Below are 56,241 nucleotides of genomic sequence, written 5' to 3' on the forward strand. Positions count from 1 at the left end.
GCCGCGCATGGTCGCCGACCTCGACGGCAACGACCTGTACGCGTGGCCGTTCCTGGCGTTCCTGGCCGCGAGCGTGGTCGCCACCGTGCTGTCCGGCCGGCTCAGCGACCTGCGTGGCCCGCGGCCGTCGCTGCTGATCGGGCCCGCGCTGTTCCTGGTCGGGCTGGTCGTGGCCGGGTTGGCGCAGGACATGGCGCTGCTGCTGCTCGGCCGGGTGCTCCAGGGCATCGGCGGCGGCGCGCAGGTCGTCGCGGTCTACGTGCTGATCGGCCTGGTCTACCCCGAGCGGGACCGGCCCGCGGTGTTCGGGATGCTCGCCTCGGCGTGGGTGGTGCCGTCGCTGGTCGGGCCGGCGCTGTCCGGGTGGCTGACCGAGGCGCTCAGCTGGCGCTGGGTGTTCCTCGGGCTCGCGCCGTTCGTGCTGCTGGGCGTGCTGCTGCTGGTGCCCGTGCTGCGCAACCTGCCGCCGCACACCCCGGACCGGAACACCCGGCGCGGGTTGCCGTTGGCCGCGCTCGGGGCCGGGTTCGGCGTCGCGGCGCTGAGCTGGGCCGCGCAGCACCCGCACGGCGTCAACCTGGTGATCGGGGTGGCCGGGCTGGCCGCGCTGGCGCCCGCGCTGCGCGTGCTGCTGCCCAAGGGCACGCTCACCGCGCGCCCCGGCCTGCCGACGACGATCCTGGCCCGCGCGCTGCTGGCGGGCTCGTTCTTCGCCGCCGAGGCGTTCATCCCGCTGACGCTGACCTCCGTGCACGGCTACTCGGCCATCGCCGCGGGCATCCCGCTCACGCTGAGCGCGCTGGGCTGGTCCGCCGCCGCGTGGTGGCAGTCCCGCAAGCCGGACATCCCGCGCGCGAAGCTCGTGCGGTGGGGGTTCGTGCTCAACGCCGCGGGTATTTCCGGAGTGACGCTCATCGCACCGTCGTGGGGCCCGGCGTGGGCCACACCGGTCCTCTGGGCGGTCGCCGGAGCGGGGATGGGGATGGCCATGTCGAGCCTGAGCGTGCTCACCCTGGGCGCGTCGTCCGAGGTCGACCGGGGGTTCAACTCCTCCGCGCTGCAGATCGCGGACATGCTCGGCTCGGCCCTGCTGGTCGGCCTGGGCGGTGTGCTGGTCACCACGTTCGCCTCCGCCGCGGCCCCGACGGCCGCCGTCGTGCCGTTCGACCTGCTGATGGCGGGGGTCGCGGTGCTCGGTGCGGTGCTCGCCGGACGGCTGGGCCGGGCTACCCTGGAAAGCTGATGGCCTACTTCGACCACGCCGCCACGACCCCCATGCTCCCCGAGGCGATCGAGGCGATGACTCGGGCGTTGTCCACCACGGGCAACGCCTCGTCGTTGCACACCTCCGGGCGGCGGGCCCGGCGGCTGGTCGAGGAGGCGCGGGAGGACATCGCGGACGCCCTGGGCGCGCGACCCTCCGAGGTGATCTTCACCAGCGGCGGCACGGAGAGCGACAACCTCGCGGTCAAGGGCGTGTACTGGTCCCGCCGCACGTCGCGGCGCAGGCGCGTGGTGGCCACGTCGGTCGAGCACCACGCCGTGCTGGACGCCGTGCAGTGGCTGGTCGAGCACGAGGGCGCCGAGGTCACCTGGCTTCCGCCCGACGGTCTCGGCCGCATCCGGCCCGAGGTGCTGCGCGACGCGCTGGACGACGACGTCGCCCTGGTCACCGCGATGTGGGCGAACAACGAGGTCGGCACGATCAACCCGGTGCGCGAGCTGGCCGCGCTGGCCGCCGAGCGGGCGGTGCCGTTCCACACCGACGCGGTGCAGGCCGTCGGCGCGGTGCCGGTCGACTTCGCCGAGTCGGGTGCGTCGGCGCTCACCCTCACCGGGCACAAGATCGGCGGGCCGTACGGCGTCGGCGTGCTGCTGCTGGGCCGTGACGTGGCCACCACCCCCGTGCTGCACGGCGGCGGTCAGGAGCGGGAAGTGCGGTCCGGCACGCTGGACGTGCCGTCGATCGTGGCGCTGGCGGCGGCGGTGCGGCACGCGGTGGACCACCGGGCCGAGACGGCCGCCGCGGTCGCCGCGCTGCGCGACGAGCTGGTCGAGTCGGTGCGGCGGGTCGTGCCCGACGTGGCGGTGAACGGCGACCCGGTGCACCGCCTGCCCGGCAACGCGCACCTGACGTTCCCCGGCTGCGAGGGCGACAGCCTGCTGATGCTGTTGGACGCCAAGGGCATCGAGTGCTCCACCGGCTCGGCCTGCACGGCGGGCGTGGCGCAGCCCAGCCACGTGCTGCTGGCCATGGGCGTGGACCCGGTGTCGGCCCGCGGCTCGCTGCGGTTCTCCCTGGGCCACACGTCCACGGCGGCCGACGTGCGCGAACTGGCCGAGGTGATCGGCCCGGTGGTCGAACGCGCCCGCACGGCGGGCATCGCGGGGTTGAAGCGGCTTGCGGGCCGGGCGACGGCGGAGGTGTGACGGGCATGCGGGTGCTGGCGGCGATGAGCGGCGGGGTGGATTCCGCCGTGGCTGCGGCGCGGGCGGTGGCGGCGGGCCACGAGGTGACCGGGGTGCACCTGGCCCTGTCGGCCAAGCCCGGCACGTTGCGCACCGGCGCGCGCGGCTGCTGCACGATCGAGGACGCCCGGGACGCGCGGCGCGCGGCGGACGTGCTCGGCATCCCGTTCTACGTCTGGGACTTCGCGGAGCGGTTCACCGAGGAGGTCGTGGACGAGTTCGTGGCCGAGTACGCGGCCGGCCGCACCCCCAACCCGTGCCTGCGGTGCAACGAGAAGATCAAGTTCGAGGCGCTGCTGGACAAGGCGATCGGGCTCGGCTTCGACGCCGTGTGCACCGGGCACTACGCCCGACTGGCCACTGTGGACGGTGTGCCGGAGCTGCGCCGCTCGGCCGACGACGGCAAGGACCAGTCCTACGTGCTGGCGTCGTTGACGCACGAGCAGCTGGCGCACGCGATGTTCCCGCTGGGCGACTCGACCAAGGCGCAGGTCCGGGCCGAAGCCGCCGAGCGCGGGCTCCAGGTCGCCGAGAAGCCCGACAGCCACGACATCTGCTTCATCCCCGACGGCGACACCCGCGGCTTCCTGACCCGCAAGCTGGGCGAGCAGCCCGGCGTGCTGGTGGACGACGAGACCGGCGCGGTGCTCGGGCGGCACGTGGGCGTGCACGAGTTCACCGTGGGCCAGCGCAAGGGCCTGGGCATCGACGCGCCCGCCCCCGACGGCCGGCCCCGGTACGTGCTGTCGCTGGAGCCGGTGAGCGGCACGGTGCGGGTCGGCGCGGCGGAGAAGCTGAAGGTCACCGAGATCGTCGCGCGGCGGCCCGTGACGCGGGTGGCGTTCGACGGTCCGGTGGAGTGCGTGGCGCAGGTGCGGGCGCACGGCGGGCTGGCCCCCGCGGTGGCCGAAGTCGTCGACGGAGAGCTGCTGGTGCGCCTGCGCGAGCCGTTGAGCGGCGTCGCCCCTGGTCAGGCGGTCGCGGTCTACCGGGAGGACGCGGCGGCGGGCGACCTGGTGCTCGCCAGCGCGACGATCAGCACGACTCGTTGAGGTCCGGCTTGGTGTTTTGTCGGTGTCGCCTGCGACACTGCGTGCGTGCCGTATGACAACGCACGACGCCGGAGGTCGCTGGTGGACATCGGGACCCGGGTGAGGGTGCTTTCGAGCAAGCTCGACCACCCGTCCGCGCAACGTCTGGACGCGGAGCAGTTCGAGCGACTGCGCGCGGAGGTCCGCACGCTGCGCTGGGTGGTCCGGGAGCGGCTGCACCGGCCCGAGTGGGCCGAGCTGATCGCCCAGGTGGAGACCATGGTGGAACGGGTGGAGCGGCTCGACCCGGCGCTCGCCCTGGAGGTCGAGGTGCCGTCGCAGGCGGGCGCGTCGCAAGGCCGCGTGTCGCCGGAGCGGGGCAGCGCGGACCGGGGCAGCGCGGACCGGGGCTCGGCCGAGCGGGTGATCGAGTGCCGCTGACCGGTCAGACCAGCGCGTTGTAGGCCGCGGCGGCGGCGATGAGGACGCCGTGGAAGATCGAGGCGAGGGCGACGGTCCGGGTGCGCTTGTGCTCGGACCAGGTCGTGGAGGACAAGGCCCAGGCCAGCGCGGGCAGCAGCAGGACGCCGTGCATGGCCACGCCGTGGGAGAGCTTCCACGAGCCGCCCCGCTCGGCGATCATCAGGCCGCCGAACGCCAGGGCCACCGCCAGCGTCGTCGTGCCGACCCGGACCGCGAGCCGCATGCTCGGCGCGAGGTGGCGGGCCCGGAACGCGGCTGCGACCAGGGCGAGGACGGACACCACGATCGCCACGCCGCCGACGGTCAGGGCGCGGGTGACGACCGCGTCGACCTCCGTGGCCTCGTTGAAGTGCGACGGCACCCGCCGCCAGGCTTGGAGCGTGATCAGGCCGACCTCCAGCACCGACGCGGCGGTGAACAGCCACACCCAGCGGTGCCGCAGCCGCAGCCGGGTGCCGACCAGGGCGTAGGTGGCGAGCGTGAGGCCGAACGACAGGCCGAACGTCACCGGCTTGCGCCACGACACCGGCCCCTCCCACGGCCCGCCGTCCACGGCGAACACCACGAGGTGCAGCAGGCCCGACGCGAACAGCAGCGCGGCCACCCGGTAGGCGGAGCGGGTCGAGGTCATGGCACCCGATGGTGCTCACTCCGCCGGGTCGCGGCGTCGGGCGCGGGGCGGCCTTCGCCCGTACGCCCGGGGACGTACCCCTACGGCGTCCAGTCGGTGTTCGCGCCGCACAGCACCACGCACGGCAGCTCGCCCGGCACGGCTCCCGCCAGCCAGGCGGCGAACGGCACGGCCGCCGCCGGTTCCACGGCCAGCCGGAACTCCTCCCACAGCCGGTCCCGGGCGGCCAGGATCTCCGCGTCGGACACGAGCACGGACGTCACCGGGTGCGTGCTGAGGATGCCGAACGGGACGTCGCCGACCCGCGTGGCGCCGAGCGCGGACGCGGCGATCGAGTCCACCTCGGCGTCCACCGGCTCGCCCGCCGCCAGCGCGTGGTGCAGGGCGCAGCACCGCTCCGGCTCCACCGCGACCGTGAGCCGACCGGAGGCCAGCGCCGTGCCTGCGGCCAGCCCGCCGCCGCCGACCGCGACGGCGATCGCGTCCACGTCCGGCGCGTCCTCGACGATCTCGCCGGCGACCGTGCCCTGACCTGCGACGACGGTCAGGTCGTTGTAAGCCTCGACGTAGAAGCCGGGCGTCTCGCGGGCCGCCAGCACCGCCTCGGCGTACGTGTCGCCGTGCCGGATCAGCTTCGCGCCCGCCGCCTCGATCCGCCGCACCTTGCCCTCGGGGGCGCTCACCGGCACGAACACGGTGGCGTGCAGGCCGAGCAGGTGCGCGGCCTTCGCCACGCCGAGGCCGTGGTTGCCGCCCGACGCCGTGACCACCCGGTCCGGTGAACCGGCGGCGATCAGGGTGTTCAGCGCGCCGCGCAGCTTGAACGAGCCGGTGAGCTGGAGGTGCTCCAGCTTGAACGCGATCGGCCTGCCGTCGACCTCCGCGCGCCACAACGGGGTGCGGCGGGCGTGCGGGCGGATGCGGTCAGCGGCGGCGGCGACGTCGGGGGTCATGCACCCAGCATGCGCTCACCCGGCGAACCACCTGTAGACCCACATGACGAGCGTCACCGCGCCCACCACGAAGCACAGCAGCACCACGACCAGGCCCACCAGCACCAGCACGTTGGCGCGCCACGACGAGTCGCGGTCGTCGGCGACCGACAGCTCGGCGCGCAACTGGTCCTCGGTCGCCTCGCGCAACGCCACCAGCCGTTCCCGCGCGGTGCGCGTCGGCGCGCCCGCTTCGCCGCTGGTCCAGTTCATCGCTTCCAGTCGCGCCAGCGGCGTGCGGTAGGCGCGCTCGAAGGCCGCCACCTCCGCCTCGTCGCGCACCTCGGACAGGTAGGTCCACCGCCCGGCCTGCGCCGCGTCACCGAGCACCCGGTACACCTCGGCGAGGCGCTCGCGCAGGTCCAGCCGGTCGGGATAGCTGCACACCAGCCCCACCAGGCGCTGCCGGGCGCGCAGGACACTGGCCAAGTCACCGCGGTCCACCTCTTCGGCGGCCTTGCGGAGCGTCAGCTCGAGCGGCATGGACCACATCGTCCCAGCCCGGGCAACCGTAGGATTTCCGGGTGATCGCGGTATCGGTGGTGACGTTCGGCCTGGCCTGGTGGCTCGGGCTGTACCTGCTCGTGCGCGACCCCCGCAAGCGCCTGCTCCAGCGGGCCTCGGTCGGGTTGGTCGCGTACGCCCTGGTCATCGTCCTGCCGCTGCCGGCGATGGCCATGGCGGTGCCCGCGGTGGCGTGGACCGGAGTGGTGGTGTGCTGGCTGCCCGTGCGCTACGAGCGGTGGTGGCGCTACAGCGCGCTCCCGTTGCTGGTGGCGGCCTACTTCGCGCCCGTGGTGGTGCTGATCCCGCTGGCGGCGGCGCTGGTGCTGTGCCTGCGGGTGCGGCGGGCGTTGCTCGGGGCGGCGACGATCCTGTTCGGGCTGAGCTGCGCGTTGCTGCTGGTCGACGTGCTGCCCGAGCCGCTGGTCGTCGCGTCGGCCGGGTTCGACCTGCTGGTGTTCGGCGTGGTGGTGGCGGTGGCGGACGCGTTCGACGAGGGTGAGGCGATCCGCGCGGACATGGTGCGCTCGCTGCTCACGTCGGCCGGGCTGGCGGCGGTGTTCGGCGGGCAGGTGGCGTTGTTCCTGGACGACCGGCTGGTGCCGCTGCTGTACGGCACGGTCGCCGCCGCGATCGCGGTGCAGGTGCTGGCCAACCCGCTGGCGCTGCTGGTGGACCGGGTCGCGGTGCCCGAGGTGGCGGCGGAACGGGCCGAGCTGCGTGACGCGGCCGAGGCGCTTCCCCGCCGCGCCCCGCTCGACCGGACCGAGTTCGTGAAGCTGACCCGGCGCGCGTTGAGCCATTACGGCGACCTGGGGAAGCTGGTCGCGAGCCCGTTGACGGAATTGCCGGTGATCGACGCCCGGTTGGCCGCGCGAGGTGCTTCCGACCAACCGCTGGAACGCGCGGCCGAGCTGAAGTCGTTGTTGCTGGAGAGCATTTCCCGGCTCAAACCGCGGGACGGCGACTTCGGCACCAGCGACGAATGGCGGCACTACAACGCGCTGTACTTCTACTACGTGGTCGGCATCCGGCCGTACAGCAGGCGGACCAAGCGCGAGGACCTCGACCCGGACGCGCGGCGGGCGCTGGCGTGGTTCGTCAACCAGGTGCCGGAGCGGACCCTGCACAACTGGCAGAACGCGGGGGCGAAGCTGGTGGCCGAGGACTTGTCGTCGCAGGTCGCGGCCTCGTAACTGGCAGGCGTTGGCAGTGTTTGGCGTTCCGCCGGCAGTGCGGCCCGCCCTAGCTTTCGAGCCATGACGACAACTCAGGTTCGCCACGACGGTCTCCTCCGCTTCGCCCTCAAGCTCGACGGTGTCGCCTCGGGCGGATTGGGCGTGCTCGCCCTGCTCTTCGACCTCCCGACGGGATTGCCGCGCGGCCTCGTGGTCGGGCTCGGCGCATTCCTCGTCGCCTACGGGGTGGGTGTTTTCCTGCTCGGTCTGCGACCCCTTCGGCCGCTGGTCGCGGTCGTGGTCATCGGCAATTCGGTGTGGGTGCTGGACAGCTTCCTGACCGCGTTCGCCGGGTGGTTCCCGGTGACCGGGCTGGGCGTTTTCCTGATCGTCGCCCAGGCGGTCGCGGTGCTGGGGTTCATCACCCTCCAGGTGCTGGGTCTGCGCCGTTCGGCTTGAGGGTCCGGCTCCGGCCGCGGAACTCCGCCACCACCTCGTCGCCTCGGCGCACGGTGATGTCGTAGATCCCGCTCCGCCCGAACCGCGCCCGTTCCACCGCTTCGGCCACCAGCTCGTCCCCCTCGTGCACGGGGGCGATGAAGTCGATCTCCGCCTGCGCCGCCACGGTCACCGAGCCGTGGCGGTTGCACGCGCAGGCGAAGGCGGTGTCGGCGAGCAGGAACACGTACCCGCCGTGCCCGATGCCGTGACCGTTGACCATCCGGTCGGTGACGGTCATGGCGAGCGTGGCCGTGCCGTCGCCGAGTTCGAGCGCCCGGATGCCGAGCGCGGTCGACGCGGCGTCGTTGGCGAGCATCTCCGCGGGTCCGTTCATCCCTGCACCTTAAGGTTCGCGGGTGCTGGACATCATCCGCGCGGTCGGGCTGTTCGCGGTGACGAACGTGGACGACATCGTGCTGCTGGCGTTGTTCTTCGCGCGGGGCGTGCCCCCGTGGCGGGTCGTGCTGGGTCAGTACCTGGGCTTCGCCGGGATCCTGGCCGTCGCCATCGCCGCCGCCCTCGGCGCCACCCTGCTGCCCCCGGTGGTGCTCCCGTGGCTCGGCCTCCTGCCGCTGGCGCTCGGCGTGAAGGCGGCGTGGCAGGCGTGGCGCGGGGGTGAGGACTCGGAACCCGCGGCCACGGGCGCGCTCGGCGTGGCGGCCGTGACGTTCGCCAACGGCGGCGACAACATCGGCGTCTACGTCCCGGTCTTCGCCACCACCGGCATCACCGGATACGTGATCGTGTTCCTGGTCCTGGTGGCAGTCTGGTGCGGTGCGGGGCGCTTCTTCGCGACCCGCCCCGTCGTCGCCCGCGCCCTGAGCCGTTGGGGGCACGTGGTGCTGCCGGTCGTGCTGATCGTGATCGGTGTGCTGATCCTGCTAGGGGGTTAGGTGTTCAGGTCGAAGCGCGAAGCCGAGGAACTGCGGGCCAGGGTCGCGGACCTGGAACGCCAGGTCGCCACCCTGTCCGCCCAACTGTCCGCCACCCGCCCGCTGCTGGACGACGCCACCAGGATCGAATCCCTGGCCCGCCAAGCCGAAGCCGCCGTGCGCTCCCTCGAAGCCCGCGCCACCCCGTTGGGCGTGGGCGGCACCCGCACCCGCCCGAAACTGGACACCCTCTACCGGGCCGACGTGCTGGGCTACGTGTCGGTCTACTTCGTCACGGGCCACATCACCACGGTGAAGCTGACGGTCGGCACGGAGAACCCACCGACCACCGTCGTCGGCATCGCCGCCGGGGCCGGCGACTCGAACTCCTACGCGGGCGCCATCGTGCGGCCGGGCGAGTACTGGATCGCGGCCACCAGGGGCGATCGCACCGACTACGGCTTCGAACTCCACTTCACACCGCTGTACTGACCGGCGTCAGGCGGTGAAGCCCTTGAAGATGTTCGTGAACTCGTACTGGCTCTGGCTGATGCTGCTGCACGTCGGCGAGATGCCGCCGCCGGGGCAGCCGCCGTTGTCGCGGCCCACCGACCAGAAGCCCAGCAGGCCGATGCGGTTGGTGTTGGCCCACGTCACGAGCTTGCGGGCGTGGGCCTGGGTGAAGACCTTGCCGTTGAAGTTGCGGCCGATCATCGGGGTGACGCCGAGCAGGCGCTTCAGCTCCGCGTCGGACTTGGCGGGCCAGATCTGCTTCATCTGGCGCAGGCTGCTCTCGGCGGCGGCGATGACGGCGTCGCCCCAGTCCGCTCGGGAGGAGCCGAACTCCATGGTCATGGGGTTCACGAGCACGGTCAGGCCCTTGGCGGCGGCGTTCTGCAGGATCTGCACAGAGTAGGGGTCCATGCCGTAGTCGTCGCCCTGCACGCGCATCGTGTAGCTGATGGACGTGCCGCGTTCGGTCTGGAGGCGCTTCAACGCGGTGTTCACCATGTCGTGCGGGATGGACGCCTCGACGTCGACGTCCAGGTGGTTGCTGCCGACGGCGTCGAGGACCTTCTTGTACGCGGCCAGCAGCGCGTCGGCGGTGGAGCACGAGTACTCCAGGTACGGCCCGGCCGCGCCGCCGGTCGCCACGATCACGTCACCGCCCAGCGCCTTGAGCGCCCGCACGTCGTTGATGATCCGGCTGTCGTTCAACGGGATCGTGCCGCCCCAGGACGGGTTGCAGCCGCTGCTGTCGGCGAGCGCGAAGGCGAGCGTGAACACCTTCTGGCCGGTGGCCCGGGCGACCGACTCCAACGACGGCGTCGGCATGGTGATGTCCACGTACGGCGCGGACTTCAGGCTGCCGGGGAACGGTGGCTGGTCCGAAGTCGTGGTCGTCGTGGACGTGGTCGTGGAAGTCGTGGTGGTGGTCGTCGTGCCGCCGGTGCACGGTTGGCCGTTGAGCTTGCAGTTGGCGGGCACGCCGGTGCCGTTCACCAGGAACCCGAACGACGTGGACGCGCCGGCCGCCAGGCTGCCGTTGTACTCGCGGTTGGTGAACGTGTGGTGCGAACCGCTGCTGCTCAGCGTGGCGTCCCAGTACGAGCCGGGCGTGCTGCCCGCGGGCAGGTCGAACTCGATCTTCCACCCGGACACGGCGCTCGACCCGGCCGTGACGGTGAACTTGCCCTGGTAGCCGGAGCTCCAGGTCGAGTCCTGGCTGAACACGGCCGTGGGGGTCGGCGCGGCGCCCGCCGGGGCGGCCGGCAGCAGACCGGCGGTCAGGACCGCGGTGACGCCCGCCGCCAACGCGGCCAGGCTCTTGCGCTTCGAGGACATCGGAACCTACTCCCGTGCAGGGGGGAACGGGGTGGGAGTGGTGCGGGAGCGCGGGGCGCGGCACGCCCCCACACCACGTCGTGGCGGTGCCCTCGACCACTGTCGGCACCGACAAGGTGACGGTAGGTGGACTGGACCACATCGTCAATGGGTCTAGACCTTTTCGCTCTCGAACGGCGCAGCGGCGGCGGTGGGAGACTGTCCGGGTGGATGCCCTCCCTTGGTCCGCCGGCGCCGCAACCGGCATCGGCTCGCTACCCGGAACCGACCCGCTGGAGGCCGCCAGGATCGTTCTCGGCGAACTCCCCGACCTGCCCCACCTGCCCGAACTGCCCGCGCGGGGTGTCGGCGCGGACATGATCGGCCGCACCGCCGCGCTCCTGGTCGACCTGCCCGTCGAGGTGGTCCCGTCCGGCTGGCGGACCGCCGCGCACCCCGGTAAGGACCACCGGCGCGCGGTGGACCTGTTGCGCCGCGACCTCGACGCGTTCGAGGAGGCCGCCGACCCCGCGCCGCCGTCTGTGGTCAAGGTGCAGGCCGCCGGGCCGTGGACGCTCACCGCGAGCGTCGAGCTCCTGCGCGGCCACCGCGTGCTCACCGACAAGGGTGCGCTGCGCGAGTTCACCCAGTCGCTGGTCGAAGGGCTCAACCGGCACGTCGCCGAGGTCGCCAAGCGCACCGGCGCGCAGGTCCTGGTGCAGCTGGACGAGCCCGCGCTGCCCGCCGTGCTCAAGGGCCTGCTGCCCACGCCGTCCAAGCTGGGCACGGTCGCCGCAGTCCCCGAGCCGGAGGCGCGCGCCGTGCTCCAGACCGTGATCGACGGCCTCGACGCGGACGTGATCGTGCACTGCTGCGCGCCCGCGCCGCCCGTCACGCTGATCCGCCAGGCGGGTGCGCGGGCCGTCTCGTTCGACGTCACGGTCCTCGACGACACGATGTGGGACGAGCTCGGCGAGGCGTGGGAGGAGAAGACCCAGCTGTTCCTCGGCCTGGCGCCGAGCACGGACCCGAGCACGCCGCAGAGCCTGAAGTCGCTGGCCAAGCCCGTGCTGGACCTGGTGGACCGGCTCGGTTTCCCGCGGTCGATCCTCGGCACCCACGCGGTGCCGACGCCGACGTGCGGGATGGCGGGCGCGAGCGCGGCGTGGGTGCGGCGGGCGCTGGCGCTGACCCGGGACGTGGGCAAGGCGTTCGTGGAGCCGCCCGAGGGCTGGTGATCGACCGGGCCGGCCGCTAGCCTCCCGTAATTAGGGAGACTTCTTTACTAACGTCCGGCTCGGGAGGTCCCATGCGGTGGGTCGTCGTGCTCGCCGCCGTCGCCGCGGCGACGGTGCACGGTCCGGTGGCGCAGGCGCGGCCCGACGGTCACGTGCGGCTGGACCAGGTCGGTTACGGGACGGCCGAGAGCAAGCAGGCGTACCTGCTGCTCCCGCGCGCCCGCACGGCCGGGTTCGAGGTGGTGGACCCGGCCGGCCGCACGGTGTGGCGCGGACGGGTCGGCGCGAGCCTCGGCGGCTGGAACGAGCGGTACACCGCCGTGCAGCCGATCGACTTCTCCGGGCTGACGCGTCCCGGCTCGTACCGGATCAGAGCGGCCGGCGTGACGTCACCGGCGTTCCGCGTCGGCGAAGAGCTGTTCCGGCCGGTCCTGGGGCACACCGTCGAGTTCTTCCAGGCCCAGCGCGACGGCGCGGACGTCGTCCCCGGGCGGTTGGGCCGCGAGCCCTCGCACCTCGCCGACCGCGCCGCGACGGTCTACGAGACGCCGGTGTTCGTGGGTGAGGGCGGCGACGAACTGGCCGAGCCGCTGAAGCCGACGGGTGACGTCGTGGACGTCGAAGGCGGCTGGTTCGACGCCGGGGACTTCGTGAAGTTCACGCACGCCTCGGCCTACTCGACCGCGTCACTGCTGCTCGCCGCACGCCGCCACGCGACGCCCGCCCTGGTGGCGGAGGCCCGGATCGGGCTGGAGTGGCTGGACAAGGTCTGGGACGCCGACCGGAAGGTGCTCTACGCGCAGGTCGGCATCGGCACGGGCAGCCCGGAGCACGGGTTCCTCGGCGACCACGACGTGTGGCGGCTGCCGCAGGACGACGACCGGCTCGACGTGCGGCCGGGTGACCCCGAGTACTTCATCAAGCACCGGCCGGTGTTCCGGGCGGCCGCACCGGGTGAGCCGGTCAGCCCGAACCTGGCCGGCCGGGTGGCGGCGTCGTTCGCGCTGGCCGCCCAGCTCTCGCCCGACCCGGTCGCGGCACGGCGGTACCTCGACGCGGCGGCCTCGGTGTTCGCGCAGGCCAGGACGGTGGACGTGGGGGAGCTGGTGACGGCGTTCCCGCACGCCTACTACCCCGAGGACTCGTGGGCCGACGACCTGGAGTTCGGCGCGACGCAGCTGGCGTTGGCCGCTCGCGCGCTCGGCGACCCGCGTGCCGAGCAGTGGGCACGGGCCGCGACGCACTGGGCGAAGGTGTACTTGACCAGCGGCGACACCGACACGCTGAACGTCTACGACACCAGCGCGTTGGGGCACCACGACCTGGTGCGGCTGCTGCGCGCCGGCGTGCCGGGCGCCGAGGTGACCGAGCGGGAGGTGCTGGACGACCTGCGCCGCCAACTCCGGTCCGGCGTGGACGCCGCGGCCGCGAGCCCGTTCCGGACGGCGGCGAGCGTCACCGGGTTCGACGTGGCCACGCGCAGCTTCGGGTTCGCCGCCACCGCGCGGCTGTACCGGGAGCTGACCGGTGACCGGCGGTTCGACGCGTTCGGCGTCGGGCAGCGGAACTTCACGCTGGGCGCGAACGCGTGGGGCACGAGCCTGGTGATCGGCGTCGGCGGGACGTTCCCGCGCTGCCCGCACCACCAGGCCGCGAACCTGTCCGGCGACCCGCGCGGCGGCCACCGGGTGCTCGTCGGCGGCGTGGTGAACGGCCCGAACGCCCGCGACCTGTTCACCGACCTGGGCGAGGTGCCCGCGGGCGCAATCGCTTGCGCCCAGCCTTACACGCTGGCGTTCGACTCGGCGACGTCCCGGTTCGTGGACGAGCTGACCTCGTGGCCCAGCTCCGAACCGGCCATCGACTTCACCGCGACCGCGGTCCTGGCCTTCAGCCTCGCCTAGAGGGCGTTGAAGGGCGCGGCGTAGGCGAACGGGCCCGTGAGGGCGGGCGTGTAGGTGGACAGGGCGCGGGCCTGGAAGTACGGCGTCCAGTCCGGGTCCGGCGGGGTGATGCCGTAGGTCGACGCCGGCACGAACCCGAAGCGGGAGTAGTAGGCCGGATCGCCCAGCAGCACCACCAGGGGCTCGTCGAGGGCGTCCGCCGCGCCCAGCACGGTGTGCATCAGGGCCTTGCCGACGCCCGAGCGCTGGTGGGACGGCAGCACGCTGAGCGGGCCGAGGCCGAGCGCCGGGGCGTCACCGACCGCGCCGCGCGTGCACACGACGTGCCCGACGACCACGCCGTCCACCTCGGCCACCAGCGACAGGGCCGGGATCCAGCCGGGGTCGGCCCGCAGCTCGCCCACCAGCCGCGCTTCACCACCCGGTCGGGCGGCGAACGCGGCCTCCGTCACGTCGTGGATGGCCTGGGTGTCGGCGGCGGTCTCGCGTCGGATCAGCACGGCACAGCACCCTACGTGCCCACCAGGTGGACCCCCAAAGGCATTTCCGCGTCGCGCAGGAACGCCAGGAGCACGCTCTGGAACGCCCGCCCGGCCGACGTCGGCGCCACGTCCGTCCGGTGCGCCAGCGCCACCGTCCGCGTCGTGGCGGGCGTCAACGGCGTCCCGTGCAGCGACCGCGCGGCCAGCACCGTGCTCGGCACGATCGCCACGCCCAACCCGACCTCCACGAACCGCAGCACGGCGTCCATCTCGCCGCCCTCCACCGCCAACCGCGGCTCGAACCCCGCCTGCCGGCACGCCGCCAACGTCGTCTCCCGCAGGTCGTACCCCGGCCGGAACATCACCAGCGGCTGCTCGCGCAGGTCCGTCAACCGCATCCGGGGCACGCCCAGGGGTGACGCCGACGCCACCACCAGCTCCTCCCGCAGCACCGGCACCACGGTCAACGCCCGGTCGGCGTCCGCGGGCGACACGATCACCAGCGCCAGGTCGAGCTGCCCCGCCTCCAGCGCCGCCACGAGGTCGCGCGACCCGCCCTCGGTCACCGACACCCGGATGCCGGGGTAGGCGTCGTGGTACCGCTTGATCACGTCGGCGAACAGGCTGCCGCACAGGCTCGGCGTCGCGCCGACCCGCACCCGTCCCCGCCGCAGCCCGACCAGCTCGGCCACCTCCAGCCGGGCCGTGTCCACATCGGACAGGATGCGCGCGGCCACCGGCAGCAGCGCCTCGCCCGCCGGGGTCAGCGTCACGTTGCCCCGCGCCCGGCTGAACAGCTCCGCGCCCAGCTCCTTCTCCAACGCGTGGATCTGCTTGGACAGTGAGGGCTGCGCCACACGCACCTCCGCGGCAGCCCGGGTGAAGTGCCGCGTCCGGGCCACTGCCAGGAAGTATGCGAGCTGCTGCAGCGTCATAGCCCCAGGCTATCTTCAGGCAGCTCACGATGTATTGGACGACTCGTCACACCCGTTCCTAGCGTCAGCGGCGTGGACACGATCGGGCTCTACCGCACCACCGTCGGCAAGAAAGTCGTCATGGCGGTCACCGGCGCCGTACTGCTGCTGTACGTCGTCGTGCACATGCTCGGCAACCTGACCGTCTTCTCCGGCGCGGACGCGATCGACGGCTACGGCCGCTGGCTGCGCGAGATCGGCGTGGTGTGGCCCACGCGAACAGCACTGCTCGCCTGCGTCGCGCTGCACTTCGTCGCCGCCTACCAGCTGACCGCCAGGGCACGCAGGGCCAAGGGCCGCTACGAGCACCGCCGCCGCGTCCAGGGCAGCTACGCGGCCCGCACGATGCGCTGGGGCGGCGTGATCATCGCCCTGTTCGTGGTCTACCACCTGCTCGACCTGACCGCCGGGTGGCTCAACCCCAACGGCGTGCCCGGCGAGATCCACGCGAACGTCGTCGCCGACTTCCAGCACTGGTACGTGGTGCTGGCCTACACGGTCGCCGTGCTCGCCCTGGGCTTCCACATCCGCCACGGGGTGTGGAGCGCCACCCAGACCCTCGGCGTCACCACCTCCCGCGTGATCGGGCTCGGCGTCGCCGTGGCGATCTGCGCCGGGTTCCTCTCCGTTCCCTTCGCCGTTTTCACCGGATTGGTGAGCTGACATGCTCTACACCGAAGGTTCCCCGATCGCCGACCAGCGCGTGCCGGCCGGCCCGATCGAGACCCGCTGGGACCGACGCCGGTTCTCCGCCCGCCTGGTCAACCCCGCGAACCGGCGCAACCGCAGCGTGATCGTGGTCGGCACGGGCCTCGCGGGCGGCTCGGCCGCGGCGACGCTCGCCGAGCTCGGTTACCGGGTCACGTCGTTCTGCTACCAGGACAGCCCGCGCCGCGCGCACAGCATCGCCGCGCAGGGCGGCATCAACGCGGCCAAGAACTACCGCAACGACGGCGACAGCGTGCAGCGCCTGTTCTACGACACCGTGAAGGGCGGCGACTTCCGCTCCCGCGAGTCGAACGTGCACCGGTTGGCGCAGATCAGCGTCGAGATCATCGACCAGTGCGTGGCGCAGGGCGTGCCGTTCGCCCGCGAGTACGGCGGTCTGCTCGACACCCGCTCGTTCGGCGGCGCGCAGGTCTCGCGCACGTTCTACGCCCGCGGCCAGACCGGGCAGCAGCTCCTGCTGGGCGCCTACCAGGCGCTGGAGCGGCAGGTCGCCGCCGGCCGGGTGGAGGTGCACCCGCGCACCGAGATGCTGGACCTGGTCGTGGTGGACGGCCGGGCGCGCGGGGTCGTCGTGCGCGACCTCGTCAGCGGCGCGGTGTCCACCCACTTCGCGGACGCCGTGGTGCTCGCGACCGGCGGCTACGGCAACGTGTTCCACCTGTCCACCAACGCCAAGGGCTGCAACGCCACCGCGATCTGGCGGGCGCACCGGCGGGGCGCGCTGTTCGCGAACCCGTGCTTCACCCAGATCCACCCCACGTGCATCCCGATCAGCGGCGACCACCAGTCCAAGCTCACGCTGATGAGCGAGTCGCTGCGCAACGACGGCCGCGTGTGGGTACCGCGCGACCCGCACGACACCCGTGCCCCGAACGACATCCCCGAAGCCGACCGGGACTACTTCCTGGAGCGCATGTACCCGAGCTTCGGCAACCTCGTGCCGCGCGACATCGCGTCCCGCGCGGCGAAGAACATCTCCGACGAGAAGCGCGGCGTGTACCTGGACTTCGCCGACGCCATCGCGCGGCTCGGCGCGCTCGCCGTCGAACAGCGCTACGGGAACCTGTTCGAGATGTACCAGCGCATCACCGGCGACGACCCCTACCGGACGCCGATGCGCATCTACCCGGCCGTGCACTACACGATGGGCGGGTTGTGGGTGGACTACGACCTGCGCTCCACCATCCCCGGCCTGTACGTGATCGGCGAGGCGAACTTCTCCGACCACGGCGCGAACCGGCTCGGCGCGTCGGCGTTGATGCAGGGCCTGGCCGACGGCTACTTCGTGCTGCCGGGCGTGATCGGGGACTACCTGGCCGACGCGCCGTTCGAACCGGTCGACGACACCCACCCGCAGGTCGCGGACACGATGTCGGAGGTGCGCGGCCGGGTGAAGACGCTGCTCGCCGTGAACGGCGACCGCACGGTCGAGTCGTTCCACCGCGAACTGGGCCGGCTGATGTGGGACGAGTGCGGCATGGAACGGGACGAGGCGGGGCTGCGCAAGGCGCTGGAACGCATCCCGGAGCTGCGCGACGAGTTCTGGCAGCGGGTCCGGGTGCCCGGCACCGGCGAGCGGCTGAACCAGGAGCTGGAGAAGGCCGGCCGGGTCGCGGACTTCTTCGAGCTGGCCGAGCTGATGTGCGTCGACGCGCTGCACCGCGCCGAGTCGTGCGGCGGCCACTTCCGGTCGGAGAGCCGAACGCCGGACGGGGAGGCGTTGCGGGACGACGCCAACTACTCCTACGTCGCCGCCTGGGAGTACACGGGTGTGGGCCGACCGCCCGTGCTGCACAAGGAAGAACTGGTCTTCGAGCACGTCACGCCGAGCACCCGGAGCTACTCGTGAAGCTGACCCTGCGGATCTGGCGGCAGAGCGGCGCCACCGGGCGCCTGGTCGAGTACCCGGTGGACGACCTGTCGCCGGACATGTCGTTCCTGGAAGCGCTGGACGTGCTCAACGAGCGGCTGATCACCGCCGGGCAGGAGCCGGTGGCGTTCGACCACGACTGCCGCGAGGGCATCTGCGGCATGTGCGGGATGATGATCAACGGGATGGCGCACGGGCCGCAGAAGGCCACCACGGCGTGCCAGCTGCACCTGCGGCACTTCCGCGACGGCGACGTGGTGACCGTGGAGCCGTGGCGGGCCGAGCCGTTCCCCGTGGTGCGGGACCTGGTGGTGGACCGGTCGGCGTTCGACCGGGTCGTGGCGGCTGGCGGGTACATCAGCGTGCCGACGGGGTCCGCGCCGGACGCGCACGCGACACCCGTGCCCAAGCCGGACGCCGACGCGGCGTTCGAGGCGGCGGCGTGCATCGGCTGCGGCGCGTGCGTGGCCGCGTGCCCGAACGGGTCGGGGATGCTGTTCACCGCGGCGAAGGCCACCCACCTGGGCGTGCTGCCGCAGGGGCAGCCGGAGCGGTACTCGCGGGCGCGGGACATGGTCGCCGAGCACGACGCGGCCGGCTTCGGCGGCTGCACGAACACCGGCGAGTGCACGGCCGCGTGCCCCAAGGGCATCCCGCTGACCACGATCGCCCGCCTGAACGCCGACCTGCTGCGCGCTCACACCACCCGCAGCGACAGGTAACCCGTCCCGCACACCAGCAGCGTGGAGAGCAGCCCCAGGAGGAGCGCCCTGGGGCTGGTCCGCACCAGCGCCCGGGGCCGGACCGACGTGCCCAGGCCGAACAGCGCGGCAGCCAGCACGACCGTCGTCGCGGTCTTGGCCACGTCCAGCACGGCAGCCGGCACCAGCGGGCTGACCAGCATCAACGCCAGGAAACCGAGCAGGAACCCGGGCACGGGCGGCGCACCCCGCCCGCCCACACCGGCCACGATCGGGGCCAGCAGCGCCACCCGCCCCAGCTTCACCGCCATGGCCGTCGCCAGCCCGCCGGCCGGCGCCGCGGCGGCCACCTGCGCGACCTCGTGCACGCTCAGCCCGATCCACTGCGGCGAGGCGTCCAGCAGCGGCAACGCGACCATCGCCAGCGTGCCGAACAGCGTGACCAGGGCGACGCTCGTGGCCACGTGCTCGTCCTCCCGGTCCACCCGGCCCTCGACGGCCGCGATGGCCGACGCGCCGCAGATCGAGAACCCGCTGGCCACCAGCACGCAGAGACCGCGCGGCAGGCGCAGCAGGCGACCGAGCCACAACGTGCCGAAGAACGTGACCGAGACCGTCACCAGCACCGCGAGCAGAACGCCAGGTCCCAGGCTGAGGAGTTGCACGACGGACAGTTGCAGCCCGAGCAGGACCACACCGGTGCGCAGCAGCCTGCGCGTGACGCCGGCGAGGTCCGGCAGGCGTCCACCCACCACCACACCGAGGACCAACGCGACGATCAGCACACCGTCCACCCTGCGCGCCCGCGACCGCGTCCGGTAGGCGGCCATCAGGTCTGGGGTCATACCCTGGGGCTATGACCCCGGACCTCGAATCCCTGCGCCTGCTGGTGCTGGTCGGGGAGCTGGGCAGCCTCGGCCGGGCCGCCGCGGCACTCGGCGTCGCGCAGCCGTCGGCGAGCAAGCGGCTGTCCACACTGGAACGCAGGCTCGGCGTCGTGCTGGTGGACCGCGGCCGGCGCGGCTCCGTCCTCACACCCGCGGGCGTCGTCGTGACCGAACGGGCGCGACGGGTGCTGGACGAGGTCGCGGGCCTGGTCGAGGGCGCGCGGGCACTGCGGTCGGCGCAGGAGGCCGAGCTGCGCGTCGCCGCCAGCATGACCGTCGCCGAGCACCTCGCGCCGGGCTGGATCGGCGAACTGCGCCGCACCCGGCCCGACCTGCGCGTCGGCCTGCGCGTGACGAACTCCGAAACGGTCGGCGCGCTCGTCCGCGACGGCGCGGTCGACCTCGGCTTCGTCGAAGCCCCCGGACCCCCGCCACCAGGGCTTTCGTCCCGGAAGGCAGCCGCGGACCGACTCGCGCTCGTCGTCGCCCCGGGCCACCCGTGGTCCCGCCGGCGCCGACCGCTGACCCCGCCGGAACTGGCCGCGACACCGCTCGTGATGCGGGAACGCGGCTCCGGCACCCGCGACACCCTGGACCGGGCGCTGCCCGACGCGTGCCCGCCCGCGCTCGAACTCGGCTCCACCACGGCGGTGCGCGGCGCGGTCGTCGCCGGCGTCGCCCCCGCCGTGCTCAGCGTGCTCGCGGTGGCCGTCGACCTCGACGGGGGACGCCTGGTCGAGGTGCCGGTCGACCTCGACCTGCGCCGCGTGCTGCGCGCCGTGTGGCCAGCCGGCCGCAAGCTCGTGGGACCTGCCGCGGAACTCCTCGCGGTGGCCACCCGGCGTAGTTCAATGGAGCCATGAGCTGGTTCCGCCGACGCACCGAACCCGAGCCCGAACCCGTCCACCTGCCCAACCCGGACGAGGCCGCCGTCGCGTTCTGGCAGGCGTGGTTCGAGCTGCTGCCGCACGTCAGCGCGGCCCTGGGCGACGGCGAGCCGTACCGGGTGGAGGGCGAGCTGGGCGCGATGGTCGCCGCGATGCACCCCGACCTGGAGTTCTCGCTCGAACGCGGCCACCGCGCCATCTACGCCCTGGTGATCACCAGCCGCGAGGACCCGAAGCTGCGGCCCTACACCGACGCGTGGATCAAGGCCGCGCCGTCCGAGGACATGATCTGGGAGTACCACGACTCGGTGCCCGCCGTGCCCGACCCCACCCAGGTCACCGTCAACCTCGGACCCCGCCGCATCCGCCTCGCCGACGTGCGCGTGGTCGCCCAGGTCTCCGAAGGGCTGGTCGACGTCGCCGTCTACCACCCCGAGTTCGCGAACCTCGACCCCGCGGCCCGGCAGACCATGACGTTCCTGCCCCTGGACGTCACGCTGGGTGAGCGCCTGGCGGGTGAACGACTCGGACGGGTGGAAACCGCGTCCGCCGAACCGGAGGCCACGATCGGCCTGCTGGAACTGCGCGACCTGGTCCGCGCGATGAGTGAGGATCCCTCCTGAAATTGTCGGACCCCCTGGTTACAGTCATGCCGTGACCAGCGACGACCCGTTGAACCCGACCCAGACCCCCGCCGAGGGCGTCGAGGACGTGCCCGCCGGCGCGCGCGAGCGGCACGCCGAGCTGGCCGAGGTGGTGCGCGGCCACCAGTTCCGCTACTACGTCCTCGACTCGCCGACGGTCAGTGACGGCGAGTTCGACGCGTTGCTCCGGGAGTTGGAGGCGCTGGAGCGGGAGCACCCCGGCCTCGCCACCCCCGACTCGCCCACCCAGCGCGTCGGCGGCACGTTCTCGACCGAGTTCACGGCGGTCGACCACCTGGAGCGGATGCTCAGCCTGGACAACGTGTTCTCGCAGGACGAGCTGGCGGGCTGGTTCGAGCGGGTGCGCAAGGAGGTCGGGGCGGACGCCCACTTCCTGTGCGAGCTGAAGATCGACGGCCTGGCGGTCAACCTGCTCTACGAGCACGGCCGGTTGGTCCGGGCGCTCACCCGCGGCGACGGGCGGACCGGCGAGGACGTCACGCTCAACGTGCGCACCCTGCGGGACGTGCCGGAGACGCTGGCCGGCACCGACGCCTACCCCGTGCCGGCGCTGGTCGAGGTGCGCGGCGAGGTGTTCTTCGCGGTCGAGGACTTCCTGGAGCTCAACGCGCGGCTCGTGGAAGCGGGCAGACCGCCGTTCGCGAACCCCCGCAACACCGCCGCCGGGTCGTTGCGGCAGAAGGACCCGAAGGTCACCGCGTCCCGGCGGCTGCGGATGATCTGCCACGGGCTGGGCAAGCGGGCCGGGTTCGAACCGGCCAGGCAGTCCGAGGCTTACGAGGCGCTGCGGGCGTGGGGCCTGCCGGTGTCGTCGCACACGGTCGTGCTGAGCACGGTCGAGGAGGTCGGCGAGCACGTCGCGCACTGGGGCGCGCACCGCCACGACGCCGTGCACGAGATCGACGGCGTGGTCGTCAAGGTGGACGAGGTGTCGCTGCAACGGCGGCTGGGCAGCACGTCCCGCGCGCCGCGGTGGGCGATCGCGTTCAAGTACCCGCCGGAGGAGGCCACGACCACGCTGCTGGACATCAAGGTGCAGGTCGGCCGCACCGGCCGCGTGACGCCGTTCGCCGTGATGGAGCCGGTGAAGGTCGCCGGGTCCACGGTCGCGCGCGCCACCCTGCACAACGCGAGCGAGGTCAAGCGCAAGGGCGTGCTCATCGGCGACCGCATCGTGATCCGCAAGGCCGGCGACGTGATCCCCGAGGTGCTGGGGCCGGTGATCGACGTGCGGCCCGCGGACGCGTACGAGTTCGAGATGCCGTTGACGTGCCCGGAGTGCGGTCACGCGTTGCGCCCGATGAAGGAGGGCGACGTGGACATCCGGTGCCCCAACGCGGCCGGGTGCCCGGGTCAGCTGCGGGAGCGCCTGGCCTACCTCGCGTCGCGCTCGGCGTTGGACATCGAGGTGCTGGGCTTCGAAGCGGCCGCCGCCCTGGTCGAGTCCCCGGTGTACGGCGACGAGGGCGACCTGTTCACGTTGGATGCGGACAAACTGGCCGAAATCGACCTGTTCCGCACCAAGGACGGCGACCTGACCGCGAACGCGCTGAAGCTGCTGGACAACCTCGAAACGGCGAAACAAAGTCCACTGTGGAGAGTCCTGGTCGCCCTCTCCATCCGCCACGTGGGCCCCACCGCCGCCCGCGCCCTGGCTCAGGAATTCGGCTCCCTCGACCGCATCACCTCGGCCACCGAGGAAGAACTGGCCGCCGCCGAGGGCGTGGGCCCCACCATCGCCGCGGCCGTGCGCGAGTGGGTCGACACCCCGTGGCGTCAGGAGATCGTGCACAAGTGGCAAACCGCCGGCGTCCGCACCGCGGAGGAACGCGACACTTCCATCCCCCGCAACCTCGAAGGGCTGTCGATCGTGGTGACGGGTTCGCTGGAGACCTTCTCGCGCGACGAGGCCAAGGAAGCGATCCTGTCGCGCGGCGGCAAGGCAGCCGGCTCGGTGTCGAAGAAGACGGCCTTCGTCGTCGTGGGCGAATCCCCGGGCTCCAAGGCCGACAAGGCCCTCGAACTGAAGGTCCCGATCCTGGACGAAGCCGGCTTCCGACTCCTCCTCACCGAAGGCCCCGAAGCCGCCACCGAAGTAGCCACCCTCGCCGACCCTCCAACCCCACCACCCGCCCCCTGACCAGCACCTTCCCCGGCTACCCCCATCACGACCGAGTGAACCCAATCGGCTGACCAACCCGAAACGCCGTTATCCAACCCCCCGAACGTCGGTTGAAACAACGAGGCCGCCAACCAACCCCGGCCCTCCGCCCCGCCACCCTCAGGCCCCGCGTCCTGGGCCCCTCGTCGTACCGGGAAGGCACGTGAACCAGGCCATCGTGCCCCGCAGTCTTGCGGGTGGTCGGGAGGCCGGGCCGGGGAGCATCGAGGGGCCGGGAAGGAGGATTCGGAGCGGCGTGAGGGAAGGTGCGGGCAAAGCGGGGATGCCGCCCTGAGCCGAGTCCTGGGTTCGGGCTCCGGCTCGGCCTCAAGGCCGCCTGAAGGCCGGCCCGAAAACCAGCCCCAAGGCCGCCTGAAGGGCCGCCCGACGGTGGCCACACGGCTGGCCCGCGAACGGCCGCCAACAGCCCGCCAACGGCCCGCGAACGGCCCGCGAACGGGCCGCGCCCAGCGGACACTTGATCGAACGCCCGCCGGCGCAGTTGGCTGGACGACAATCGAGGACGGTCCGCTGACGCAGAGGGGAACCAGATGGCCGACATCGTGGTCAGGCTCGCCAGGGAAGACGAGTGGGCGGTGGCGGGGGCGATCACCGTGGCCGCCTACCAGGCCGACCGGCACATCGACAGCCACACCGGCGGGTACGCCGACACCCTGGTCGACGCGCGGACCCGGGCGCGGGAGGCGGAACTGCTGGTGGCGGTGGACGCGGAGAACACCGTGCTCGGCACCGTCACCGTGGTCCGGCCCGGCACCCCGTACGCCGAGGTCAGCAAGGACGGCGAAGTGGAGTTCCGGATGCTCGCGGTGAGCCCGTCCGCCCGCGGGCGCGGGGTGGGGGAGGCGTTGGTGCGCGCGGTGATCGTGCGGGCGCGGGAGCTCGGGGCGCGGCGGTTGGTGATGAGCAGTTCCGAGCACATGACCCCGGCGCACCGGCTCTACCAGCGGTTGGGGTTCCGGCGGCAGCCCGATCGCGACTGGCGGCCCGTGCCCGGCGTGGACATCACCGCGCTCGGGTTCAGCCTCGAACTCGCATGATCTCGTCGCGCAGCGAGCGGTCCCGCGCGGCGCGGTCGTAGAGCAGCTCCACCAGCGTCGCGTGGTCCAGTTCGGCGAGCCGCAAGCGCAGCTCCTCGTCCTCCGCGTCCGGCGGCGGCACGGTCAGGTCGCGCTCCAGCAGCACCAGCCCGACCGCGACGCAGTGCTTGCAGAAGAACCCCTGCGACCCGTACGGGCACGTGCACGCGCCGACCAGGCGGGTGTCCTCCCACTCCAACGTCACCCGGTACTCGGCCGCGCCGACCACGACGCCTTCCACGTGCCGCGACCGGACGGACAGCTCGACCACGGAGTCCCGGTAGGTCAGCCCGCGCCAGTACGACTTGGCGCCCGCGTGGTGGCGCAGCAGGGCTGAGGTCAGCGTCGGCATGGCGGTATCCAACACCTTGTGGTTCGGTGGGTTTCGTGCTCCAGGCTTGTCTGAACGGCGCCCGTGAGCCGGGCAGCCACCCTAGTGTGCCGATCACCCCGCAGCAGCTGGCGGCCGACGCCGCCGCGTGCGCCGAGCTGGGCGTGACGTCGTTCCACCTGCACCCGCGGGACGTGGTGGGGCTGGAGGTGCTGGCCGGGCCGGAGGTCGCGACCTCGGTGTCGGTGGTGCGGGCGGCGGTGCCGCGGGCGGAGATCGGGGTGACGACCGCGGCGTGGATCGTGCCCGACCCGGTGCGGCGGGCGGAGCTGGTGCGCGGGTGGGCGGGGTTGGCGGCCGGGCGTCCCGACTTCGCGTCGGTCAACGTGCACGAGGACGGCTGGCTCGGCGTCGCCGCCGCGTTGCGCGCCGCGGGCATCGGGATCGAGCTGGGCGTGTTCCACGTCGAGGCGGCGCGGACGCTGCTGGACGTGGGCGTGCCGGACGGAACTGTCCGGGTGCTGGCCGAGGTGCAGCCGGGGCAGACCGAGCAGGACGCGGCACGGCTGCTCGACCTGCTCGCGCCGCTCGGGCCGCCGGTCCTGCTGCACGGCGAGGACGACAGCGCGTGGCCGGTTCTGGACTACGCCCTGGCACGGGGCCTGGACACGCGGATCGGCTTGGAGGACACTCTCACCGCCCGTGACGGCACGGTCGCGGTCGACAACGCGCACCTCGTCCGCCTCGCCCGCTGAGCTGCCCGAAAAGCACTGGTTGCACGGGTGCGGGGCGTGGTTTCGTTGCGCCATGGTGTCCACCGACCGGCTCCTCGCCTTCGCGGCCATGTCGTTCCTGCTCATCGTCATCCCCGGGCCCAGCGTGCTGTTCGTGGTGGGACGGGCGTTGGCGCAGGGGCGCCGGGCCGCGCTGATCACGGTGCTGGGCAACACGCTCGGCGCCTACGCCCTCGTCGTGGCCGTCGCGTTCGGCGTCGGGGCGGTGGTGGAGCGCTCGGCGGTGGTGTTCACGACGGTGAAGCTGGTCGGGGCGGCGTACCTGGTGTACCTGGGGGTGAAGGCGGTGCGGCAGCGCGGTGCGCTGCACGCGTCGTTCACGGCGGGAGGGCCGGCGCACGGCGGGCTGCGCACGTTGTGGGAGGGCTTCGCGGTCGGGGTGGCGAACCCCAAGACGATCGTGTTCTTCGCCGCCGTGCTGCCGCAGTTCGTGGACCGCGCGCAGGGTCACGTGGCCGCCCAGATGCTCCTGCTGGGCCTGGTGTTCAACCTCATCGCGGTGGCGTCCGACAGCGTCTGGGGCCTGGCCGCCGCGACCGCCCGCTCCTGGTTCGCCCGCTCGCCCCGCCGCCTGTCCGCGGTGGGCGGCGCCGGCGGCCTGGCCATGATCGGCCTGGGCGTGACCATCGCCGCCACCGGCCGCAAGGACTGAGAACCCCAGGCTCGCGGGTCAGTCGGGCAGGACGACGGAGACGATGCCGGCCAGGTGGGCCAGGCGGGCGACCTCGGCGGCGCGGAACATCGGGCCGCCCGGACGGCCCACCAGCAGGACGCGGTCCGGCTTGCCGAGCGGGGTGGCGGCCAGTTCGGTGCCCAGCTCCTGCCAGGTCTCGGGCACCCACGAGTCCTCGCCGTCCAGCACCGTGGCGCGGGCCAGCGGCAGCCACGGCGGGGTCGCCAGCTTCGTCTCGGGGGCGGCCGAGGACGAGGTCAGGCGGTGCACGGTGCTGCCGTCCCACGACACCACCACCGCCCACCCGGCGCGGATGATCTTCGGCACGCCCTCGGTGAACACCGCGAGCCCGTGCGCGGGTTCCTCGGCGACCTCCTCCACCAGCTCCAGCTCGCGGTGGGTGTCCAGCACGCCGGCGTACGGCCGGACCGCGTCCACCTCGACGCCCTCGATGGACTCCGCGGCCGTGATCAGCACGTCCGGCAGCCGCCCCGAGGGCAGCTCGACCACCAGGTCGTCGATGGCCAGGCCGGCCCCGCGCTCCACCACGTCCACGCTGAGGATGTCGGCCCCGATCTCGCCGAGCGCGGAGGCGACCGCGCCCAGGGTGCCGGGACGGTCCGGGAGCTGGACCCGGATCAGGAAGGACACGGTGCACGCCTCCAAAGGCTGTGGTGGAGCGGCGGGGTGGAAAGTCGCCGGTCGATGATTCTCGCAGACGCAGCTTCGCTTTCCGACCCACCGGCCGCGTTGCGCGCGGGTAAAATCGCGCACCCCCGCGCGCGAGCGCGGGTAACCCGGTCGGAGGTCGGCCTGACCAGCCAATAGACTCGGCAGGTCCAAAATCCGAAAAACCGACCCACGGGGGTTGACGAGGTGCCCAGCATCTCCCGCGACGAGGTCGCGCACCTGGCCCGCTTGGCGAGGCTCGCCGTCACCGACGACGAGCTGGACCTGTTCGCCGGCCAGTTGGACGTGATCCTGCAGTCGGTGGCCACGGTGGGCGAGATCGCCACCGCGGACATCCCGCCCACTTCGCACGCCGTTCCGCTGACCAACGTGTTCCGCGAGGACGTGGTGCGTCCCAGCCTCGGTCAGCAGCAGGCGCTCGCGGGCGCCCCCGCCGCCGAGGACGGCCGCTTCCGCGTGCCCCGCATCCTCGGGGAGGAAGCATGACCGACCTGATCCGCAGCACCGCCGCCGAGCTGGCCGCCAGGATCGCGAGCCGCGAGGTCTCCGCGGTGGAGGTCGCGCAGGCCCACCTCGACCGGATCGGCGAGGTCGACGGCGCGGTCAACGCGTTCCTGCACGTCGACACCGAGGGCGCGTTGAACGCGGCCCGCAAGGTGGACGACGACATCGCCGCCGGCGCCCCGGTGGGCCCGCTGGCCGGCGTGCCGATCGCGCTCAAGGACGTGCTCACCACCGAGGGCGTGCCGACCACGGTCGGCTCGAAGATCCTCGAGGGCTGGATCCCGCCCTACGACGCCACGGTCACGCGCAGGCTGAAGGAAGCCGGCGTGGTGATCCTCGGCAAGACCAACATGGACGAGTTCGCGATGGGCTCCTCCACCGAGAACTCGGCGTACGGCCCGACCCGCAACCCGTGGGACCTGGACCGCATCCCCGGCGGTTCGGGCGGTGGCTCGGCGGCGGCGCTGGCCGCGTTCGAGGCGCCGCTGTCGATCGGCACGGACACCGGCGGCTCGATCCGCCAGCCCGGCGCGGTCACCGGCACGGTGGGCGTGAAGCCGACCTACGGCGGGGTGTCGCGCTACGGCCTGGTGGCGTTCTCGTCGTCGCTGGACCAGGCGGGCCCGTGCGCCCGGACCGTGCTCGACGCGGCCCTGCTGCACGAGGTCATCGCCGGGTACGACCCGATGGACTCCACCTCGATCAACGCGCCGGTCCCGCCCGTGGTGGCGGCGGCGCGCGAGGGCGCGAACGGCGACCTGTCGGGCGTGCGGGTCGGCGTGGTCACGCAGTTCAGCGGCGAGGGCTACCAGCCGGGCGTGCTGCGCAGCTTCGAGGCGGCCGTGGCGCAGCTCAAGCAGCTGGGCGCGGAGGTCGTCGAGGTGTCGTGCCCGAGCTTCGACTACGCGCTGCCCGCGTACTACCTGATCGCGCCCAGCGAGGCGTCGTCCAACCTGGCCCGGTTCGACGCGATGCGCTACGGCATCCGGGTGGGCGACGACGGCACCCGCAGCGCCGAGGAGGTCATGTCGCTGACCCGCGAGGCCGGTTTCGGCCCCGAGGTGAAGCGCCGGATCATGATCGGCACGTACGCGCTGTCCTCGGGCTACTACGACGCGTACTACGGCTCGGCGCAGAAGGTGCGCACGCTGATCAGCCGGGAGTTCGAGGCCGCGTTCGCCACCGTGGACGTGCTGGTCTCGCCGACCACGCCGACCACGGCGTTCCCGATCGGCGAGCGCATGAACGACCCGATGGCCATGTACAAGGCCGACCTGTGCACGATCCCGGCGAACCTGGCCGGCAACGCCGCGATGAGCGTCCCGAGCGGACTGTCCGACGAGGACGGCCTGCCGGTGGGGTTGCAGATCATGGCGCCCGCGTTGCAGGACCACCGGATGTACCGGGTGGCGGCGGCGTACGAGGTGGCGCGGGACGCCGCCCTGGGCGCGACGGTGATCAGCGGCGTGCCGCAGCCGGCGGGTGTTTCCCGGTGAAGGGCCCGATGGGCAAGGCGCGGACGCTCCTCGCGCTGGTCGGGGCCGCCGGTGCGGCCACCAGCGCGTTCTCCACGTTGAAGTCGGCTCGCGGGAAGAACGACAAGCTCGCCCTGGCCAACGCGGCGGCGAGCATCCTGGTGGCGATCACCGGCGCGGCGCTGGCCGTGCGGGGTCTGCGGAAGGACGGGAAGGCATGACGTCGGTGCACGAGCTGATGGACTACGCCGAGGTCATCGAGCGCTTCGACCCGGTGCTGGGGTTGGAGGTGCACGTCGAGCTGCACACCAACACCAAGATGTTCTGCGGGTGCGCGAACGTCTTCGGCGGCGAGCCGAACACCCAGGTCTGCCCGGTCTGCCTGGGCATGCCGGGCGCGCTGCCCGCGGTGAACGGCAAGGCGGTGGAGTCGGCGATCCGCATCGGGTTGGCGCTCAACTGCGAGATCGCCGAGTGGTGCCGGTTCGCCCGGAAGAACTACTTCTACCCGGACATGCCGAAGAACTTCCAGACCTCGCAGTACGACGAGCCGATCGCGTTCAACGGCTTCCTCGACGTGACGCTGGACGACGGCTCGCTGTTCCGGGTCGAGATCGAGCGCGCGCACATGGAGGAGGACACCGGCAAGTCGCTGCACGTCGGCGGCTCGACCGGCCGCATCCACGGCGCGGAGCACTCGCTGCTGGACTACAACCGCGCGGGCGTGCCGCTGATCGAGATCGTCACCAAGCCGATCACGGGCACCGGCGAGCGGGCGCCCGAGGTGGCGCGGGCGTACGTGACGGCGCTGCGGGACCTGCTGAAGGCGCTCGACGTGTCGGACGTGCGGATGGACCAGGGTTCGCTGCGCTGCGACGCGAACGTGTCGCTGATGGCCAAGGACGCGTCGGAGTTCGGCACGCGCACCGAGACCAAGAACGTGAACTCGCTGCGCAGCGTCGAGCGGGCGGTGCGGTTCGAGATGACCCGCCAGGCGGCGCTGCTGGCGGCGGGCGGGTCGATCACGCAGGAGACGCGGCACTTCGACGAGTCGACGGGGTCCACCTCGTCGGGCCGGACGAAGGAGACCGCGGAGGACTACCGGTACTTCCCGGAGCCCGACCTGGTCCCGATCGCGCCGTCGCGCGAGTGGGTCGACCAGCTGCGCGGCACGCTGCCGGAGCTGCCGTGGGAGCGCCGCAAGCGGGTGCAGCAGGAGTGGTCGCTGACCGACGCCGAGCTGCGCGACCTGGTGAACGCGGGTGCGGTGGACCTGGTGGCGGCCACGGTGGACGCGGGCGCGACGCCTGCCGAGGCTCGGTCGTGGTGGGTGGCCTACCTGACCAAGGAGGCCAACTCCCGCGGTGTCGAGCTGGCCGAGCTCGGCATCACGCCGGCGCAGATCGCGCGGGTCATCGCGCTGGTGAACGCCGGTGAGCTGACCAACAAGCTGGCCCGCGAGGTCGTCACCGGCGTGCTGGAAGGCGAGGGCGAGCCGGAGGCCGTGGTCGAGGCGCGGGGGTTGAAGGTCGTCTCGGACGACTCCGCGCTGGAGAAGGCGGTGGACGAGGCGCTGGCGGCGCAGCCGGACGTGGCGGCGAAGATCCGCGACGGCAAGGTGGCGGCGGCGGGCGCGATCGTCGGCGCGGTGATGAAGGCGACGAAGGGTCAGGCGGACGCGAAGCGCGTGCGCGAGCTGATCATCGCCCGCTGCTCGTAGCGGTCGTTCGGCGGTGGGGCGGTGCCGCGTCGCGGTGCCGCCCCACCGCCGTTTCCCGGGCGGTGCGTCCACTCGCGAGAAGTCCATTCCCGACCGGTCCCATTCGGACACCGTTGGTCACCAATTCGGGACGCGCCGTGGCCGATCGGGAAATGACCGGGTGGTGATTCCACGTCGGGCGGACCAGGCGGACTCGCCCTATTGCGGACCCGGAGTGCCTTCAGCCTGTTAACACGTTCGCCCATTCGAGTGGTAACACTTCTGGGGGCACCCCTCCCGCGCTGGTCAGCGGAGCCCGCGATCCGCCGGTTGGTAGCTCTCGGTGCATTTTCTTCTCCCCAGATGCGTCCATCTGTGTCAGGCTTGGGCCGTTCGGTGAGCCGGGGGGCCATCGAAGCGACTTGGACCAACGCCCGAATGCCCCGTTCAGGGGACCTGTTGTAGGGGAGGCAACGCCATGACCCGCACTGACCCGAAGCTCGTCGCCGAGATCGACACCATCGGTGAGAAGGTCACCGAGGACGTCGTCGACACCGGCGAGACCAGCACCGACCTGGTCGACCTCGGTGGGGTGGAGCCGACCGGCGGCCCGTACAAGCCGACCACCGACGACCCCGAGGTGGAGCGGCTGCTGAAGCCGATGGGCGGCCCCTACAAGCCGACCGGCGACCCCGAGACGAACGGCGGCCCGTACAAGCCGACCACCGACGAGCCGGTCGCGGTCACCCAGACGAAGTAATACGGTCGCCGATAATCACGGTGGCGTCACGCCGAATGCCGCCGGCCCCCGGGTCGGCGGCATTCCGCTTCCGCTTGTGATCTCATATGAGCGTGCCTGGCGAAACGCGTGGTCCCGCCGGACCGGATCACGCGGTCAGACTGGCCCGGCAGTTGCACCGCAGCGCCCGTGACGCGGCCACCGCCGACCGCCACCCGGCCGCGATCCGGCAGATGCGCCGCGGCCTGGCGCTGCTGGAGACCCCGGGCATCGACCCGCAGGAACGGCTCGAGGTCCGCACCCGCCTGCTCAACACGCTGTCGTTCTGCCTCGCCGAGACCGGCAAGGTGGACGACGGCCTCACCCAGCTCGCGGGCGTGGACGCCGAGCTCGCCGGCCTGCGCGACGAGGCGCTGCGGGCCCACCTGTCCACGCTGGTCAACCTCAACCGCGCCGCCCTGCTGTGCCGGGTCGGCCGCATCGACGAGGGCATCGCCCAGCTCGACCGGGAGATCGAGCGCAGCGAGCGGCGCCTGCCCGCGCACGCCGACCCCGAGGCCGTCGACCTGCTCGCGCTGGCCCTGTCCAACCGGGGCAACGCGCACGGCGAGGTGCACCGCTACGACAAGGCCGTGCGCGACCTGAACCGCGCGGTCGAGCTGGCCGACGCCCACGACCTGCCGCTGCGCGCCGCGATCGCCAAGCACGCGCTGGGCAACGCGGTGCAGCGCGCGGGCGACATCCCGGCCGCCCTGCGCCACTACCACGAGGCCAACCGCGCGTTCCAGGAGCTCGAACCCGGCCTGCTGCTGCGGCTGCGCATCGACCAGGCCGAGGCGATGATCAGCGTCGGCCTGGCCGACGAGGCGGGCCGGCTGCTGGACGAGGTGCTGCCGGAGCTGCGCCGCCAGCGCATCGGGCAGGACGTCGCCGAGGCCGAGCTGTTCCGCGCGGCGGCGGCGTTGCAGGACGGCGACCTCGTGCTGGCCCGGCGGATGGCGACCTCGGCGCAGCGCAAGCTGGTGCGGCGCGGCAGCCCGGCGTGGGCGGCGGTGGCGGGGCTGATCGCGTTGCGGGTGGACGCGGTGCGCGCGCTCGACTCGCGGCGACCGGTCGCCGCGGTGGTGCGTCGCGCGACCGGGTTGGCCGCCGAGCTGGCCGGGCTGAAGCTGCACGACCAGGCCGCGTTCGCGCTGGTCCTGGCCGCGCGGCTGGAGATCCGCCGCGGCGACCCGGACCGCGGCGCGCAGCTGCTGCGCAGCGTGCCGAAGTCGCGCCGGATCACGCCGATCGACCACCGGATGCTGCTGCGGCTGTGCCGGGCGGAGCTGGCGCTGGCCCGCGGCAACCAGCGGGTGGCGTTGGCGCAGGCCAAGGCGGGTCTCGCGGAGCTCGGCCGGCTGCGGGACCGGCTCGGCGGGCTGGAACTGGTGTCCGGTACCGCCGTGCACGGCCGTGAGCTGGGCGAACTCGCCGTGCGGCTGGTGTTGGACGGCCGTGACTCGGCGGCCAACGCCAAGCGGCTGTTCACCTGGCTGGAGCGCACCAGGGCCCAGCTGTACCGGTACGACCCCGCCGTGTCCGCTGTGGACTCCGAGCTGGGCGAGCGGATCACCGAGGTGCGCACGTTGAGCCGCGCCCTGCTGCGGGCCCGCCTCGACGGGCTGCCGACCGCGGAGCTGGAGTCGCGGCTCAAGGCGAGCCAGCGCGCCGCGACGCGGATGGGCTGGAGCGCGAGCCCGTGGGGCACCCCGCGCCCGGTCGTCACGCCGGACGAGGTGCTGGCCCGGCTGTCCGGCCGGGCGTTGGTGAGCTTCGCCGTGTCCGGTGACGAGCTGATCGCCGTGGTGTTCGCGGGCGACCGGGTGCGCATGGTCCGGCTCGGCTCGGCGAGCGAGGCCACCGAGGGCGCCCGCCGACTGCACGCCGACCTGAACGCGCTCGCGCCCGACCACCTGCCGTCCGCGCTGGCTGAGGTCATCTCGGCGTCCGCGCGCCGCGAGGCGGAGAAGCTGGACCGGTTGCTGCTGCGCCCGCTGACCCCGATGATCGGCGACCGGTCGCTGGTCGTGGTGCCGACCGGCGCGCTGTACGTGGTGCCGTGGGGCGTGCTGCCGACGTGCGCTAACCGGCCCACGACGGCGGTGCCGTCAGCCACCGCGTGGGTGTCGGCGACCGGGCGGGAGCGGGACGGGGTCGACGGCGTGCTGCTGGTGCGCGGCCCCGGGTTGCAGGCCGCGCAGGGCGAGATCGACCGGCTCGCGGGCTACCACGGCGACGCGAAGCTGCTCGGCGTGAGCGAGGCCAAGGTCGGCGCGGTGCTGGAGGCGTTGGACGGGGTGGAGCTGGCGCACATCGCCGCGCACGGCGAGCACGAGCCGGAGAACGCGCTGTTCTCCCGGTTGGAGCTGGTGGACGGCGCGATGTTCGCGCACGAGGTCGGCCGGGTGCGCCGGCCGCCGCACCGGGTCGTGCTGGCGGCGTGCGAGCTGGCGCTCAACCGGGTGCGGCCCGGTGACGAGCCGCTGGGGTTCGCGGGCGCGTTGCTGGCGGGCGGCGCGCGGACGGTGATCGCCGCGTCCAGCCGGGTGGGGGACGAGCCGTCGGCGGCGGCGATGGCCGACTTCCACCGCAACCTCGCGGGCGGCGCGTCACCCGCGGTGGCGTTGGCGGAGGCGGTCGCGGTGGACCCGCTGCGTCGCCCGTTCGTGTGCCTCGGTTCGGGATGACGGCCTGACCAGCCGTTCGACCGGTTGACCCGGGTCGCCCGCACCCACTAGTCAGGGTGGAGGAGTTCTTCGGCGATCACCCCTAGGGGGCCCGGTGCGCTGGTTGACGCTCACGGTGTTGTTGCTGGCCACGATGACCACCCCCGCGACCGCCGCGCCCGCGGTCGGCCGGGCGCACGAGCCGGGCAACGGCCCGGAGCGCAACCAGGTCGCCGCCGTCGACCCGCCGGCGCCGGCCGCCGCGGCGCGCGGCGACAACTGGCCCGACGCCAACCCCGGCTACCCGCGCCGCACCGTGCTGCGCGCCTACCCGGAGGACCAGGCCGACCGGTCGATCAAGCTCGGCCTCGCGCCCTACCACGCGCTCGCGCCGCGCCTGAACGACCTGCAACGGCGCAGCGACCGGGTGTCGGTCGAGGTCGTCGGCCGCTCCACGGCGGGCCGCGACCTGTACCTGGTGACGCTCACCGCGCCGGAGAGCCCGGCGGAGGCCCGCAGGCAGGAGGCGTGGCGCGAGGAGATCGAGAACGACCCGGTCTCCGCCGCCCGGGACGTGTTCCTGCGCAGCGGCTACAAGGCGCCGGTGTGGATCAATGCCAACATCCACGGCGACGAGTGGGAGGGCACCGACGGCGCGTTGCGCGTGATCGAGGACCTGGCCCTCGACCCGGGCGCGCGGGACTTCCTGCGCCGGCACCGGGTGTACGTGAACCTGACCGCGAACCCGGACGGGCGGGTGGCCGGCACCCGCGCCAACGCGGCCGGGTTCGACCTCAACCGCGACTTCGTCACCTCGTCGCAGCCGGAGTCGCGGGCGATGCGGGACGTGGTCCGGCGCATCCAGCCGCTGCTGGTGCTCGACGAGCACGGGTACGTGGCGAACACCCTGATCGAGCCGACCACCCCGCCGCACGGGCAGAACTACGACTTCGACCTCTACATCGAGCACGGCTACGCGGGCGGCCTGCGCATGGAGCAGGCCGTGCGGGCGCTCGGCCACCCCGAGGCGGCCACGCCGGAGATCCCGTTCCGCGACTACGAGCCGGGCGTGTGGGACGGCTGGGCGCCGATCTACACCGCCCAGTACTCGATGTACCACGGCGCGGTGTCCTACACGATCGAGATCCCCATGCGCGTGAACCGGGGTGACTACACGACACAGCCGGTGACGGAGTTGCGGCGGCGTTCGGCGATCAACACCGACGTGGTCGAGGCGACGATCCGCAGCGCGCTCGCGTACGTGGACGAGCACCGGGCCGCCATGGTGGACAACCAGATCGAGATGTTCCGCCGCGGCCTGGCGGGCGAGCCGCAGCGGCCCGTGCCGGACGGCTTCGTGCCCGGCTTCGGCCCCGAGGACCGCTACACCACCGAGTTCCCCCGCGCCTACGTCATCCCGGTGGGCGACGGGCAGCGGTCCGGGCAGGCCGCCGCGCGGCTGGTCGACCACCTGGTGGCGCACGACGTGCGGGTGAAGCGGGCCGACCGGGCGTTCGCGCTGGGTGGCCGCGAGTACCCGGCCGGGTCGTACGTGGTGGACATGCGCCAGCCCAAGCGGGCCCTGGCGAACGTGATGCTGGAGGCGGGTCGGGACCTCTCCGACCGGGTGCCGGTGATGTACGACATCAGCGGCTGGAGCCACCGGCTGCTGTGGGGCGCGTCGGTGGACGTCGTGCGGGACGGTCGGGTGGACGTGCGCGGGCGTGACGTGGCGGCGGCGTCGCCCACGGGTGCGCTGGACGCGCCCGAGGGCAGCGATCTGGCGCTCGTGCTCGCCGACGGCAGGGACGTGGCGGCGGTGAACGACCTGCTCGGCCGGGGCGTTGAGCTGCGCAGGCAGGACGACGGCACGATCGTGGTGCCCGCGGCGGCGCGGGCGGCGGCCGAGGAGGTGTCGGACCGGTACGGGGCGCGGTTCACCTCGGCGCGGCCGGGCGGCGTGCCGCTGCGGCGTCCGGTGGTGGCGGGCGCGGTCGCGGCGGACGAGCTGAAGGCGTTGCGGGACATGGGGTTCGACGTGCGGCCGGTGTCGACGGCGACGGTGGGTGCCGGGTTCGACCTGTCCGCGGTGGACGTGCTGCTGGTGTCCTCCGGGCTGCGCTACGACCAGCTCGGCGCGCCGGCCAGGGCCGAGGTGGACGCTTTCCTGGCGCGCGGTGGGGTGGTGACGCGCGGTGCGACGGGCGCGCGGTTCAACGCCGACACCGGGCTGCTGCCGGTGCGCGCGGTCGCGGGCCGGGAGGACGCCAACGGCGTCGTGTCCGTGGTGGACGAGGCGGGCGTGGTGGATCACTCGTTCGTGTACGCGCCGTACTGGTTCACCGACCTCGGGCCGGGCGTGACGGCGCGGCAGCGCTACCAGGGCCTGGTCGCCGGGCACTGGTCGACCCGCCCCGACGGGTCCGGCGGCGGCGTGGAGGCGGTCGGGCAGGCGGCGGTCGTGGCGGGCACGTCGCCGAGGGGCGCGCGGGCGGTCCTGTTCGGCACCGAACCGCTGTTCCGCGACCACCCGAAGGGCCTGTACTGGCAGGTGGCGGACGCCATCTACCGCACCGCGGGCCCCTCGTCGAGGTAGGCGCGCAGCACGGCCTGCACGGCGTCCTGCCGGTCGACGCCGAGCGCCCTGGCGGACGCGACGTACTCGGTGGCGGCCGACGCGAGCGCGGCGGCGGCGCTCCCGTCGCCGCTGGGGGGCACCGCCGCGACGACGGTGCCGTTGCGCCGCGCCGTGCGCAGCACCCCGGCGGCCTCCAGCTCGCGGTACACCCGCGCCACCGTCCCCACCGACAACCCCAGGTCCCGCGCCAGCTGCCGGATCGACGGCAGCGGCGCGCCGACCGGCAGCTCACCGACCCGGATCAGGTGCACCAGCTGGTCGCGCACCTGCCGCCACGGGGCCACGCCGCTGTCGGGGTCGACCAGGAGCCGGGTCACGCGGCCGACCACCGGCGGGGCGGGTTGGCCACCAGGACCCAGCCGGCCGCGCCGACGAGGAGCGCCACGAGCCCGACGAAGTCGGCGGTCGAGGTGTGCTCCAGCCACGGCGGCGTCGGCGGTGACCCGGCCACCGGCAGCTCGACGGCCCGCAGGAACGCGAGCCGGTTGTTCGCCACCAGCACCATCGACGCCATCCAGGCGAGGCCGATGCCCACCGCGACCCGGGCGCTGCGCCGGCGCAGCGCGAGGTCCACCGGCGGGTCCGGCACCGACCGCCGCCGCACCGCGAGCCGCACCACGCCCAGCACGGCGACCAGGCCCGCCACCACCCCGACCAGGGCGAACAGGCTGATCGGCCGGTCCACCCCCGCGTAGTGCCGCTCCGACACGGTCCCGATCACGTCGCCGTCGGCCGAGCGCCACACACCGCCGTCCGGGATGGCGGCGACGACCCCCTCCGCCCACGGCTGGGCCGCCAGGCCGGCGACGGCCAGCAGGGCGGCCACCCCGCCGAGCGCCAGCAGCACCCCGATCGCCCACCCCGGCACGAGGTCGCGCCAGTGGCGACGGGTCAGGGTCGCGGTCCGCGTGCCGCGCGCGGGGCGCAGCGCCGCCGCGGCCTCCGCCAAGGCCAACGCGAGGAGCAGCGCCGCGAGGTGGTGCACCGCGGGCGAACCGTCGCGCGCGAAGCCGAACGCGCGGGCCACGACCGGCACGAGCACGAACAGCACGGGGTAGAGCAACCGCCGGTCCCGCAGGTACCCGACCGCGCGGCCGGTCTGCGCGTCGTCCGGCTCCGGGACGCCCCAGCGCCGCAGGAACCGCCGCGCGGCGGCCTCGGTCGGCCACAGCACGACCAGCACGGCGAGACCGGCCAGCCCCCACCCCAGCACCGTCGCCACGACACCGCCCCCTTTGTGTCATCCCCTTGACACAAAGAGTCGCACGGCCGTCAACGGGTCAGTCCTTGCCGCCCACGTTGCCCGCGTCCCGCACGATGATCACCACGCGGTCGTCGCTGGACACCGGCGCGCCGCCCGCGTTCTTGTTCACCGTGCCGCCCAGCGCGGTCGTGTCGTCCAGCATCACCAGCGGGCCGATCCGGCCGAAGCCGTCCTCGCCGGTCATGCCCGGCTCGGGCTTGCCGGTGAAGCTGCCGTCCGGGTTCATCGGCAGGTTGAGCACGCCGGGGGTGGCGCTCGTGGCCACCATCACCTGGTTCGAGAACGACGCGCAGCCCGCCACGCCCGGCCGCTCGGGCCACGACCAGGCCGGGTCGCCCAGCGCCTTGCCCGCCTCCACCCGGTACAGCAGGTCGGCGGTCGCGCCCGCGTCCGTCACCCACGTCTTCGCGCCGTCGCCGGACACGCACAGCCCGCCGGGCGACTTCAGCCCGCTCGCCACCACCCGCGAGCCCGCCGTCGGGTTGCCCGGCGCCGGCTGGCCGTTGGCGTCGATCCGCAGCACCTTCCCGGCCAGCGAGTTCGGGTCGGCCGCCGCGGCCGGGTTGCCGCCGTCGCCGGTGGCCACCAGCAGCGCCCCGCTGCGGTCGTACGCCAGCACGCCCCGGTTGCCGGTCGAGCCCTTCGGGATGCCGGTGAGCACCGGCTTCGGCACGTCACCCGGTGCGAGCCGCACCACCCGGTTGTCCGTCGCCGTGGTCACGTACACGTAGACCAGCTGGTCCTCGGCGTAGGTCGGCGACAGCGTGAGCCCGGTGAGCCCGCCGTCCGCCGCCGCGTCCACGTCGAACTTGGCCACCTCGACCGGGTCGACGTCCTTGGTCACCCGCAGCAGCCGCCCGGTGGCGCGCTCGGCGGCCAGCGCCGTCACCGCGCCGGTGGTCTGGTTGATGTCGGTCAGCGCCACGCCGGCGATCGGGTTCAGGCACGTGCCGACCACGGCCGGGTTGAAGTCCTTGCAGCCCTGCGGAGGCGGCACGGGCGTCGGCTGCTGGCCGGGCTGCTGACCCTGCCCGGGGCCCTTGGGCAGTTCGCCGGGCAGCTCGGGCACCGGCCCGGCCTGCGGGGTCAGCTGCTGGGCCGCGCTCCACCCGGCGGGCGGCGGCTGCTCGGGGAAGCTCGCGCAGCCCGCGGCCAGCAGGCCGAGGGCCGAGCCGATCAGCACTCCACGCAGTCGTGACACGGGTCCCAGGTTAGGCGCGCGGCCGTGAACGCGAGGTGAGCGGCCCTTCCACGTCCTCGTGCACGGCCCGGCGCACGGCGTCGGCGCGGTCGAGCAGCAGCTCCAGCTCGTCGACCACCACCGCCGGGTCCTCCAACGGCAGGAAGTGCGTGTTCGGCAGCACCCGCACCCTGGCCTGGGGCAGCGCCGCGACCGGCCCGAGCACGTCGTCCGCGTGGGCCAGGAAGTCGTACCGGCCCGCGAGCACCGTGGTGGGGCACGTCACGCCGCTCAGGTCCAGCCGGGGCGCGCGGCCCAGGGCCAGCGCGAGCGTGAAGTACCAGCTCCAGTCGTGCCGCAGGCAGCGGCGCAGCGAGCCGAGCAGCCCGCCGACGTCCGGCACCGGCAGGCGGTGCAGCACGGCGTCCAGCAGCGGCCCGGCCGCCTTCAACGCCGTCACCCCGCCCACGCCGATCAGCCGCCGCACCGGCGCCGGCACGCCGGGGAAGCCGAGCGCGCCCGCGAAAGCGTCCCCCGGCGCGCCCGTGACCAGCATCAGCCCGCTGACCCGGTCGGGGTGGCGCACGGCCAGCTCGGCGGCCACCGTGACGCCCATCGACCAGCCCACCACCACGCACCGCTCCACGCCGCCGTCGTCCAGCACGGCCAGCGCGTCGGCGACGTGGTCGGCGGGCTCGACGCGGGCCGGGTCGGCGGGCCGGTCGGAGTCCAGCGTGCCGCGGTGGTGCCAGCTGTGCACGCGGGCCGACGGCAGGTCCGGCCACAGCTCGGGCACGGCGCCGAGCCCCGGGCTGAGCAGCACGTCCGGCCCGTCGGCGTCGGTGCGCCACAACCTGATCCGCGTGCCGTCGGCCGAGAAGACGTCGTGCTCCCGCATGGCGGCCAGTGTGCCGTAACGTGCGAACCCGTGAGCCTCACCGTTCTGGTCCCCGACGAGCTGGGCGTCCGCGTGCTGTCCGAGGTGGAGGGTGTGCGGGCCGTCCGCTACGAACCGGGGCAGCCGCTGCCCGCCGAGGCGGCGGACGCGCAGGTCCTGGTGCCGAAGTTCCTGCTGGGCACGGACCCGCGCGACGTGTTCGCGCAGCTGCCGTCGTTGGAGCTGGTGCAGCTGCTGTCGGCGGGCGCGGAGCGGTTCATCGGTGTCGTACCCGAAGGGGTGAAGCTGTCGACCTGCCGGGGCGCGCACGGCGGCAGCACGGCCGAGTGGGCGATCGGCGCGCTGCTCGCGATCTACCGCGACTTCCCGGTGTTCGAGCGGGCCCGGCAGGAGCGCCGGTGGGACTACCACCTGACGGACACGTTGCAGGACAAGAAGGTCCTCGTGGTCGGCGCGGGCGACCTGGGCGAGCAGTTCCGGCGCAGGCTGGAGCCGTTCGACGCGACCGCGACCCTGGTCGGCCGCACGGCCCGGCCCGGTGTGCACGGCGTGGACGAGCTGCCCGAGCTGCTCGGCGGGTTCGACGCGGTCCTGGTGGTGGTGCCGCTGACCGAGGAGACCACCGGGATGGTGGACGCGAAGTTCCTGTCCCGGATGAAGGACGGCGCGATCCTGGTCAACGCGGCGCGCGGCGCGGTGGTCGACACCGACGCGCTGCTGGCCGAGCTGACGTCCGGGCGGCTGCGCGCGGCGCTGGACGTGACCGAGCCGGAGCCGCTGCCGTCGGACCACCCGCTGTGGACCGCGCCGGGCCTGTTCCTCACCCCGCACGTGGCCGGCAGCTGCACGGGCCACGCCGAGCGCGCGTACGCCGTGGTGGCGGCGGAGGTCGCCCGGTTCGCCCGCGGCGAGGAGCCCCGGAACCTGGTGCAGGGTGATTATTAGCCCGTTCGGGTGAATCCAGGCGGCGGAACGGACGCTCGCGGACGTCGTCCGAACCTCCTAACGTGCGGGTGCGTGGCTACTCACGACGACCGTTCGAGGACATCGGGCGGCTACTCCGACGACGGGTTCTACTCGACGAGCGGCGCGGGCGGAGGAGTTCACCACTTCGACGACGGCACGCGGCCCACCGACGGCGGCGCGTTCGGCAAGGACACCGCGGCGTTCGACACCTCCGGCTACACGCCGATCGCGGACCTGGACGACAAGCCCGCCTCGCACCACGACGCCTTCGAGGACGACGACGACCGCAGGCCGTTCGGCTGGACCTCCAGCGCCGACATCGGCCTGCTGGTGCTGCGGCTGGCGCTGGGCGGCGCGTTCGTCGTGCACGGCCTCCAGAAGGTGTTCGGCCTGTTCGGCGGGCCGGGCATCGACGGGTTCGCCCAGTACCTCCAGAACGCCGGGTTCCGCGAGGCGCGCATCCTGGCCTGGGTGACCGGCGTGACCGAGCTGGGCGGTGGCGCGCTGCTGGTCCTGGGCCTGTTCACGCCGCTGGCGGCGGCCGGCGTGCTCGGCGTGATGGCGAACGTCATCGCGCTGAAGTACCGGGGCGGCTTCTTCGCGCCCAACGGCGTCGAGCTGGAGGTGGCGTACGCGGCGATGGCGTTCGCGGCCCTGTTCGCGGGCCCCGGCCGAGCCGCCCTCGACTACAACCGGAGCTGGTTCCGCCACCCGCTGCTGTCCGGCTTCCTGTGCCTGGTGATCGCCGCCGGCGCCACGGCCGCCACCCTGTACGTCTTCCGGTGACGTGAACCAGCGGGTCGTGGCGGCGGGTGCGCAGCTCGCGCTCGTGGTGGTCGGGGTGCCGGTCGTCTACCTGATCGCCTTCCCCCTCGGCCTCACCGCGCGCTCGCTCCTGCCGCCGGTGGGGCTGCTGGCCGGGCTCGTGGTGGGCGGGGTGCTCGTCGGCAGGGTGCGCCGCCCCGTCGTCGGACCGCTGGTCGGCTGGGCGGTGCTCCTCGCCGCCCTGACCCTGGCGTGGGTGGTCGGTTGAGCCCCTGAACAGCGAAAACCGGCCGACGACAGCCGCCGGCCGGTTCGCGCCGTGCTGCTACTTGGTCACGTCCCGCACCGCGCCCGTGGACGCGTCCGTCGCCATCCGGGCGTAAGCGCGCAGCGCCGCCGTCACCGGGCGGACCCGGTCGACCGGTTGCCACGGCCGCTCCGACGCCTCCATCTTCGCCCGCCGCTCGGCCAGCACGGTCTCGTCGACCAGCAGTTCCAGCCGCCGCTCGTGGACGTCGATCAGGATCCGGTCGCCGTCCTGGACCAGGCCGATCACGCCGCCGCCCGCCGCCTCCGGCGAGACGTGGCCGATGGACAGCCCGGACGTGCCCCCGGAGAACCGCCCGTCGGTGATCAGCGCGCACTTCCTGCCCAGGCCCGCGCCCTTGAGGAACGCGGTCGGGTGCAGCATCTCCTGCATGCCCGGCCCGCCCGCGGGTCCCTCGTAGCGGACCACGAGGACGTCACCCGGCTGGATCTCCTTCTTCAGGATCGCCGAGACGGCCTCCTCCTGGGACTCGACCACCCGCGCCGGGCCCTCGAAGCGCCACAGGTCCTCGTCGACGCCCGCCGCCTTGATCACCGCGCCGCGCTCGGCCAGGTTGCCGCGCAGCACGGCCAGCCCGCCGTCCTTGGTGTAGGCGTGCCCGACGTCGCGGATGCAGCCGCCCGCCGCGTCCGTGTCCAGCTTCGACCACCGGTTGGACGTGGAGAACGCCTCGGTCGTGCGCACACCGCCCGGTGCCGCGTGGAACAGCTCGACCGCGCGCGGCGACGGCGACTCGGCGCGCACGTCCCACTCGCCGAGCCACGACGCGAGGTCCGGGCTGTGCACGGTGTGCACGTCCTCGTTGAGCAGCCCGGCCCGCCACAGCTCGCCCAGCAGCGCCGGGATGCCGCCGGCCCGGTGCACGTCCTCCATGTGGTAGTCCGAGTTCGGCGACACCTTCGCCAGGCACGGCACCCGGCGGCTCACCGCGTCGATGTCGGCCAGCGTGAAGTCGATCTCGCCCTCCTGGGCGGCGGCGAGGACGTGCAGCACGGTGTTCGTGGAGCCGCCCATCGCCATGTCCAGCGCCATGGCGTTCTCGAACGCCTCGCGGTTCGCGATCGAGCGCGGCAGCACCGACTCGTCGTCCTGCTCGTAGTACCGCTTGCACAGGTCCACGACGGTGCGGCCGGCCTCGGCGAACAGCTCGCGGCGCGCGGCGTGCGTGGCCAGCGTGGAGCCGTTGCCCGGCAGCGCGAGGCCCAGCGCCTCGGTGAGGCAGTTCATCGAGTTCGCGGTGAACATGCCCGAGCACGAGCCGCAGGTCGGGCACGCCGACCGCTCGACCTCGGCCAACCCGGCCTCGTCCACCTCCGGCGAGGCGGACGCCGAGATCGCGGTGATCAGGTCGGTCGGCGCGACGGCGACGCCGTCCACCACGACCGCCTTGCCCGCCTCCATCGGCCCGCCGGAGACGAACACGACCGGGATGTTCAGCCGCATCGCCGCGTTGAGCATGCCCGGCGTGATCTTGTCGCAGTTGGAGATGCACACGATCGCGTCCGCCTGGTGCGCGTTGACCATGTACTCGACCGAGTCGGCGATGATCTCCCGCGACGGCAGCGAGTAGAGCATCCCGCCGTGCCCCATGGCGATGCCGTCGTCCACCGCGATGGTGTGGAACTCGCGCGGCACCCCGCCCGCCTCGCGGACCGCCTCGGCCACGATGTCCCCGAGGTCGCGCAGGTGCACGTGACCCGGCACGAACTGCGTGTAGGAGTTGGCGATGGCCACGATCGGCTTGCCGAAGTCGCTGTCGGTCATGCCGGTCGCGCGCCACAGCGCGCGTGCGCCCGCGGCGTTGCGGCCGTGGGTGGTGGTGCGGGAACGGAGCGGTGGCACGGCTCCTCCAGAAGTCTTTGCCTGAGAATCGCGAACGACGCGCGCGGGGGTGAGGGCGCGGGAAGGGCGGAGCGGTGCCTCAGAGGTTACTCCGCCGCAACGCCCCGGTGACCAGCACGGCGGCCAGCGCGAGCGTGATGACGTGCACAGCCGTGCACCACAGGCAGATCTTCCCGATCAGCAGGAACTCGGCGGCCACCAGGTACACCACGAACAGCACGCCGACGCCGACCGACACCAGCCGCGCCCAGTGCAGCGCCGGGCTGCGCCACGCGAACGGCAGGCACGCGACGGTCAGGAACGCGAAGAACGCGAGGCCGAGCACCGCGACCGGGACGCCGAGCAGCTCCGACTGCTCGCTGGTGGTCACCGTGCCGCAGTCGATCACCTCGCCCTCGGCGCACAGCAGCGCGCCCGCGTTGAAGTGCGCGACGGTGAGGTAGGCGGAGACCGCGAGGCCCGCCAGCGACAGCACCAGGCTGACCGCGGGCACCCACTGTGTGCGAGAACTCACTCCCGCGACTCTACGGGCGGCGGCGTTTCGTCCTGGTCAGGCCCGGCCTGCTCGCCCTCCGGCTCCCCGTCCGCCGCGACCGCCGTCGGATCGGCCACGCGACCACCGCTGACCTGCGACAACATCGGCAGGTGGGCGGCGCGCACGGCGGGCAGCCGGACCAGCGAGTCGTCGGTCAGCACCGCCGACAACCACCCCTTCGGTACCACCTTGATCGCCTTCACGTCCGACCACGGCACGGTCCGCGCGCCGAACGTGCTCCGCGCCACGATCCGCTCGCCGTCCACGGTCGTCCGGTTGCGCAGCACCCACCACGCGAACGCCGCCGGCAGCAGGTAGAGCGCCTGGAGGCCCGGTGCGGCCCAGGCGACGGGCGTCGCGCAGACGGCGGCGGCCAGGGCGGCGAACAGGGCCGGGGTGGGGATGCGGAACACGACTTTCGGCACGGTCCCAGATGCTGTCACTCCTCGTCCGAGCGGGTGACTCCGGCCCACGTCCACGCACGTGGGGGCTTCCACCATCCGGGAGTGCCGTCCCGCACAGTTGACGCTCCACCTGCTTGACGGTTAACGTCAGCGCCATGCAGCGCAACCTCGTTCTCGTACTTCCCAGGCGCGTCGACGCCTAGGCATTCGAGCTTGCGTCGACGCGCGACCCTCGTACGACCCGTTCGGGTTGGCGAGGGTTTTTTCGTGCCCGGACCGTGCATTCTCCTTACCCACGAGGCAGACAGATGACCAGCGCAACCTCGCGACCGGCTCCCGGAGAGTCGTCGTCGCCCCGCCCTGGACCGCGGCCGAAACCGGCCCCGCCGAGCGGCGCTCCCATCCGCGTGACCGGTGCCCAGTCCCTCGTCCGCTCGCTGGAGGCAGTGGGCTGCGAAGTGGTCTTCGGCATTCCCGGCGGCACGATCCTGCCTGCCTACGACCCCCTCCTCGACTCCACCAAGGTCCGCCACATCCTGGTCCGCCACGAGCAGGGCGCGGGCCACGCCGCCACCGGGTACGCGCAGGCCACCGGCAAGGTCGGCGTCTGCATGGCGACCTCGGGTCCCGGCGCGACGAACCTCGTCACGCCGCTCGCGGACGCCAACATGGACTCCGTCCCGGTGGTCGCCATCACCGGCCAGCAGTCCCGCCCGCTGATCGGCACCGACGCGTTCCAGGAAGCCGACATCTGCGGCATCACCATGCCGATCACCAAGCACAACTTCCTCGTCACCGACGCCGCGGACATCCCGCGCGCGATCGCCGAGGCGTTCCACCTGGCCGCCACCGGCCGACCCGGCCCCGTCCTGGTGGACATCCCCAAGGACGTGCTCCAGGAGATGACCTCGTACTCCTGGCCGCCGGAGCTGCGCCTGCCCGGTTACCGGCCGACGACCCGGCCGCACGGCAAGCAGGTGCGCGAGGCCGCGAAGCTGATCGCCGCGGCCCGTCGCCCCGTCCTCTACGTCGGCGGCGGCGTGATCAAGGCCGAGGCGTCGGCGGAGCTGCTGGAGCTGGCCGAGTCCACCGGCATCCCGGTGGTGACCACGCTGATGGCGCGCGGCGCGTTCCCCGACTCGCACCCGCTGCACCTGGGCATGCCCGGCATGCACGGCACGGTCTCGGCGGTCGCCGCGATGCAGAAGTCGGACCTGCTGATCGCGCTGGGCGCGCGGTTCGACGACCGGGTCACCGGCCAGCTGTCCACGTTCGCGCCGGACGCGCAGGTCGTGCACGCCGACATCGACCCGGCGGAGATCTCCAAGAACCGCCGCGCGGACGTGCCGATCGTGGGCGACTGCAAGGAGATCATCAGCGAGCTGGTCGAGGCGGTGCGCGCGGAGAAGGAGAACACCTCACGCGCGGTCGACCTGACGCCGTGGTGGGAGCAGCTCAACGCGCTGCGCGAGACGTTCCCGCTGGGCTACGACTGGCCCGAGGACGGCACGCTGTCCCCGCAGTACGTGATCGAGCGGATCGGCGCGCTGACCCCGCCGGACACCCTGTTCACCGCGGGCGTCGGCCAGCACCAGATGTGGGCCGCGCAGTTCGTCAAGTACGAGCGCCCCCGCACGTGGATCAACTCCGGCGGCCTGGGCACGATGGGCTACGCGGTGCCCGCCGCGATGGGTGCGAAGGCCGGCGTGCCGGACGTCCAGGTGTGGGCGATCGACGGCGACGGCTGCTTCCAGATGACCAACCAGGAGCTGGCCACCTGCGCCATCGAGGGCATCCCGATCAAGGTCGCCGTCATCAACAACGGCAACCTGGGCATGGTCCGCCAGTGGCAGACCCTGTTCTACGGCGAGCGCTACTCCAGCACCGACCTGGGCACGCACAAGCACCGCATCCCCGACTTCAAGCTGCTCGCCGAGGCGATGGGCTGCGCGGGCCTGCGCGCGGAGTCCCGCGAGGAGGTCGACGCGGTGATCCAGCAGGCCATGGAGATCAACGACCGGCCGGTCGTCATCGACTTCGTGGTCGGCAAGGACGCCCAGGTGTGGCCCATGGTGGCCGCCGGCACCGGCAACAGCGAGATCATGGCCGCGCGCGGCATCCGCCCGCTGTTCGACGAGGACGAGTGACGAGATGACTAGGCACACCCTGAGCGTTCTGGTCGAGGACAAGCCCGGTGTCCTCGCGCGTGTGGCGGGCCTGTTCTCGCGCCGCGGCTTCAACATCGAGTCGCTGGCCGTCGGCCGCACCGAGCACCCGGACATCTCCCGGATGACCATCGTCGTCTCGGTCGAGGAGCTGCCGCTGGAGCAGGTGACCAAGCAGCTCAACAAGCTCATCAACGTCATCAAGATCGTCGAGCTGGAGCCCGCCGCGTCCGTCCAGCGGCAACTCCTGCTCGTCAAGGTGCGCGCCGACGCCACGGTGCGCAGCCAGGTGCTTGAGACGGTGCAGCTGTTCCGCGCGAAGGTCGTCGACGTCTCGCCGGAGGCGGTCACCGTCGAGGCCACCGGCACGTCTGAGAAGCTCGACGCGCTGCTGCGGATGCTGGAGCCCTACGGGCTCCGCGAGATCGTCCAGTCCGGCATGGTCGCCATCGGCCGTGGCGCCCGCTCCATCACCGCGACCGCGGTGCGCTGATTTTCCAGTTCCGAGGAAGGAAGTACCACCAGTGAGCGTCGAGATCTTCTACGACGACGATGCCGACCTGAGCATCATCCAGGGGCGCAAGGTCGCGGTCATCGGCTACGGCAGCCAGGGCCACGCGCACGCGCTGAGCCTGCGCGACTCCGGCGTCGACGTCCGGATCGGCCTCCGCGAGGGTTCGAAGTCCGCGGCCAAGGCGGAGGAGGAGGGCCTGCGGGTCCTGTCCAACGCCGAGGCGGCGGCCGAGGCCGACCTGATCATGATCCTGGCGCCGGACACCGCTCAGCGGCACATCTACGCCAACGACATCGCGCCGAACCTGAACGACGGTGACGCCGTCTTCTTCGGCCACGGCTTCAACATCCGCTACGGCCTGATCACCGTGCCGTCCAATGTGGATGTCGCCATGGTCGCGCCGAAGGGCCCCGGCCACCTCGTGCGCCGCCAGTTCGTGGACGGCAAGGGCGTGCCCGCGCTGATCGCGGTCGAGCAGGACGCCTCCGGCACCGCGCAGGCGCTGGCGCTGTCCTACGCCAAGGGCATCGGCGGCACGCGCGCGGGCGTCATCAAGACCACGTTCAAGGAGGAGACCGAGACCGACCTGTTCGGTGAGCAGGCGGTGCTCTGCGGTGGCGCGTCCGCGCTGGTGCAGGCCGGTTTCGAGGTGCTGACCGAGGCCGGTTACGCGCCCGAGGTCGCCTACTTCGAGTGCCTGCACGAGCTCAAGCTCATCGTGGACCTCATGTACGAGGGCGGCATCGCCCGCATGCGCTACTCGATCTCCGACACCGCCGAGTACGGCGACCTCACCCGCGGCCCGCGCGTGGTGACGCCCGCCGTCAAGGAGGAGATGCGCAAGATCCTGGGCGAGATCCAGGACGGCACGTTCGCCACCGAGTGGGTGAACGAGGACGACGCCGGCCGCGGCAACTACAAGAAGTTGCAGCAGGAGGGCGAGCAGCACCCGATCGAGGAGGTCGGCAAGAAGCTGCGCGGCCTGATGTCCTGGGTCGACCGCCCCATCACCGAAACGGCGTAAGATCAGCGGTTTTTTCACCGGGGCCCGCGGTTTCGACCGCGGGCCCCGGTATACCTAGGCCCCATGACCGACAGCGCGCCCATCTACGACGACAAGGCCCACGTCCGGGGCAACCTCGACCTCAGCGGAGCCGAGTGGATCCGCAGCGACGAAGGCGCGGAGGACGAGGAGGAGCACGTCGAGATCGCGTTCGTCGAGCACACCGACGGCGTGACGTACACGGCGATGCGGAACTCGGCCCACCCGGACGGCCCGGTCCTGGTCTTCACCCCCGCCGAGTGGGAGGCGTTCATCCTCGGCGTGAAGGACGGCGAGTTCGACGAACCCTGGTGACCGCTCACTCGCGCGAGTCGAACGCCCAGGCCCCCCGTGTCCCACGCCCGGGTACCCCGAGTTCGACGCCCAGGGTCCCCCGAACGGGTCCATGTAGGACGCGCGTACCGGGTTCCAGCAGGTGAAACGGGGCACCCGGGTGATGAGCGCCGGGTGGGCGCTGACTATGCTCGTTAACAACCCGGACACATTGCCGTGGCCGGCCGGCGCGGGTGACGACCTGCTCGACGGCCCCGCGCTCCCCACCCGTTCACACCACCGGGAGCGACGTCCGTGACCAAGCCCGTTGTCCTCATCGCCGAGAAGCTCGCACCGTCCGTTCTCGACGTCTTCGGTGATGGCATCGAGGTGCGCCACGTCGACGGCACCGACCGTCCCGCGCTGCTCGAAGCCGTCGCCGACGCCGACGCCCTCCTGGTCCGCTCCGCCACCAAGGTGGACGCCGAGGTCTTCAAGGCCACCACCAAGCTGAAGGTCGTCGCCCGCGCGGGCGTCGGGCTCGACAACGTCGAGGTGCCCGCCGCCACCGAGCGCGGCGTGATGGTGGTCAACGCGCCCACCTCCAACATCGTCAGCGCCGCCGAGCACGCGGTCGCGCTGCTGCTGGCCACCGCCCGCCAGATCCCGGCCGCGCACGCCACGCTCCAGAACCACGAGTGGAAGCGCAGCAAGTTCAACGGCGTCGAGGTGCAGGGCAAGACGGTCGGCGTGGTCGGCCTGGGCAAGATCGGCCAGCTGTTCGCCGCGCGCATCGCGGCCTTCGGCACCACGCTCATCGCCTACGACCCCTACGTCAGCGCCGCCCGCGCCGCGCAGCTCGGCATCGAGCTCGTGACGCTGGAGGAGCTGCTGGAGCGCGCCGACTTCATCTCGATCCACCTGCCGAAGACCCCGGAGACCAAGGGCCTGATCGGCGCCGCGCAGCTGGCCAAGGCCAAGCGCGGCGTGATCATCGTCAACGCCGCCCGCGGTGGCCTGGTCGACGAGGAGGCGCTGGCCGAGGCCGTGAAGGAGGGCCAGGTCGGCGGCGCGGGCATCGACGTGTTCTCCACCGAGCCCACCACCGAGAGCCCGCTGTTCGGGCTGCCGAACGTCGTGGTGACCCCGCACCTGGGCGCGTCGACCACCGAGGCGCAGGACCGGGCGGGCACGGACGTGGCCAAGTCGGTGCTGCTGGCGCTGGCGGGCGACTTCGTGCCGGACGCGGTGAACGTGCAGGGCGGCGGCGTGGTCGGCGAGGAGGTCCGCCCGTACCTGCCGCTGGTGCAGAAGCTGGGCACGGTGGTCGCCGCGCTGAGCGCGAAGGCCCCGACGTCGGTCACCGTCGAGGTGCGCGGCGAGCTGTCCAACGAGGACGTCTCGGTGCTGCCGCTGGCCGCGCTGCGCGGCGTGTTCTCCAGCGTGGTCGAGGAGCAGGTCACCTTCGTCAACGCCCCGGCGCTGGCGGCGTCGCTCGGCGTGGGCGTCGACCTGGCCAAGGAGCCGGAGAGCGCCAACCACCGCAGCCTGGTCACGGTGCGCGCGGTGCAGGCCGACGGCGCGGTCATCACGGTGTCCGGCACGCTCACGGGCCTGGACCAGGTCGAGAAGCTGGTCGGCATCAACGGCCGGGGCTTCGACCTGCGCGCCGAGGGCAACGTGCTGCTGCTGGAGTACCCGGACCGGCCGGGCGTGATGGGCACCGTCGGCACGCTGCTCGGCGAGGCCGGCGTGAACGTCGAGGCGGCCCAGATCAGCCAGACCAAGGACGGCGCGGACGCGTTCATGCTGCTGCGCGTCGACCGCCCGGTGGACACCGCGGTGCTCGACCCGATCGGCGCGGCCGTGGGCGCGCGCACGGTGCGCTCGGTCAACTTCGACTGACCGAAGGGTCGCCGAAACGGAGTAACGCCGCCGAGACCTGTTGTTGTATATCGCCGCAGGTCTCGGCGGTGTCACAGTTAACCGTTAGTCGTCAAAACTGTGGTTGCCATCACTCGTTTGGGTTAACTGATCAGCTCGACCGAGCGATTAGGTTCCACCCACGAGGTTGACCCGGTGCCGTAGAGGGCACGGCACCACGCGGGCAGTTCCCTTCCCCCACTGGACGACGCTGCCTGCCCGGTCGAACACGACCTCGCTTGGGGCACGTTGTGAGCCGATCTCGCGTTGTCGCCAGATCAGCCGTACCGGTGCTGGCCGCGATACTCGTCGCCGGGTCCACCGCCGGTACCGCGCTGGCCGCGGAAGATCCACTGGCACCGTCCGTCGCGAACGCGCGCGGGCTGGATGCGGGCAAGTTGCAGTTGAAGGTGTCCGACCGGTTGTCGGCCGCCAAGGGCAGGGTCACCGCGTTCGTGGAGCTCGAGGCCAAGCCGGCCGTCGACACGTTCGCCGAGCAGACCAGCCGGGGCGCGACCAAGCAGCAGGCCAAGGACGCCGCCAAGGCGACCAAGAACGACGCCGGTCGGATCACCGACCAGGTCGTGGGCGCGCTGAAGGGCAAGGACTCCGCCACCAAGGAGCTGTTCCGGACCGCCAACGGCGTGCCCGGCGTGGTCGTCCAGGCCGACGCCGCCAAGGTGCGCGAGCTGGCCCAGCGCGCGGACGTGAAGTCCGTGCGCACCGTGGTGCCGAAGTCCCGCCAGAACTCCAGCGCCGTGCAGCTGACCAACACGCTCAAGGCGTGGCAGGAGTACGGCAAGCTCGGTGACGACACCCGCATCGGCATCATCGACACGGGCATCGACTACACCCACAGCGACTTCGCGGGCCCCGGCACCATCGAGGCGTTCAAGGCGATCGACGAGACCCAGGTCGACGCCTCGTACTTCCCGACCGCCAAGGTGGTCGGCGGCTACGACTTCGTCGGCAACGCCTACGACGGCGAGAGCGACGACCCGGCGATCAACACCCCGAAGCCGGACCCGAACCCGCTCGACTGCAACGGCCACGGCTCGCACGTCGCCGGCACCGCGGCGGGCTTCGGCGTCAACGCCGACGGCTCCACCTTCAAGGGCGACTACACCAAGCTCACCCCCGAGGCGCTGGACGCGATGCGCATCGGCCCCGGCACCGCGCCGAAGGCCCTGCTGTACGCGCTGAAGGTGTTCGGCTGCGAGGGCTCGACCAACGTCACCGCGCAGGCCCTGGACTGGGCGCTCGACCCCGACGGCGACGGCGACTTCTCCGACCACCTCGACGTGGTCAACCTGTCGCTCGGCTCGGACTACGGCGCCCCGGACGACCCGGACAGCCTGTTCGTGCGCAAGCTCAACGCCTCCGGCGTGCTGACCGTGTTCTCCGCGGGCAACGGCGGCGACCTGTACGACATCGGCGGCTCGCCGGGCAGCACCCCCGAGTCGCTGACCGTGGCCAGCACCCGTGACGCGTACGTGCTGCGCGACGCGGTCGAGGTCACCGCGCCCGGCGGTGCGGCCGGCAAGAAGCCCGGCCAGTACAGCGTGGCGTACGACTACGAGGGCCTGGAGCTCACCGCGCCGGTCGTGGCGATGAGCGACGCGGCCAACAAGGACGGCTGCCTGCCGTTCTCGGCGGCGGACAAGGCCGCGGTCGCGGGCAAGATGGTGTGGCTGGAGTGGGACGACAACGACGCCACGCGTCGCTGCGGCTCGGTCGGCCGGACCAACAACGCCACCGCCGCGGGCGCCGTCGGCGCGCTGTTCACCTCGAACCTGGAGCACTTCAACGCGGGCATCTCCGGCAACGCCGCGATCCCGGTGTTCCAGCTGACCGGCTCGGCCACCGCCGCGCTGCGCCCGGTGCTGGCCGCGGGCACGCTGACCGTCCGCCAGGCGGGCTCCCTGCGCACCTCGCTGCCCACCTACGACCAGTCGATCAGCGACACCCCGAGCTCGTTCACCTCGCGCGGCGTGCGCGGCCCGGTCGTGAAGCCGGACGTGGCCGCGCCCGGTGACACCATCGCCTCGGCGCTGGTCGGCTCGGGCAACAAGACGATGGTCAACTCGGGCACCTCGATGGCCGCGCCGCACATCACCGGCATCGCGGCGCTCGTGCGCCAGGTCCACCCGGACTGGACGCCCGAAGAGGTCAAGGCCGCGGTCATGAACACCGCGGGCCACGACGTGAAGGCCGACGGCAAGACCTACGCGCCCAACCGCGTCGGCGCCGGCCGCGTCGACGGCAAGGCCGCGGTCGAGAACCAGGTCCTCGCCTACGTGCAGGACGACCCGGGCGCGGTGTCCGCGTCGTTCGGCACGGTCGAGGTGGCCGGTCCGGTCAGCCTCACCAAGACCATCAAGGTGGTCAACAAGTCCACCAAGTGGGTGGACTACACCGTGGGCTACGAGGCGCTGACCCAGATCCCGGGCGTGCGCTACGAGCTGTCCGCGAGCACCGTGCGGCTCAGCCCGCGCGGCATCGCGCGGGTCGCCGTGACGCTGAAGATCGACGACCCGGCGGCGCTGCGCAAGACGGTCGACCCGACCGTCGAGGCGAACCACCTCGACGTGCCGCGCCAGTACCTGGCCGACGCGTCGGGCCGGGTCGTGCTCACGCCGAAGTCCGGATCGTCGGTGGCCCTGCGGGTGCCGGTGTACTCCGCGCCGAAGCCGGTCGCCGACATCAACGTCGCGGGCAACGTGCGGGTCAACGGCAAGGGCCAGGGCGTGCTGAACCTGACCGGCCGGGGCGTCAACCAGGGCGCCTACCAGTCCCTGGTGAGCGTGCTGGAGCTCCAGGCGTCCTCGCCGCAGCTGCCCGACTGCCGCCGCAACGTCACCGCGAACTGCGTGCTGAACAACACCGCCAAGGGCGGCGACCTGCGCTACGTCGGTGCGGCCTCGACCGCTCCGCTGGCCAAGGCGCAGGGCAACCCGCAGGACGCGATGCTCGCGTTCGGCATCGCGACCTGGGGCAACTGGTACAACCTGGGCAGCAACACCATCCCGTTCATCGACATCGACACCAACGGTGACGGCGCGTTCGACTACGAGGTCTACGCGACCAAGCTGACCGACACCGACCTGCTGGTCGCGGCCACGGTGGACCTGAGCACCGGCGCCACGGTCGACCTCCAGGGCGTCAACGGCCAGTTCGGCGACGTCGACACGAACGTGTTCGACACGAACGTGGTGGTGCTGCCGGTGCTGCTGTCGGCGCTCGGCATCGACGCGTCGGCGGACACCTCGCGGATCGCCTACCAGGTCGGCGTGGCCGGGTTCTACGTCGCACCGGGCACGTCCAACGGCCTGATCGACTCGATCCCGGACGCGCTGTCGTTCGACCCGCTCAAGCCCGGCGTGTGGGTGCAGGGCGGCGGTGACCCGGCGCTGTCCTACCAGGCCCGCCCGGCGACCGCCCTGGTCGTCAACCACGACGCCGAGTCGGCCGCGGCCGACGGCGCGGACAGCCTGCTGGTCCTGCACCACCACAACGCCACCGGTGACAAGGCGGACGTGGTCAAGGTGCGGTCCCCGCGGCCGAGCCCGACCGTGCGCGTAGTGGCCTGATCGTCGTGCACCGCTCTGGCCGGTCGGGGACTGCCCCGGCCGGCCAGAGCCGTTTACGCGCATCGGGTGACGACCGAACGGGGGCACTGAACCGTTCGGGTGTCCCGCAGTCCGGGAGATATGACCACGGAGGGGTGTTCCGAGTGCGGTTTCACCGCTTCGGACCGGTAGCCTTTCGCAATGGAAACTAGTCCCGTGCAATGGGACTGATACCTGGGAGGTGTGTGGATGCGGCTCGCAGTGATCCCAGGAGACGGGATCGGGCCCGAGGTCGTCGCCGAGGCCCTGAAGGTGCTCGGTGAGGTCGTTCCAGCGGCTGAGATCACCCGCTACGACCTCGGCGCGGCGCGCTGGCACGCCACAGGTGAGTTGCTGCCGGAGTCCGTGCTCGGGGAACTCCGCCAGCACGACGCGATCCTGCTCGGCGCCGTGGGCGACCCGTCGGTGCCCAGCGGAATCCTGGAGCGTGGCCTGCTGCTGCGGCTCCGGTTCGAGCTCGACCACCACGTGAACCTGCGCCCGGCCCGGCTGTACCCCGGCGTGCGCAGCCCGATCGCCGACCCGCCGGAGATCGACATGGTGGTGGTGCGCGAGGGCACGGAGGGCCTGTACGCGGGCAACGGCGGGCTCCTGCGCAAGGACACGCCGCACGAGATCGCGACCGAGGTGTCGATCAACACCTCGTTCGGCGTGGAGCGGGTGGTGCGCGACGCGTTCGCCCGTGCCGCGAACCGGCCGCGCAAGCACCTCACGCTCGTGCACAAGACCAACGTGCTCACGCACGCCGGGTCGTTGTGGTCGCGGGTGGTGGAGGAGGTGTCGTTGCAGCACCCGGACGTGACGGTGGCCTACCAGCACGTCGACGCGGCGACGATCCACCTGGTCACCGACCCGGGCCGGTACGACGTGATCGTGACGGACAACCTGTTCGGCGACATCCTGACCGACCTGGCGGCGGCCGTGACCGGCGGCATCGGGCTGGCGGCGTCGGGCAACCTGGACGTGACGCGGCGCAACCCGAGCATGTTCGAGCCGGTGCACGGCAGCGCGCCGGACATCGCGGGCCAGGGCATCGCCGACCCGACCGCGGCGGTGCTGTCCGTCGCCCTCATGCTCGACCACCTGGGCGAGTCGGAGGCGGCTCGGCGGATCGAGGCGTCGGTGGCGTTCGACCTGGCCACCCGCGACCACTCGTCGCCGGGCGCGACCTACGCCGTGGGCGACCGCCTGGCCGCGCTCGTCTCCTCCAACGTCCGCACCGCCTGACCGAGAGTCGAACCTCCAGGTCCCGAGAGTCGAACGCTCAGGACCCCCGAGTTCAACGTTCAGGACGCCAGTGGGCGGACCTGAGCGTTGAACTCGGGGTACGCGAGCGTTCGACTCTCGGGACCTGAGTGTTCGACTCGCGGAGGTGATGGGGGCCACCACGACGGTGTCGTGGTGGCCCTTTCCGCGTCACGAGCCGTAAGGTCGCCGGAGCCGCCCGTGGGGGAAGTCCGGTCGAAGTCCGGCGCTGACCCGCAACGGTAGGCCGAGCAGCACGCTCGGCGAGCCCGATCACCCGTGGGCGGTGGGAAGAAGCTCCACCTCCTGCCGTGGTCTGCGGGACGGGTGCGCCGGCCCGCCCCGTGCGGGTGCGGGTGGCCGGTCCGGGCCACCCGTCCGGAAGGCGACCGGTGACCCCCACCACCAGCCAGGCACGCGTCCAGGCACCCCGCCGCCCGCCCACCGCGGGCCTGTGCCTGGCCCTCGCCGCCGTGCTCGCCGCCTCGGTCGTGGCCGGCGTCTCGCTCGGACCGGTGCGCATCCCGTTCGACGACGTCCTGCGCTTCCTCGCCGCCGCCCTCACCGGCGGCACGCTCGACGCCGCCGAAGCGGGCCCCTACCGGATCGTCTGGGACATCCGCCTGCCCCGCGTCCTGCTCGCCGCCGTGGTCGGCGCGGGCCTGTCCGTGGTCGGCGTCGCCATCCAGGCGATGGTCCGCAACGCCCTCGCCGACCCGTACGTGCTGGGCATCTCCTCCGGCGCGAGCGTCGGCGCCACCGCCGTCGTGACCACCGGACTGTTCGCCTCCCTGGGCATCTACGCCCTGTCCACGGCCGCGTTCCTCGCCGCCCTGGCCGCGATGGCGCTGGTCTACGTCGTCACGGGCCGCGACCTCACCCCGCTGCGCCTGGTCCTCACCGGCACCGCCATGGCCTACGGCTTCTCCGCCGTCGC

54 protein-coding genes (2 of these 54 running past the window's edge) are annotated in these 56,241 nt (G+C 72.7%); 37 read left to right on the forward strand and 17 right to left on the reverse strand.

Annotated elements, in window-relative coordinates; all coding sequences use genetic code 11:
• The 4 genes from ACIQMJ_RS14070 to ACIQMJ_RS14085 form a co-directional block, all read left to right on the forward strand.
• Positions 1-1,243, forward strand: the 3' portion of a protein-coding gene (locus ACIQMJ_RS14070; protein ID WP_499761371.1) for an MFS transporter. The gene continues 128 nt to the left of window position 1, outside the view; only the last 1,243 of its 1,371 coding nucleotides appear in the window; its start codon lies beyond the left edge, outside the window; it ends in the stop codon at positions 1,241-1,243.
• On the forward strand, positions 1,243-2,430 hold the full coding sequence (locus ACIQMJ_RS14075; RefSeq protein WP_499761372.1) for a cysteine desulfurase family protein: 1,188 nt from the start codon (positions 1,243-1,245) through the stop codon (positions 2,428-2,430). The genes ACIQMJ_RS14070 and ACIQMJ_RS14075 overlap by 1 nt, the downstream gene beginning before the upstream one ends.
• 5 nt (positions 2,431-2,435) lie before the next feature.
• Positions 2,436-3,521 carry a tRNA 2-thiouridine(34) synthase MnmA gene (mnmA, locus tag ACIQMJ_RS14080; protein WP_499761373.1) on the forward strand — a complete coding sequence of 362 codons (1,086 nt, stop codon included), beginning with the start codon at positions 2,436-2,438 and terminating at the stop codon, positions 3,519-3,521.
• 99 nt (positions 3,522-3,620) lie between these two features.
• The gene (locus tag ACIQMJ_RS14085; protein ID WP_499761374.1) at positions 3,621-3,941 is read left to right on the forward strand and encodes a hypothetical protein; all 321 of its coding nucleotides are present in this window, start codon (positions 3,621-3,623) and stop codon (positions 3,939-3,941) included.
• 4 nt (positions 3,942-3,945) lie between these two features.
• On the opposite strand, the gene ACIQMJ_RS14090 is transcribed toward ACIQMJ_RS14085, so the two are convergent.
• The 3 genes from ACIQMJ_RS14090 to ACIQMJ_RS14100 all read right to left on the reverse strand — a co-directional run bounded on the left by ACIQMJ_RS14090 (position 3,946) and on the right by ACIQMJ_RS14100 (position 6,089).
• Positions 3,946-4,614 carry a hypothetical protein gene (locus ACIQMJ_RS14090; protein WP_499761375.1) on the reverse strand — a complete coding sequence of 223 codons (669 nt, stop codon included), beginning with the start codon at positions 4,612-4,614 and terminating at the stop codon, positions 3,946-3,948.
• A gap of 80 nt (positions 4,615-4,694) precedes the next feature.
• Positions 4,695-5,567 (reverse strand): serine/threonine dehydratase, encoded by an 873-nt coding sequence (locus tag ACIQMJ_RS14095; RefSeq protein ID WP_499761376.1) that lies wholly within the window; start codon positions 5,565-5,567, stop codon positions 4,695-4,697.
• Positions 5,568-5,582: 15 nt separating this feature from the next.
• Entirely contained in the window at positions 5,583-6,089 is a 507-nt protein-coding gene (locus ACIQMJ_RS14100; RefSeq protein WP_499761377.1) for a DUF6584 family protein, read from the reverse strand.
• Positions 6,090-6,130: 41 nt separating this feature from the next.
• Between ACIQMJ_RS14100 and ACIQMJ_RS14105 the strand changes: the two genes are divergently transcribed.
• Complete coding sequence (locus ACIQMJ_RS14105; protein WP_499761378.1) at positions 6,131-7,306, forward strand: hypothetical protein; 1,176 nt, start codon at positions 6,131-6,133, stop codon at positions 7,304-7,306.
• Positions 7,307-7,369: 63 nt separating this feature from the next.
• Positions 7,370-7,747 carry a hypothetical protein gene (locus tag ACIQMJ_RS14110; protein WP_499761379.1) on the forward strand — a complete coding sequence of 126 codons (378 nt, stop codon included), beginning with the start codon at positions 7,370-7,372 and terminating at the stop codon, positions 7,745-7,747.
• Here the strand turns inward: ACIQMJ_RS14110 and paaI are convergent.
• Positions 7,710-8,123: a hydroxyphenylacetyl-CoA thioesterase PaaI gene (gene paaI, locus ACIQMJ_RS14115; RefSeq protein ID WP_499761380.1), complete on the reverse strand. Its 414-nt coding sequence runs from the start codon at positions 8,121-8,123 to the stop codon at positions 7,710-7,712. The genes ACIQMJ_RS14110 and paaI overlap by 38 nt on opposite strands.
• A 22-nt stretch (positions 8,124-8,145) precedes the next feature.
• Between paaI and ACIQMJ_RS14120 the strand changes: the two genes are divergently transcribed.
• Entirely contained in the window at positions 8,146-8,682 is a 537-nt protein-coding gene (locus ACIQMJ_RS14120; RefSeq protein ID WP_499761381.1) for a cadmium resistance transporter, read from the forward strand.
• Positions 8,683-9,153, forward strand: coding sequence for a hypothetical protein (locus ACIQMJ_RS14125; RefSeq protein ID WP_499761382.1), 471 nt, complete (start codon positions 8,683-8,685; stop codon positions 9,151-9,153).
• 6 nt (positions 9,154-9,159) lie between these two features.
• On the opposite strand, the gene ACIQMJ_RS14130 is transcribed toward ACIQMJ_RS14125, so the two are convergent.
• Positions 9,160-10,506: a cellulose binding domain-containing protein gene (locus tag ACIQMJ_RS14130; protein ID WP_499761383.1), complete on the reverse strand. Its 1,347-nt coding sequence runs from the start codon at positions 10,504-10,506 to the stop codon at positions 9,160-9,162.
• Between the two features lie 206 nt (positions 10,507-10,712).
• Between ACIQMJ_RS14130 and ACIQMJ_RS14135 the strand changes: the two genes are divergently transcribed.
• Positions 10,713-11,723: a methionine synthase gene (locus tag ACIQMJ_RS14135; RefSeq protein WP_499761384.1), complete on the forward strand. Its 1,011-nt coding sequence runs from the start codon at positions 10,713-10,715 to the stop codon at positions 11,721-11,723.
• A 71-nt stretch (positions 11,724-11,794) separates the two neighbouring features.
• The gene (locus tag ACIQMJ_RS14140; RefSeq protein ID WP_499761385.1) at positions 11,795-13,627 is read left to right on the forward strand and encodes a glycoside hydrolase family 9 protein; all 1,833 of its coding nucleotides are present in this window, start codon (positions 11,795-11,797) and stop codon (positions 13,625-13,627) included.
• Here ACIQMJ_RS14140 and ACIQMJ_RS14145 read toward each other — a convergent pair.
• On the reverse strand, positions 13,624-14,127 hold the full coding sequence (locus ACIQMJ_RS14145) for a GNAT family N-acetyltransferase (protein ID WP_499761386.1): 504 nt from the start codon (positions 14,125-14,127) through the stop codon (positions 13,624-13,626). The two genes, ACIQMJ_RS14140 and ACIQMJ_RS14145, sit on opposite strands and share 4 nt — an antisense overlap.
• Positions 14,128-14,138: 11 nt before the next feature.
• Positions 14,139-15,044: a LysR family transcriptional regulator gene (locus ACIQMJ_RS14150; RefSeq protein WP_499761387.1), complete on the reverse strand. Its 906-nt coding sequence runs from the start codon at positions 15,042-15,044 to the stop codon at positions 14,139-14,141.
• Between the two features lie 72 nt (positions 15,045-15,116).
• Between ACIQMJ_RS14150 and ACIQMJ_RS14155 the strand changes: the two genes are divergently transcribed.
• Genes ACIQMJ_RS14155 through ACIQMJ_RS14165 form a run of 3 tightly spaced genes read left to right on the forward strand, consistent with a single transcriptional unit; the run spans position 15,117 to position 18,404 of the window.
• The gene (locus ACIQMJ_RS14155) at positions 15,117-15,746 is read left to right on the forward strand and encodes a succinate dehydrogenase cytochrome b subunit (RefSeq protein ID WP_499761388.1); all 630 of its coding nucleotides are present in this window, start codon (positions 15,117-15,119) and stop codon (positions 15,744-15,746) included.
• Between the two features lies 1 nt (position 15,747).
• The gene (locus ACIQMJ_RS14160) at positions 15,748-17,661 is read left to right on the forward strand and encodes a fumarate reductase/succinate dehydrogenase flavoprotein subunit (protein ID WP_499761389.1); all 1,914 of its coding nucleotides are present in this window, start codon (positions 15,748-15,750) and stop codon (positions 17,659-17,661) included.
• Entirely contained in the window at positions 17,658-18,404 is a 747-nt protein-coding gene (locus ACIQMJ_RS14165) for a succinate dehydrogenase/fumarate reductase iron-sulfur subunit (RefSeq protein WP_499761390.1), read from the forward strand. Before ACIQMJ_RS14160 ends, ACIQMJ_RS14165 begins: the two co-directional genes overlap by 4 nt.
• On the opposite strand, the gene ACIQMJ_RS14170 is transcribed toward ACIQMJ_RS14165, so the two are convergent.
• A complete protein-coding gene (locus ACIQMJ_RS14170; RefSeq protein ID WP_499761391.1) occupies positions 18,380-19,228 on the reverse strand; it encodes a YeiH family protein in 849 nt (282 codons plus the stop codon). The two genes, ACIQMJ_RS14165 and ACIQMJ_RS14170, sit on opposite strands and share 25 nt — an antisense overlap.
• 11 nt (positions 19,229-19,239) lie before the next feature.
• On the opposite strand from ACIQMJ_RS14170, the gene ACIQMJ_RS14175 reads away from it, so the two are divergent.
• From ACIQMJ_RS14175 to ACIQMJ_RS14190, 4 genes are all read left to right on the forward strand, one after another.
• Positions 19,240-20,133, forward strand: a complete 894-nt coding sequence (locus ACIQMJ_RS14175; protein WP_499761392.1) for a LysR substrate-binding domain-containing protein — start codon at positions 19,240-19,242, stop codon at positions 20,131-20,133.
• A complete protein-coding gene (locus ACIQMJ_RS14180) occupies positions 20,130-20,780 on the forward strand; it encodes a hypothetical protein (RefSeq protein ID WP_499761393.1) in 651 nt (216 codons plus the stop codon). The genes ACIQMJ_RS14175 and ACIQMJ_RS14180 overlap by 4 nt, the downstream gene beginning before the upstream one ends.
• A gap of 31 nt (positions 20,781-20,811) precedes the next feature.
• A complete protein-coding gene (ligA, locus tag ACIQMJ_RS14185) occupies positions 20,812-22,962 on the forward strand; it encodes an NAD-dependent DNA ligase LigA (RefSeq protein ID WP_499761394.1) in 2,151 nt (716 codons plus the stop codon).
• Positions 22,963-23,534: 572 nt separating this feature from the next.
• The gene (locus ACIQMJ_RS14190) at positions 23,535-24,041 is read left to right on the forward strand and encodes a GNAT family N-acetyltransferase (RefSeq protein WP_499761395.1); all 507 of its coding nucleotides are present in this window, start codon (positions 23,535-23,537) and stop codon (positions 24,039-24,041) included.
• Here ACIQMJ_RS14190 and ACIQMJ_RS14195 read toward each other — a convergent pair.
• The gene (locus ACIQMJ_RS14195) at positions 24,022-24,432 is read right to left on the reverse strand and encodes an SWIM zinc finger family protein (protein ID WP_499761396.1); all 411 of its coding nucleotides are present in this window, start codon (positions 24,430-24,432) and stop codon (positions 24,022-24,024) included. The two genes, ACIQMJ_RS14190 and ACIQMJ_RS14195, sit on opposite strands and share 20 nt — an antisense overlap.
• A gap of 26 nt (positions 24,433-24,458) precedes the next feature.
• On the opposite strand from ACIQMJ_RS14195, the gene ACIQMJ_RS14200 reads away from it, so the two are divergent.
• Both ACIQMJ_RS14200 and ACIQMJ_RS14205 read left to right on the forward strand, forming a co-directional pair.
• On the forward strand, positions 24,459-25,166 hold the full coding sequence (locus tag ACIQMJ_RS14200) for a 3-keto-5-aminohexanoate cleavage protein (protein ID WP_499761397.1): 708 nt from the start codon (positions 24,459-24,461) through the stop codon (positions 25,164-25,166).
• Positions 25,167-25,218: 52 nt separating this feature from the next.
• Entirely contained in the window at positions 25,219-25,857 is a 639-nt protein-coding gene (locus ACIQMJ_RS14205; protein ID WP_499761398.1) for a LysE family translocator, read from the forward strand.
• Positions 25,858-25,875: 18 nt separating this feature from the next.
• On the opposite strand, the gene ACIQMJ_RS14210 is transcribed toward ACIQMJ_RS14205, so the two are convergent.
• Positions 25,876-26,529: an ACT domain-containing protein gene (locus tag ACIQMJ_RS14210; RefSeq protein WP_499761399.1), complete on the reverse strand. Its 654-nt coding sequence runs from the start codon at positions 26,527-26,529 to the stop codon at positions 25,876-25,878.
• Positions 26,530-26,754: 225 nt separating this feature from the next.
• On the opposite strand from ACIQMJ_RS14210, the gene gatC reads away from it, so the two are divergent.
• From gatC to ACIQMJ_RS14245, 7 genes are all read left to right on the forward strand, one after another.
• Complete coding sequence (gene gatC, locus ACIQMJ_RS14215; RefSeq protein ID WP_387487816.1) at positions 26,755-27,054, forward strand: Asp-tRNA(Asn)/Glu-tRNA(Gln) amidotransferase subunit GatC; 300 nt, start codon at positions 26,755-26,757, stop codon at positions 27,052-27,054.
• Positions 27,051-28,568 carry an Asp-tRNA(Asn)/Glu-tRNA(Gln) amidotransferase subunit GatA gene (gene gatA / locus ACIQMJ_RS14220; RefSeq protein WP_499761400.1) on the forward strand — a complete coding sequence of 506 codons (1,518 nt, stop codon included), beginning with the start codon at positions 27,051-27,053 and terminating at the stop codon, positions 28,566-28,568. The genes gatC and gatA overlap by 4 nt, the downstream gene beginning before the upstream one ends.
• Positions 28,565-28,768 (forward strand): hypothetical protein, encoded by a 204-nt coding sequence (locus ACIQMJ_RS14225; protein ID WP_499761401.1) that lies wholly within the window; start codon positions 28,565-28,567, stop codon positions 28,766-28,768. The genes gatA and ACIQMJ_RS14225 overlap by 4 nt, the downstream gene beginning before the upstream one ends.
• Positions 28,765-30,267, forward strand: a complete 1,503-nt coding sequence (gene gatB, locus ACIQMJ_RS14230; RefSeq protein ID WP_499761402.1) for an Asp-tRNA(Asn)/Glu-tRNA(Gln) amidotransferase subunit GatB — start codon at positions 28,765-28,767, stop codon at positions 30,265-30,267. The genes ACIQMJ_RS14225 and gatB overlap by 4 nt, the downstream gene beginning before the upstream one ends.
• Positions 30,268-30,724: 457 nt before the next feature.
• Positions 30,725-31,006, forward strand: coding sequence for a hypothetical protein (locus ACIQMJ_RS14235; RefSeq protein WP_499761403.1), 282 nt, complete (start codon positions 30,725-30,727; stop codon positions 31,004-31,006).
• Positions 31,007-31,158: 152 nt separating this feature from the next.
• A complete protein-coding gene (locus ACIQMJ_RS14240; RefSeq protein ID WP_499761404.1) occupies positions 31,159-33,714 on the forward strand; it encodes a CHAT domain-containing protein in 2,556 nt (851 codons plus the stop codon).
• Between the two features lie 94 nt (positions 33,715-33,808).
• The gene (locus ACIQMJ_RS14245; protein ID WP_499761405.1) at positions 33,809-36,289 is read left to right on the forward strand and encodes a M14 family zinc carboxypeptidase; all 2,481 of its coding nucleotides are present in this window, start codon (positions 33,809-33,811) and stop codon (positions 36,287-36,289) included.
• Here ACIQMJ_RS14245 and ACIQMJ_RS14250 read toward each other — a convergent pair.
• The 4 genes from ACIQMJ_RS14250 to ACIQMJ_RS14265 are packed head-to-tail and all read right to left on the reverse strand — an operon-like array spanning position 36,259 to position 39,673.
• Positions 36,259-36,648: a GntR family transcriptional regulator gene (locus ACIQMJ_RS14250; protein ID WP_499761406.1), complete on the reverse strand. Its 390-nt coding sequence runs from the start codon at positions 36,646-36,648 to the stop codon at positions 36,259-36,261. The genes ACIQMJ_RS14245 and ACIQMJ_RS14250 overlap by 31 nt on opposite strands.
• Complete coding sequence (locus ACIQMJ_RS14255; RefSeq protein ID WP_499761407.1) at positions 36,645-37,553, reverse strand: hypothetical protein; 909 nt, start codon at positions 37,551-37,553, stop codon at positions 36,645-36,647. Before ACIQMJ_RS14255 ends, ACIQMJ_RS14250 begins: the two co-directional genes overlap by 4 nt.
• 58 nt (positions 37,554-37,611) lie before the next feature.
• Positions 37,612-38,796, reverse strand: a complete 1,185-nt coding sequence (locus ACIQMJ_RS14260; protein ID WP_499761408.1) for a PQQ-dependent sugar dehydrogenase — start codon at positions 38,794-38,796, stop codon at positions 37,612-37,614.
• 10 nt (positions 38,797-38,806) lie between these two features.
• Positions 38,807-39,673, reverse strand: a complete 867-nt coding sequence (locus tag ACIQMJ_RS14265) for an alpha/beta fold hydrolase (protein ID WP_499761409.1) — start codon at positions 39,671-39,673, stop codon at positions 38,807-38,809.
• Positions 39,674-39,703: 30 nt separating this feature from the next.
• Here ACIQMJ_RS14265 and ACIQMJ_RS14270 point away from each other — a divergent pair, with 30 nt between their 5' ends.
• The 3 genes from ACIQMJ_RS14270 (at position 39,704) to ACIQMJ_RS14280 (ending at position 41,672) form a co-directional block, all read left to right on the forward strand.
• Positions 39,704-40,618 carry a 2-hydroxyacid dehydrogenase gene (locus ACIQMJ_RS14270; protein WP_499761410.1) on the forward strand — a complete coding sequence of 305 codons (915 nt, stop codon included), beginning with the start codon at positions 39,704-39,706 and terminating at the stop codon, positions 40,616-40,618.
• Between the two features lie 72 nt (positions 40,619-40,690).
• Positions 40,691-41,425, forward strand: a complete 735-nt coding sequence (locus ACIQMJ_RS14275; protein ID WP_499761411.1) for a DoxX family protein — start codon at positions 40,691-40,693, stop codon at positions 41,423-41,425.
• 1 nt (position 41,426) lies between these two features.
• Entirely contained in the window at positions 41,427-41,672 is a 246-nt protein-coding gene (locus tag ACIQMJ_RS14280; RefSeq protein ID WP_499761412.1) for a hypothetical protein, read from the forward strand.
• 57 nt (positions 41,673-41,729) lie between these two features.
• Here the strand turns inward: ACIQMJ_RS14280 and ilvD are convergent, their stop codons facing one another.
• From ilvD to ACIQMJ_RS14295, 3 genes are all read right to left on the reverse strand, one after another.
• Positions 41,730-43,574, reverse strand: a complete 1,845-nt coding sequence (gene ilvD / locus ACIQMJ_RS14285; RefSeq protein WP_499761413.1) for a dihydroxy-acid dehydratase — start codon at positions 43,572-43,574, stop codon at positions 41,730-41,732.
• Positions 43,575-43,653: 79 nt separating this feature from the next.
• Positions 43,654-44,088 (reverse strand): vitamin K epoxide reductase family protein, encoded by a 435-nt coding sequence (locus tag ACIQMJ_RS14290; RefSeq protein WP_499761414.1) that lies wholly within the window; start codon positions 44,086-44,088, stop codon positions 43,654-43,656.
• Positions 44,085-44,534 carry a PH domain-containing protein gene (locus ACIQMJ_RS14295; protein ID WP_499761415.1) on the reverse strand — a complete coding sequence of 150 codons (450 nt, stop codon included), beginning with the start codon at positions 44,532-44,534 and terminating at the stop codon, positions 44,085-44,087. Before ACIQMJ_RS14295 ends, ACIQMJ_RS14290 begins: the two co-directional genes overlap by 4 nt.
• Positions 44,535-44,821: 287 nt before the next feature.
• On the opposite strand from ACIQMJ_RS14295, the gene ACIQMJ_RS14300 reads away from it, so the two are divergent.
• The 8 genes from ACIQMJ_RS14300 to ACIQMJ_RS14335 form a co-directional block, all read left to right on the forward strand.
• Positions 44,822-46,660: an acetolactate synthase large subunit gene (locus ACIQMJ_RS14300; RefSeq protein ID WP_499761416.1), complete on the forward strand. Its 1,839-nt coding sequence runs from the start codon at positions 44,822-44,824 to the stop codon at positions 46,658-46,660.
• 4 nt (positions 46,661-46,664) lie between these two features.
• On the forward strand, positions 46,665-47,171 hold the full coding sequence (gene ilvN / locus ACIQMJ_RS14305) for an acetolactate synthase small subunit (RefSeq protein ID WP_077009444.1): 507 nt from the start codon (positions 46,665-46,667) through the stop codon (positions 47,169-47,171).
• Positions 47,172-47,202: 31 nt separating this feature from the next.
• Positions 47,203-48,216 (forward strand): ketol-acid reductoisomerase, encoded by a 1,014-nt coding sequence (gene ilvC / locus ACIQMJ_RS14310; RefSeq protein ID WP_499761417.1) that lies wholly within the window; start codon positions 47,203-47,205, stop codon positions 48,214-48,216.
• 63 nt (positions 48,217-48,279) lie between these two features.
• Positions 48,280-48,549 carry a DUF397 domain-containing protein gene (locus ACIQMJ_RS14315; protein WP_073891637.1) on the forward strand — a complete coding sequence of 90 codons (270 nt, stop codon included), beginning with the start codon at positions 48,280-48,282 and terminating at the stop codon, positions 48,547-48,549.
• A gap of 273 nt (positions 48,550-48,822) precedes the next feature.
• Positions 48,823-50,412: a phosphoglycerate dehydrogenase gene (gene serA, locus ACIQMJ_RS14320; RefSeq protein ID WP_499761418.1), complete on the forward strand. Its 1,590-nt coding sequence runs from the start codon at positions 48,823-48,825 to the stop codon at positions 50,410-50,412.
• Between the two features lie 269 nt (positions 50,413-50,681).
• The gene (locus tag ACIQMJ_RS14325; protein WP_499761419.1) at positions 50,682-54,020 is read left to right on the forward strand and encodes a S8 family peptidase; all 3,339 of its coding nucleotides are present in this window, start codon (positions 50,682-50,684) and stop codon (positions 54,018-54,020) included.
• Between the two features lie 228 nt (positions 54,021-54,248).
• Positions 54,249-55,286, forward strand: a complete 1,038-nt coding sequence (locus ACIQMJ_RS14330; RefSeq protein ID WP_073891631.1) for a 3-isopropylmalate dehydrogenase — start codon at positions 54,249-54,251, stop codon at positions 55,284-55,286.
• Between the two features lie 410 nt (positions 55,287-55,696).
• On the forward strand, positions 55,697-56,241 hold the 5' portion of the coding sequence (locus tag ACIQMJ_RS14335; protein ID WP_499761420.1) for a FecCD family ABC transporter permease. It continues 523 nt past the right edge of the window; only the first 545 of its 1,068 coding nucleotides appear in the window; the start codon lies at positions 55,697-55,699; its stop codon lies off the right edge, out of view.

It is taken from the genome of Actinosynnema sp. NPDC091369 (assembly GCF_044757065.1).
Classification (GTDB): Bacteria; Actinomycetota; Actinomycetes; order Mycobacteriales; family Pseudonocardiaceae; genus Actinosynnema.

Bases quoted from the DNA above. Each gene is read 5' to 3' on its own strand.
- ACIQMJ_RS14170 (WP_499761391.1), bottom strand. From the start codon at position 19,228: ATGACCCCAGACCTGATGGCCGCCTACCGGACGCGGTCGCGGGCGCGC.
- ACIQMJ_RS14090 (WP_499761375.1), bottom strand. From the start codon at position 4,614: ATGACCTCGACCCGCTCCGCCTACCGGGTGGCCGCGCTGCTGTTCGCG.
- mnmA (WP_499761373.1), top strand. From the start codon at position 2,436: ATGCGGGTGCTGGCGGCGATGAGCGGCGGGGTGGATTCCGCCGTGGCT.
- gatA (WP_499761400.1), top strand. From the start codon at position 27,051: ATGACCGACCTGATCCGCAGCACCGCCGCCGAGCTGGCCGCCAGGATC.
- ACIQMJ_RS14110 (WP_499761379.1), top strand. From the start codon at position 7,370: ATGACGACAACTCAGGTTCGCCACGACGGTCTCCTCCGCTTCGCCCTC.
- ACIQMJ_RS14175 (WP_499761392.1), top strand. From the start codon at position 19,240: ATGACCCCGGACCTCGAATCCCTGCGCCTGCTGGTGCTGGTCGGGGAG.
- ACIQMJ_RS14315 (WP_073891637.1), top strand. From the start codon at position 48,280: ATGACCGACAGCGCGCCCATCTACGACGACAAGGCCCACGTCCGGGGC.
- ACIQMJ_RS14150 (WP_499761387.1), bottom strand. From the start codon at position 15,044: ATGACGCTGCAGCAGCTCGCATACTTCCTGGCAGTGGCCCGGACGCGG.
- ACIQMJ_RS14075 (WP_499761372.1), top strand. From the start codon at position 1,243: ATGGCCTACTTCGACCACGCCGCCACGACCCCCATGCTCCCCGAGGCG.
- ACIQMJ_RS14095 (WP_499761376.1), bottom strand. From the start codon at position 5,567: ATGACCCCCGACGTCGCCGCCGCCGCTGACCGCATCCGCCCGCACGCC.
- ACIQMJ_RS14235 (WP_499761403.1), top strand. From the start codon at position 30,725: ATGACCCGCACTGACCCGAAGCTCGTCGCCGAGATCGACACCATCGGT.
- ACIQMJ_RS14140 (WP_499761385.1), top strand. From the start codon at position 11,795: ATGCGGTGGGTCGTCGTGCTCGCCGCCGTCGCCGCGGCGACGGTGCAC.
- ACIQMJ_RS14300 (WP_499761416.1), top strand. From the start codon at position 44,822: ATGACCAGCGCAACCTCGCGACCGGCTCCCGGAGAGTCGTCGTCGCCC.
- ACIQMJ_RS14190 (WP_499761395.1), top strand. From the start codon at position 23,535: ATGGCCGACATCGTGGTCAGGCTCGCCAGGGAAGACGAGTGGGCGGTG.
- ilvN (WP_077009444.1), top strand. From the start codon at position 46,665: ATGACTAGGCACACCCTGAGCGTTCTGGTCGAGGACAAGCCCGGTGTC.
- paaI (WP_499761380.1), bottom strand. From the start codon at position 8,123: ATGAACGGACCCGCGGAGATGCTCGCCAACGACGCCGCGTCGACCGCG.
- gatB (WP_499761402.1), top strand. From the start codon at position 28,765: ATGACGTCGGTGCACGAGCTGATGGACTACGCCGAGGTCATCGAGCGC.
- ACIQMJ_RS14100 (WP_499761377.1), bottom strand. From the start codon at position 6,089: ATGCCGCTCGAGCTGACGCTCCGCAAGGCCGCCGAAGAGGTGGACCGC.
- ACIQMJ_RS14130 (WP_499761383.1), bottom strand. From the start codon at position 10,506: ATGTCCTCGAAGCGCAAGAGCCTGGCCGCGTTGGCGGCGGGCGTCACC.
- ACIQMJ_RS14205 (WP_499761398.1), top strand. From the start codon at position 25,219: ATGGTGTCCACCGACCGGCTCCTCGCCTTCGCGGCCATGTCGTTCCTG.
- ACIQMJ_RS14160 (WP_499761389.1), top strand. From the start codon at position 15,748: ATGCTCTACACCGAAGGTTCCCCGATCGCCGACCAGCGCGTGCCGGCC.
- ACIQMJ_RS14330 (WP_073891631.1), top strand. From the start codon at position 54,249: ATGCGGCTCGCAGTGATCCCAGGAGACGGGATCGGGCCCGAGGTCGTC.
- ACIQMJ_RS14195 (WP_499761396.1), bottom strand. From the start codon at position 24,432: ATGCCGACGCTGACCTCAGCCCTGCTGCGCCACCACGCGGGCGCCAAG.
- ACIQMJ_RS14265 (WP_499761409.1), bottom strand. From the start codon at position 39,673: ATGCGGGAGCACGACGTCTTCTCGGCCGACGGCACGCGGATCAGGTTG.
- ACIQMJ_RS14180 (WP_499761393.1), top strand. From the start codon at position 20,130: ATGAGCTGGTTCCGCCGACGCACCGAACCCGAGCCCGAACCCGTCCAC.